Annotated in this window: 46 protein-coding genes, 1 tRNA gene, 1 riboswitch and 2 other annotated features (1 of these 50 only partly in view); of the genes, 38 read left to right on the top strand and 9 right to left on the bottom strand. The window is 46.7% G+C overall.

Annotated elements, in window-relative coordinates:
• Positions 1–169, bottom strand: the 5' end (the start) of a protein-coding gene (locus RTR76_RS03150; RefSeq protein ID WP_312516612.1) for a hypothetical protein. It extends 722 nt beyond the left edge of the window; 169 of the gene's 891 nt are visible here — the first part of the coding sequence; its start codon is at positions 167–169; the stop codon falls past the left edge of the window.
• A gap of 146 nt (positions 170–315) precedes the next feature.
• Positions 316–1,257, bottom strand: a complete 942-nt coding sequence (locus RTR76_RS03155; RefSeq protein ID WP_312516614.1) for a metal-dependent hydrolase — start codon at positions 1,255–1,257, stop codon at positions 316–318.
• Positions 1,258–1,440: 183 nt separating this feature from the next.
• Here RTR76_RS03155 and RTR76_RS03160 point away from each other — a divergent pair, with 183 nt between their 5' ends.
• Positions 1,441–1,590: a hypothetical protein gene (locus RTR76_RS03160; protein WP_312516616.1), complete on the top strand. Its 150-nt coding sequence runs from the start codon at positions 1,441–1,443 to the stop codon at positions 1,588–1,590.
• Positions 1,591–1,639: 49 nt separating this feature from the next.
• Here the strand turns inward: RTR76_RS03160 and RTR76_RS03165 are convergent, their stop codons facing one another.
• Positions 1,640–3,067 (bottom strand): amino acid permease, encoded by a 1,428-nt coding sequence (locus tag RTR76_RS03165; RefSeq protein ID WP_312516618.1) that lies wholly within the window; start codon positions 3,065–3,067, stop codon positions 1,640–1,642.
• Between the two features lie 76 nt (positions 3,068–3,143).
• Positions 3,144–3,324: riboswitch (Lysine riboswitch) on the bottom strand.
• 346 nt (positions 3,325–3,670) lie between these two features.
• On the opposite strand from RTR76_RS03165, the gene RTR76_RS03170 reads away from it, so the two are divergent.
• From RTR76_RS03170 to RTR76_RS03180, 3 genes are all read left to right on the top strand, one after another.
• On the top strand, positions 3,671–4,366 hold the full coding sequence (locus tag RTR76_RS03170) for a TerC family protein (protein WP_312516620.1): 696 nt from the start codon (positions 3,671–3,673) through the stop codon (positions 4,364–4,366).
• 145 nt (positions 4,367–4,511) lie between these two features.
• Entirely contained in the window at positions 4,512–4,940 is a 429-nt protein-coding gene (locus RTR76_RS03175) for a HutP family protein (RefSeq protein WP_132081091.1), read from the top strand.
• 135 nt (positions 4,941–5,075) lie between these two features.
• Positions 5,076–5,681, top strand: a complete 606-nt coding sequence (locus RTR76_RS03180; RefSeq protein WP_312516622.1) for an HD-GYP domain-containing protein — start codon at positions 5,076–5,078, stop codon at positions 5,679–5,681.
• Between the two features lies 1 nt (position 5,682).
• On the opposite strand, the gene lgt is transcribed toward RTR76_RS03180, so the two are convergent.
• The gene (gene lgt, locus RTR76_RS03185; protein WP_312516624.1) at positions 5,683–6,471 is read right to left on the bottom strand and encodes a prolipoprotein diacylglyceryl transferase; all 789 of its coding nucleotides are present in this window, start codon (positions 6,469–6,471) and stop codon (positions 5,683–5,685) included.
• Positions 6,472–6,604: 133 nt separating this feature from the next.
• On the opposite strand from lgt, the gene RTR76_RS03190 reads away from it, so the two are divergent.
• Positions 6,605–7,132 (top strand): TlpA disulfide reductase family protein, encoded by a 528-nt coding sequence (locus tag RTR76_RS03190; RefSeq protein ID WP_312516626.1) that lies wholly within the window; start codon positions 6,605–6,607, stop codon positions 7,130–7,132.
• 39 nt (positions 7,133–7,171) lie between these two features.
• Here RTR76_RS03190 and RTR76_RS03195 read toward each other — a convergent pair whose 3' ends face one another.
• Positions 7,172–7,447 (bottom strand): metal-sensitive transcriptional regulator, encoded by a 276-nt coding sequence (locus tag RTR76_RS03195; protein ID WP_312516627.1) that lies wholly within the window; start codon positions 7,445–7,447, stop codon positions 7,172–7,174.
• Positions 7,448–7,580: 133 nt separating this feature from the next.
• Between RTR76_RS03195 and RTR76_RS03200 the strand changes: the two genes are divergently transcribed.
• The 3 genes from RTR76_RS03200 to RTR76_RS03210 all read left to right on the top strand — a co-directional run bounded on the left by RTR76_RS03200 (position 7,581) and on the right by RTR76_RS03210 (position 11,576).
• Positions 7,581–8,639, top strand: a complete 1,059-nt coding sequence (locus RTR76_RS03200; protein WP_312516629.1) for an HD domain-containing phosphohydrolase — start codon at positions 7,581–7,583, stop codon at positions 8,637–8,639.
• A 76-nt stretch (positions 8,640–8,715) separates the two neighbouring features.
• Positions 8,716–8,975 (top strand) — a binding site (T-box leader).
• A gap of 143 nt (positions 8,976–9,118) precedes the next feature.
• On the top strand, positions 9,119–9,991 hold the full coding sequence (pheA, locus tag RTR76_RS03205; RefSeq protein ID WP_312516631.1) for a prephenate dehydratase: 873 nt from the start codon (positions 9,119–9,121) through the stop codon (positions 9,989–9,991).
• A gap of 67 nt (positions 9,992–10,058) precedes the next feature.
• Complete coding sequence (locus tag RTR76_RS03210) at positions 10,059–11,576, top strand: glycosyl hydrolase family 18 protein (RefSeq protein ID WP_312516633.1); 1,518 nt, start codon at positions 10,059–10,061, stop codon at positions 11,574–11,576.
• 67 nt (positions 11,577–11,643) lie between these two features.
• Here RTR76_RS03210 and RTR76_RS03215 read toward each other — a convergent pair whose 3' ends face one another.
• Positions 11,644–12,039, bottom strand: coding sequence for a hypothetical protein (locus RTR76_RS03215; RefSeq protein ID WP_312516635.1), 396 nt, complete (start codon positions 12,037–12,039; stop codon positions 11,644–11,646).
• Positions 12,040–12,150: 111 nt separating this feature from the next.
• Positions 12,151–12,359: a binding site (T-box leader), on the top strand.
• 54 nt (positions 12,360–12,413) lie between these two features.
• On the opposite strand from RTR76_RS03215, the gene leuS reads away from it, so the two are divergent.
• Positions 12,414–14,894 carry a leucine--tRNA ligase gene (gene leuS, locus RTR76_RS03220; protein WP_312516636.1) on the top strand — a complete coding sequence of 827 codons (2,481 nt, stop codon included), beginning with the start codon at positions 12,414–12,416 and terminating at the stop codon, positions 14,892–14,894.
• A 77-nt stretch (positions 14,895–14,971) separates the two neighbouring features.
• Here leuS and RTR76_RS03225 read toward each other — a convergent pair whose 3' ends face one another.
• Positions 14,972–15,577, bottom strand: a complete 606-nt coding sequence (locus tag RTR76_RS03225) for a DUF3841 domain-containing protein (RefSeq protein ID WP_312516638.1) — start codon at positions 15,575–15,577, stop codon at positions 14,972–14,974.
• A complete protein-coding gene (locus RTR76_RS03230; RefSeq protein WP_312516640.1) occupies positions 15,535–16,092 on the bottom strand; it encodes a DUF3841 domain-containing protein in 558 nt (185 codons plus the stop codon). Before RTR76_RS03230 ends, RTR76_RS03225 begins: the two co-directional genes overlap by 43 nt.
• 303 nt (positions 16,093–16,395) lie before the next feature.
• Between RTR76_RS03230 and yedF the strand changes: the two genes are divergently transcribed.
• The 29 genes from yedF (at position 16,396) to RTR76_RS03375 (ending at position 43,578) form a co-directional block, all read left to right on the top strand.
• Entirely contained in the window at positions 16,396–16,986 is a 591-nt protein-coding gene (yedF, locus tag RTR76_RS03235; RefSeq protein ID WP_312516642.1) for a sulfurtransferase-like selenium metabolism protein YedF, read from the top strand.
• Entirely contained in the window at positions 16,986–18,143 is a 1,158-nt protein-coding gene (locus RTR76_RS03240) for an aminotransferase class V-fold PLP-dependent enzyme (RefSeq protein ID WP_312516768.1), read from the top strand. Before yedF ends, RTR76_RS03240 begins: the two co-directional genes overlap by 1 nt.
• A complete protein-coding gene (locus tag RTR76_RS03245) occupies positions 18,136–18,372 on the top strand; it encodes a DUF3343 domain-containing protein (protein WP_312516644.1) in 237 nt (78 codons plus the stop codon). Before RTR76_RS03240 ends, RTR76_RS03245 begins: the two co-directional genes overlap by 8 nt.
• Positions 18,373–18,391: 19 nt before the next feature.
• Positions 18,392–19,549, top strand: a complete 1,158-nt coding sequence (locus RTR76_RS03250; RefSeq protein WP_312516646.1) for a double-cubane-cluster-containing anaerobic reductase — start codon at positions 18,392–18,394, stop codon at positions 19,547–19,549.
• A gap of 3 nt (positions 19,550–19,552) precedes the next feature.
• Positions 19,553–20,344: an acyl-CoA dehydratase activase gene (locus tag RTR76_RS03255; protein WP_312516648.1), complete on the top strand. Its 792-nt coding sequence runs from the start codon at positions 19,553–19,555 to the stop codon at positions 20,342–20,344.
• Between the two features lie 417 nt (positions 20,345–20,761).
• Entirely contained in the window at positions 20,762–21,883 is a 1,122-nt protein-coding gene (locus tag RTR76_RS03260) for an ABC transporter substrate-binding protein (protein ID WP_312516650.1), read from the top strand.
• Between the two features lie 60 nt (positions 21,884–21,943).
• Positions 21,944–22,780, top strand: coding sequence for an ABC transporter permease (locus tag RTR76_RS03265; RefSeq protein WP_312516652.1), 837 nt, complete (start codon positions 21,944–21,946; stop codon positions 22,778–22,780).
• A 14-nt stretch (positions 22,781–22,794) separates the two neighbouring features.
• On the top strand, positions 22,795–23,556 hold the full coding sequence (locus RTR76_RS03270) for an ABC transporter ATP-binding protein (protein WP_312516654.1): 762 nt from the start codon (positions 22,795–22,797) through the stop codon (positions 23,554–23,556).
• A gap of 19 nt (positions 23,557–23,575) precedes the next feature.
• Positions 23,576–24,433: a substrate-binding domain-containing protein gene (locus tag RTR76_RS03275; protein ID WP_312516656.1), complete on the top strand. Its 858-nt coding sequence runs from the start codon at positions 23,576–23,578 to the stop codon at positions 24,431–24,433.
• Positions 24,426–25,220, top strand: coding sequence for a 4Fe-4S binding protein (locus RTR76_RS03280; RefSeq protein WP_312516658.1), 795 nt, complete (start codon positions 24,426–24,428; stop codon positions 25,218–25,220). The genes RTR76_RS03275 and RTR76_RS03280 overlap by 8 nt, the downstream gene beginning before the upstream one ends.
• A complete protein-coding gene (locus tag RTR76_RS03285) occupies positions 25,189–26,037 on the top strand; it encodes a radical SAM protein (RefSeq protein WP_312516660.1) in 849 nt (282 codons plus the stop codon). Before RTR76_RS03280 ends, RTR76_RS03285 begins: the two co-directional genes overlap by 32 nt.
• Positions 26,038–26,095: 58 nt before the next feature.
• On the top strand, positions 26,096–27,166 hold the full coding sequence (gene yedE, locus RTR76_RS03290) for a YedE family putative selenium transporter (RefSeq protein ID WP_312516662.1): 1,071 nt from the start codon (positions 26,096–26,098) through the stop codon (positions 27,164–27,166).
• Between the two features lie 2 nt (positions 27,167–27,168).
• A complete protein-coding gene (locus tag RTR76_RS03295; protein WP_312516664.1) occupies positions 27,169–27,375 on the top strand; it encodes a sulfurtransferase TusA family protein in 207 nt (68 codons plus the stop codon).
• A 487-nt stretch (positions 27,376–27,862) separates the two neighbouring features.
• Positions 27,863–27,956, top strand: a tRNA-Sec gene (locus RTR76_RS03300).
• Between the two features lie 92 nt (positions 27,957–28,048).
• The gene (locus RTR76_RS03305) at positions 28,049–28,177 is read left to right on the top strand and encodes a hypothetical protein (RefSeq protein ID WP_312516666.1); all 129 of its coding nucleotides are present in this window, start codon (positions 28,049–28,051) and stop codon (positions 28,175–28,177) included.
• Between the two features lie 413 nt (positions 28,178–28,590).
• Complete coding sequence (gene grdA, locus RTR76_RS03310; RefSeq protein WP_312516668.1) at positions 28,591–29,073, top strand: glycine/sarcosine/betaine reductase complex selenoprotein A; 483 nt, start codon at positions 28,591–28,593, stop codon at positions 29,071–29,073.
• On the top strand, positions 29,073–30,566 hold the full coding sequence (locus RTR76_RS03315; protein WP_312516670.1) for a BCCT family transporter: 1,494 nt from the start codon (positions 29,073–29,075) through the stop codon (positions 30,564–30,566). The genes grdA (RTR76_RS03310) and RTR76_RS03315 overlap by 1 nt, the downstream gene beginning before the upstream one ends.
• Before the next feature lie 47 nt (positions 30,567–30,613).
• On the top strand, positions 30,614–31,645 hold the full coding sequence (selD, locus tag RTR76_RS03320) for a selenide, water dikinase SelD (protein WP_312516671.1): 1,032 nt from the start codon (positions 30,614–30,616) through the stop codon (positions 31,643–31,645).
• A 7-nt stretch (positions 31,646–31,652) separates the two neighbouring features.
• The gene (selB, locus tag RTR76_RS03325) at positions 31,653–33,521 is read left to right on the top strand and encodes a selenocysteine-specific translation elongation factor (RefSeq protein WP_312516673.1); all 1,869 of its coding nucleotides are present in this window, start codon (positions 31,653–31,655) and stop codon (positions 33,519–33,521) included.
• Between the two features lie 19 nt (positions 33,522–33,540).
• Positions 33,541–34,470, top strand: a complete 930-nt coding sequence (gene trxB, locus RTR76_RS03330) for a thioredoxin-disulfide reductase (RefSeq protein ID WP_312516675.1) — start codon at positions 33,541–33,543, stop codon at positions 34,468–34,470.
• Between the two features lie 44 nt (positions 34,471–34,514).
• Complete coding sequence (locus tag RTR76_RS03335) at positions 34,515–34,832, top strand: thioredoxin TrxA (protein WP_312516677.1); 318 nt, start codon at positions 34,515–34,517, stop codon at positions 34,830–34,832.
• Between the two features lie 73 nt (positions 34,833–34,905).
• On the top strand, positions 34,906–35,373 hold the full coding sequence (gene grdA, locus RTR76_RS03340) for a glycine/sarcosine/betaine reductase complex selenoprotein A (protein ID WP_312516679.1): 468 nt from the start codon (positions 34,906–34,908) through the stop codon (positions 35,371–35,373).
• Between the two features lie 108 nt (positions 35,374–35,481).
• The gene (gene grdC, locus RTR76_RS03345) at positions 35,482–37,020 is read left to right on the top strand and encodes a glycine/sarcosine/betaine reductase complex component C subunit beta (RefSeq protein WP_312516682.1); all 1,539 of its coding nucleotides are present in this window, start codon (positions 35,482–35,484) and stop codon (positions 37,018–37,020) included.
• Positions 37,021–37,024: 4 nt separating this feature from the next.
• Positions 37,025–38,191 carry a glycine/sarcosine/betaine reductase complex component C subunit alpha gene (gene grdD / locus RTR76_RS03350; RefSeq protein ID WP_312516683.1) on the top strand — a complete coding sequence of 389 codons (1,167 nt, stop codon included), beginning with the start codon at positions 37,025–37,027 and terminating at the stop codon, positions 38,189–38,191.
• Between the two features lie 29 nt (positions 38,192–38,220).
• Positions 38,221–39,609, top strand: a complete 1,389-nt coding sequence (gene selA / locus RTR76_RS03355; RefSeq protein WP_312516685.1) for an L-seryl-tRNA(Sec) selenium transferase — start codon at positions 38,221–38,223, stop codon at positions 39,607–39,609.
• A 24-nt stretch (positions 39,610–39,633) separates the two neighbouring features.
• Entirely contained in the window at positions 39,634–40,959 is a 1,326-nt protein-coding gene (locus RTR76_RS03360) for a glycine/sarcosine/betaine reductase component B subunit (RefSeq protein WP_312516687.1), read from the top strand.
• Positions 40,960–40,971: 12 nt separating this feature from the next.
• Positions 40,972–42,291 (top strand): betaine reductase selenoprotein B, encoded by a 1,320-nt coding sequence (gene grdH / locus RTR76_RS03365; protein WP_312516689.1) that lies wholly within the window; start codon positions 40,972–40,974, stop codon positions 42,289–42,291.
• A 154-nt stretch (positions 42,292–42,445) separates the two neighbouring features.
• Positions 42,446–43,357, top strand: coding sequence for a selenium metabolism-associated LysR family transcriptional regulator (locus tag RTR76_RS03370; RefSeq protein ID WP_312516691.1), 912 nt, complete (start codon positions 42,446–42,448; stop codon positions 43,355–43,357).
• Between the two features lie 65 nt (positions 43,358–43,422).
• Positions 43,423–43,578: an iron hydrogenase small subunit gene (locus RTR76_RS03375; protein ID WP_312516693.1), complete on the top strand. Its 156-nt coding sequence runs from the start codon at positions 43,423–43,425 to the stop codon at positions 43,576–43,578.
• On the opposite strand, the gene RTR76_RS03380 is transcribed toward RTR76_RS03375, so the two are convergent.
• On the bottom strand, positions 43,523–43,726 hold a 204-nt coding region (locus RTR76_RS03380; RefSeq protein ID WP_312516772.1), incomplete at its 5' end, for a hypothetical protein. The genes RTR76_RS03375 and RTR76_RS03380 overlap by 56 nt on opposite strands.

Consider the following 43,726-nt stretch of genomic DNA (forward strand, 5'->3'; position numbering starts at 1 on the left):
CCTGGCTTAATGAAGTTGTGTCGGTAGTCGGGAATCCAATGCGCCATTTTGTATAGCCCTCAGCGGGCCAGAGACCCATTGAAAACTCTGCTGCTGTAGCATAGACAGTAGTACACACTATTACGAAGCAGGGAAGCAATACGCGCAAAATTTTTAGAATCTGCTGCATGGTAATTTCCTCGTTTACATAAATTTTGATCGTAAAAGTATTCGCTATTGAATAAAAAGTACCTTTGAGAGTAGAGCTAGTAAATGCTGGAGACTGACTCCTTCTATACAAACAATCAGCAGTTAGGATACCTAACTGCTGATTGTTTAAGAAGGAAATTTTAATTTTCGCCCGTAAGAGTGCAGATAGCTTTCAGCTGGAATGTTTTCATCATTAAAAATGATAGTACCACTGTGTAGAAAACGATGATTTTGAAAGTAACGCAAATCATAGATTCGAACATTCAAACTGCCTTCTTGGCTGTCTTCCGAAAAATAACTAAAAGGGGTAAACAACAAAAAAAATTCAGCCAGATTTGTTTTCTGAGCTTTAACCATAATTGTTGAGTGTTGTTGTTTGGGCAAATTGGCTTTAATGCTAAGATGAAAATGAAAAGCACCTATTTCTCCAACCAAGTATCCCTCATCTGTTTCAAGGACAAAGTCCCAGTAGAAAATCCTCGCTAGTGAGGGCATTACCAGGATACGCTTCAGATTAAAGCCGATAATGTGCTGTTTGAGCCAATGCGTGGCTCGTACTCTAAATAATAAGCGTAATCCAATATACGAGAATATACAGCTAAAACTGATTAAGGAGATTTGTTGCATTGGTAAGCCCGACATATAGGGCAACAATAAAACAATTAATAACAGAGGGTCAAATACATTTAATAAATTACAGCTCAGTCTTTCTTTACGCAGCGGCCACAACAAAGCAGCACCATGGGTGTTGAAAAAATCCAATGCTATGTGGGATAATCCACCGGCAAATGCCCATAAAAATAACGAGAAAAAAGAAGATTCGGGAGAACAGATAAAAACGCCCATAGCAATTAAAGCTGCCCAGCCCACAATGCCAGGCAAGGAATGCGAGGCTGCCCGGTGCTGCTTTAGATAACTCATTTCGCCGCGAATTATCGCAAGGAAATCAAAGTCTGGTGCTTGAGAGCCTAGGAACGCTGCAATATAAATCGGGTTGTCAATTGCAAGGGGCTGGCCAGAAAGACCGGCAAGAGCAATCCCTACTACACCATGTGTTAATGCATCCATCCATTCACTTCCCTACATGCTTGTTTCCAAGAAGTTTACATAACATTATAGCATGAAAGAATGGTAGAACGTCTACGGTAAGTTATGGATGCTAGCACCCTATTTTTATCGTTTTTACGCTAATAAGGTACAAGGTTAAGGGGATGATTAGTGAGGAATAATAGGGTTATAGGAGGTGAGACTTTGGATAAAAAACAGTATAGCATCGAAGTAGAGGAGGAAAAGCAGCTGATTCGGCAAAGTGCCGATCATGTTGGAGGCATTACGGAAGCCTCTGGAGGGGTTGATCCTGACATTGATGAAAACTTAATGCGATTATCCGGAGGACCCTGATAAAAAGATAAATCCCCATCCCGTTGGTAATGGGATGGGGATTTATCTTTTATTGCTGGCGTGACTTGCTCTGTAAGTCAGAAGAATCTTTTTTATTTAAAAACAGCAGATAGAATAGATAAATTGCGAAAACTACCGGGACTCCGGTATAAAGGACAATTTGCTGGGACTCATCAAAGTAAAGACTGGCAATAATTCCGGCATTAAGGAGAAAGGCCAATATTGGTACTAGAGGGTATAAGGGAGTCCGAACTGCCAAGTTTTTTAATTGGCCACCCAACTGTACATATTTACGGCGGAAATTCAACTGGCACCAGGCAATAATCATCCAAATCAGACACCCTGTCAGACCTGTACTTGACATGAGCCATATGTAGACAGTATCAGCTGCATACGTTTCAGTCAGAAGGGATAGACAGGCTAGCAATAAGGTAATTAGTACGCCGCCATACGGAACACCGTTCTTATTGAGGTTGCCCAGCCAGGAGGGTGCATGACCATCTTTAGACATGGACCACAGCAGGCGGGAGCAAGCATAGAGTGCCGAGTTGCCGGCAGATAAAGCAGAGGTTAACACAACAAAGCTCATAACATCTTTGGCAAAAGGAATTCCCAGACGTCCGAAGACATGGGCAAAGGGACTCTCCAGTACTCCGGCTTCTTCCATCGGGATGGTAGCTGCTAGAATAATAATAGCTAATACATAAAATATAATAATTCGTAGTCCGATACCGCGAATAACTTTAGGCACGTGTTTTTCAGGATTTTGACACTCACCTGCGGCAATTCCGACAAGCTCTGCCCCTTGGAAGGAGTAGACTACAGCAATCATAGTTAAAAATACGGCACTAAACCCATTGGGAAATAAGCCGCTGCCCGTATTGTAGTTTGAGAAACCGACAGCTCCTTCATTACCGGAGAAGCCAAAAATCAGGCCGGCACCGGCAATAATAAAGCCAACGATAGCAGCAACCTTAATGCTGGCAAACCAAAACTCTGTTTCACCATAGGCTTTTACGGAAATGAGATTTAGCAGGGCCAAAGCTACAGCAAAGACTGCACACCATATCCAAACAGGAACCTGAGCAAACCAGTGATGCATAATAATTCCGGCTGCTGTGAAATCTGCAGCAATACAAATTGCCCAGTTTATCCAATATAACCAGCCGGTAGTAAAACCTGCGCCAGGGGAAATAAACCGGGACGCATAGCTTTGGAATGAACCAGAAACAGGCATTGCTACCGTTAGCTCCATTAAGCAAAGCAATACCAGGTACATAACAAGGCCGCCGGCAAGATAAGCGAGGATGGCGCCAAAAGGCCCTGCCTGATGGATTGTTTGGCCTGAACCCATAAATAGTCCGGTGCCAATGGTCCCCCCAATAGAAATCATCATTAAATGGCGGGGGAGCATATCACGTTTTAGCCCTTGCTTCTCCGGGCAGAGTTGTTCTAGATCAACACTTGCTTTTGACATGATTTAACCTCCTATTTATTTGCGTAAAAAAGCAGCGTGAACAATCTCACGCTGCTTAAGATAGATATCTTAGCGCTAATGAGATAGTCCTCCACCTAAAAACATTTTAGGTGACAGTCTTGCACTTATTCAGTACAAGCCCAGCAGCAAGTGATTGCCTCAACCCGCGCTTCGGCGAATATCCCTTTCCCTACAATTCATCGCATTGGCAAAGCTTATCGTAGATAATCATGAGTATTCGCGCCTCTATCTGGCACACTATTTATTTCTAAATATGATTATAGTATACTCTTTGTGGACACGTCAATGATTTGTCTTTTTACGATGGGGAAAATACCATAGAATGAAACGAGAATAGTATTGACTGATATGAGCGAGTGTAATATGATGGTAATAATTCAATATCTAAAGGGGAGTAGCTATTAGGTATAGTCAACACCACTGCTAACGCATGGCTGTACCGTTGGAATATCCAACAGCGAGACCTTTAGTATGGCCATATACATACTAAGGTCTTATTTTCGTGGAGAGAAAAGGCCTTACGACGTTTGTAAGGCCTTTTTATTGTTTTGCTATAAAAATATGGTGAAAGGGGTTATTTCGATGGAACTATTGGCAGCGTTAGGCAGTATTACATTCATCAATCTAATACTAAGCGGCGATAATGCGGTCATCATAGCTCTGGCTAGTAGAAACTTACCCCCCGAACAGCGCAAAAAGGCTGTCTTATGGGGAAGTGCGGGAGCAGTGGTATTGCGGATTGTTTTAACTATGATCGCAGCTCTCTTGCTACAAATTCCTTATGTACAATTTGCCGGTGGTTTAGCTTTATTATGGATTGCTGTAAGCTTACTAGGTGATGACAAACAACATGATGTAGCTTGTAAAGAAGCAGCAAGCTTTTCCGAAGCAATAAAAGTAATTTTATTTGCCGATCTTATTATGAGTCTTGATAATGTCCTGGCTATCGCCGGAGTTGCTAACGGCAATATGCTGTTACTTATCGCCGGGCTGGCAATGAGTGTTCCGCTAGTTATTTTTGGCAGTCAGATGTTGATGTCTCTTATGGATCGGTATCCAATTATAATTTATATTGGAGCGGCTATTTTAGGCTGGACAGCAGCCAAAATGATGGTAGCAGATGCTGCTATGGGGCCGATTCTTGAACCCTATGCGCTATTGCTTGAACTTGCATTGACGGCATCTGTGGTTGGCGTAGGCCATTGGCTGAAAGTCCGAGCGCAAAGTGTTCCCGCAAACACAGAAGGTGCTCCTGCTTTTCGGGATGGTGAAAAATAAGTAAAACAACCGGTTCGCTTAAGCGAGCCGGTTGTTTTACTTATATGCACTATGTGTCAGAGATATTGACAGGGAATATCCTGACTGCTACCATAAAATTGTGTATACTGCTTTCAGACAAAATAAATTGTAAGGATGCGTTTTGATGAACGAAATTACCAGTATTGATATAGGACGGGCTGCACTCCGCATGGCGCTTAGTGAAACTCGGCAAGATGAACAAGATACCCGGCAGGGATTGCAAAAGCGAAATATACTGTCGGTGGCTGTTGACTTTGGCGGAGAGTTTGTTCCCTCTGTAAAGAAAATCATTGAAAGGGCTGTCGTAGCTGCACAGCGTCAGGGTGTTGTAGCTGCCAATCACGTAGGTGAGGGGGCGGTTGCCGGTGCTACAAGGGCAGCTCTCGAACAAATTGCCTCAAGAGCTATCGGCCTGAATGTGGGCGGAAAAATCGGCATTGCCCGTTATGAGGAACATTTGTGTGTGGCTATTTATTTTGGTGTTGGAGTCCTGAATCTTAACGAAGTGGCGGTAGGCTTAGCACATCGATCTTTGCCATCCGATCAACCATAGAAGAGCCGGCCTAGGGCCGGCTCTTCTTTATATATGGATATTTTCTTCAGGTAAGTATTGGCAATAAACGGAAATTGGATTATAATAGCTAATGATAATTAGTATCAATAGACCGATCGGCAAGGGTGGTTTTTTATGAATATACAAGCTTTTACTGTTGATGATTTACACGAAATTGTAGATGCTCTGTCTACGGCAGTAGATGCTAAAGATCCCTATACACACGGACACTCGGAGCGGGTAGCGCACTTAGCAATAGCTATAGCCAGAACAATGGGAATGACACGTGAGCAGCAATCCATTTTGCACATTGGCGCTCATCTGCATGATGTGGGGAAAATTGGTGTTCCTGACGCAGTTCTTTGTAAACCCGGCAGACTGACAGATGAAGAATATGCTGCCATCAAGATGCACTCGATGATTGGCTATAATATTGTTCGCAAAGTTCGTATTCTGCATCCTGTTGCTACAATTGTTCGTTCTCATCATGAACGAATGGATGGCAGAGGATACCCCGACGGACTGCAAGGTGAAGAAATTCCCATGGAAGCCCGGATCGTTGCAGTCGCAGATTCATATGATGCTATGACCAGCCAGCGTCTATACAAGGTTTGTGTTTCCCCGGCGGAAGCAGTAAATGAAGTTAAACGATGTGCAGGAACGCAGTTTGATGCCGATGTAGTCGAGGCATTCAACCAACTGTTTGCAAGCGGAGCATTGACAATCGAACAATCTGCATGAGCTATTTGCTTTTTTGGGGCAAATGGCTTTTTTTTCTGCCGACCCAGAAAAATAATGCCATCCCCACAATAACTACCGACAGACTGGTTAACTGAGCTGATTTCAGTCCCCACAGCAGCGTATTATAATCGCCCCGCAGGTATTCAAGAAAGAATCGGGCTGTCGAGTATAACACGGCATAAAGGATAAATACCTGTCCTTTAGCGTGATTTGTTGTGCGGAATAAGAGTAAGAGGACAAAAATGATAATGTCGATTTGACCTTCCCAAATTTCTGCCGGCCACAGAGGCTGGCTGCCGTAAGTCTGATAGGCTAATGTCGTAGAGGGATATAAAATACCGAAGTTACTGCCTGTAGGGTGCCCAAATGCATCCCCATTCATAAGATTAGCCATACGACCGATTGCTTGTCCCATGATAACTGCTGGAGCAGCTACAATATCGGCAAAAGCCCATGTATCTATACCATGTCGCTTAGTATAGAGGTAACCGACTAATGTTCCTAGCAGTACTCCGCCTTGAATAGCCATACCACCCTGCCAGACAAAAGGAATCTCCAATAGATGATCTTGGTAATAGTGCCAGTCAAAAAAGAATACATCCCACAAGCGGGCGCCTACAATGCCGCCTAACCCGCAATAAATCCCCATATCGGGAACATGTTGATGCCATCTCCCATCCTGCTTTGCAAAAAAATAGGCAGTTCCGGTGGCAAGTATAATCGCTAGGCTGAGAATCAGCCCATATGCTCTGATAGGGAAATCGCCGATAAAGAAGAGATACTGGTGCATAGAAACCTCCTGTTAATTAACTGATTAGTTATAGTTTACCAAAGGATGGGCTGCTGGTAAATTTAATTGTATAGGAATTTTACGTAAGGGTATCGAATAAAATCGGAGAATAGAGTATTTTGGAGGGATTATCGTGCGAAAACGATTTTTGCTTATTGCAATGTGTGTTATTTTGGCTGTTACAGGCTTATGGTATATAGCTGTTCATACTGGTAAGGCAACAAGACAAGTTCAGGCTCCTGCTGAGCTAGGTGTAACGCAAGGAAAGGGATTTGCCGGGTTTACACTTGCTAACTTGGAAGGTCAACAAATTATAGTCGGTCAAACGGGCAAAGTGACAATCATTAATTTCTGGGCTACTTGGTGCCCCCCATGCCGGGAGGAAATGCCGGAATTAGACCGTTTTGCCCAAAAATATCGTCGGTCAGTGGACTTCTATGCAATTAATATACAAGAGCACAGTGATAAAGTCAGTGAGTTCTTAAAACAAAGCAAGTATACAATGACTGTACTTTTAGACAGTGATGGTACGGTTGCAAAAAACTTCCGTATTAGTGCGATACCGACAACGATTGTTATTGATAAAGAAGGGATAATTAAGTTCCGCAAATCAGGGCCGGTGACGATGAATGAGTTAGAAGAGATAATGAAAGGCCTATAGGCCGTAATAATAACAGCCACCCAGCAATGCGGGTGGCTGTTATCGTTTGAGAAAGGTCAGCATTTGCCTAATAACCTGCTCTAAGTTTTTCTGGTCATCCGGTGTCGAGCTGTTACTGCTGCGTACAAAGTCCATTGCACTGTTTTCAAGCAGTGTAAGACCGATCTTTTCAATGGAAGAGCGGACGGCGGATAACTGAATCAGGATATTGCCACAGTCTTGTTGTTCGTCAACCATTTTCTCAATTCCGGCAATATGGCCTCTTACATTGCGAAGCCTGTTCAAGGTTTCCGTGCGTAGCAAAGATTCTGACATAGTACACCTCATTTTGTAGTTGAAATCCACATTTTGCAGAGTCGTTAATATATTAAACAGGTAAGAAGTGTCAGAGTACATTAACTCGACATAATATATAGTAGCATAATGGGTGAAGAGAGGTGATTAACGAATGAAATATGTTGAACGCCCATTAGTAATAATTGTTGTAGCGATGGCAATTCTGCAGGTGTTTGGGATAATTGTTGACAGTAACGTATTGGCTAACCACATCCTCCGGCTTGCGCTGGTAGTGCTAATGGTAATTTATGTTAGTTTTAGTCAATTCTGGCTGCATAAGATCAGAGCAGACTTAAAATTTCATGATACTATATGGCAGAGTATTCCCTATGGAATCGCTTGTTATAACCGGCAGGGGGAAAGAGGTTTTTGTAATGATGCCTATATACGGCTGCAAGCCGGTTGTCCGGGGAAGCTTTACAGCGCTGCATTGGAGCGGGCACTGGATGAGGGCGGCTTCCACACGTTAGCGTGGTCCGTAACGAATCAAACCGGCACCGTGCATATCGAGAGCCACTGCATGGCAGTTTTGCGAAATCGTTTTATAGCTGCTATTACTATGCTGAGAGAGAAAACCAAAGAGCAGGAAGCTTTTGAAAAACAGGAAGAGGAATACCTTGAAGTCGTTAAAGTGATGGTGAACATGTTTGAGTTAAAAGATCCATTTGGCCAGGGTCATTCTGTTACAGTTAGCAATTTAGCTCATGATTTGGCACAATCACTCAACATGACGAAAAAAGAAATTGCTGTTATTACAAAAGCAGCATTAATCCATGATATAGGAAAAGCTACTATTCCAGCGGATGTGTTAAATCAGGAAGAATTGACAGATTCCAATTATGAGATCATCAGAAAGCATGCCGCTATTGGTGCCCAAATAGCCGAAAATATACAGGGATTGCAAGAAGCTTCTTTATTGGTGCGCCATCATCATGAACGCTATGATGGACGGGGATATCCCGATGGCTTAAGCGGTGAGGCAATTCCTTTCGGATCACGGATGATTGCAATAATAGATGCCTTTGATGCGATGACGACAGGAAGATCTGTACTAGGACGGCGGGATGTCGAAAGTGCAATTGCTATTTTGCAGTTAGAAAAAGGAAGACAGTTTGATCCCCAAATTGTGAATGATTTTACCGCTATGATACAAGCTAGTCGAAAAAAGTAAGCTGCTTAAGGCATATTGAAAAAAGATATTGCATCAGTCTGCAGCTTATGATACAGTAACAGAAATAACTGAAAAAATAAAAACGATGATCAGGAAAAGTAGGCTTATACTGTTGGTGCAGAGAGCCGGGGGGCGGTGGGAGCCCGGTACGCAGGTTAAGCTGAAGTTCGCCTTGGAGTTGCGTTCTGAAATTTGCCTTGGCAAAGTGTAGGTCACGCCGGAGCCTTACCGTTAACGTAAAGGGGAGTATCGGCTTTAGAGCCCGTACTTTAACAAGTGGTTCGCTTCTGGCGGACATTTAAGGTGGTACTACGGGAATAAATTCCCGTCCTTTTGAGGACGGGAATTTTTTTTATCTTATCAGAAAGTATAACTTTCTGATTGGCGAAATAAGAACGACATAGGCTTCCACCTGCGTCCTAAAGGACTTGGTGCAAGCCAAGTCTTTTCTAATACCGAAATGGAGAGGAGTAAAGCAAATGCCGACGAATGAGAATGCAGTCAAGATGGTGGCCTATTTAGGCCCGCAGGGAACTTATAGTGAAGAAGTTGCCTATCAAATTCATGTAGGGAATAAAGTGCAGTTTACTCCTTATAGCAGTATAGATGCTGCTATTATGTCAGTTGTTGATGGCAGCAGCGATGAATGTGTCGTCCCTGTTGAAAACTCTCTGGAAGGTTCGGTGACGATTACTCTTGATATACTGGCCCATGTAGAAAGTTTGTTTATCATCAGGGAAACGACACATGCGATCAGACATAACTTACTGGTGAATCCACAAAATGGCCCTATTGAGGTGATCGTATCTCACAGCCAGGCACTGGCGCAGTGTCGCAGCTATCTGCAGGAACACTATCCGTCTGCCCTGGTAAAAGCGGTTCAAAGTACGGCGGAAGCAGCTTTCAGTGTCGCGGCGGGGATGCCTAAACATGCGGCGATAGGCAGCTTGCGAGCTGCAGAGATATATGGACTGGATGTTGCTGCTGCAGGCATTCAGGATAATTCGTATAATAGCACCCGCTTTTTGGTTTTAGGCCGAAAACCGGCAGTTTTACAAAAGGAGCAGCATAAGACATCCATCGTATGTCAGATAGATGGTAAGAAACCAGGCAGCTTGTGTGAGATTCTGCACGAGTTTGCTCAGCGCAATGTGAATTTGACGCGAATTGAGTCACGCCCTGCCCGCACGCAACTGGGAGCCTATATCTTTTTTCTTGATTTAGATGGAAGTTTGGAAGACTACGAGGTATTCGCAGCTGTTAAGGCTGTGAAGGAAAAGAGTATTTGGTTTAAAAGCTTTGGTTCCTATCCTGTTGTCGATACAAGCCGGCCAAGCAAAGAGCGTTTATAACAGGAATTTCGTAACTGGCCACGAATATATTATGTAATATTGTAGGAAAGAAACCGGTGGAGGAAGTATGCGTAAACTGTTCATGCTAACTTTTTTGGGACTGTTTTTATTGTTTACACCCGTTGTTTCAATGGCGCAGCTGCTGGAAAATGATATTGTAGTAACTGATGCATGGGGCACAAAAGTGGACAGCGGAGCCAAAGCATTTGTGGACAGAGGAGAGACCTGGCTGCCGGTTGAGACGGTAAAATGGTATTCTGAAGAGCAGATACGGATTGATTTGGCGGAAAAGCGAATATATGTGACGCTAGACGCTCCGAGGTTTCAACTGGAAACAGCTAATTTGGACCGTACTATACAAAAAGGACTAACACTTAATTTTCCCATAAAGCTCATTGAGGGTAAACCTTATATCAATCTGTACAACTTAGACCGCGTATTGGGAATAACCGCTAAGCCCCGTAAAGAAGAAAAGATCGTAGACGTAATTCCTGAAGCCAGTTTGGGCTATACGGCATATCAGATAAACAAACCAAGAGATAAGACTGTTTTTACTGGAAAGATTAATGCCGTGTGGGATCATGTTGGTATTGTCAACCGCAATCTTGGAGTTGAACCTGCAATTGACGGTTTGGATGTTATCTTACCTACCTGGTTCACCATCACCAATGCTGAGGGCATGGTACTGAACAAAGCTGACCAGCGTTATGTTACGGATGCACATGAGAAAAGATATAAGGTATGGGCATTATTATCAAATGGCTTTGACCGGGAATTAACAAGAAAAATACTGCAAGATGTAACTGCTCAGGAAAATGTTATCAGGCAGATTATGTTGTATGTAAGTCTATATAATCTTGATGGTATTAATCTTGATTTTGAAAATATGTATGAAGAGGATAAGGAACGATTCACTTCTTTTGTCAAGCTGCTAGCAACTGCTTTGCACGAGCAGAACGCTGTTTTGTCTGTAGATGTTACGGTTCCTTCCAATTCTGCCTTTTGGTCGCGCTGCTACGACCGGCGGGAGCTTGGTAAAATTGCAGATTATGTTATGGTAATGGCCTATGATGAGCATCCTCGCCTAAGCCCGGTCAGCGGATCGGTAGCTTCCTACGGCTGGGTTGAAAAAGGCATTGCGGCAACATTGGCGGATATACCGAAAGAAAAAGTAATTCTTGGGATTCCTTTTTATACTCGTGAATGGGAAGAGACTAGCAGTAATGGCACTGTAAAGGTGCAGGCAAAGACATTGTCAATGTCTCAGACGAATGAAATTCTTAAGGATAACGGCGTTAAGCCTGTCTGGCTGGAAGACAAAGGCCAGTACTATGCTGAATATACAAAAAGAGATAAGCAATATAAAATTTGGCTGGAAGAGCCGGCCTCTTTGAAGCTCAAAGCAGAACTAGCGCTGACATATCAATTAGCAGGTGTTGCCGCCTGGCGCAAGGATTTTGAAGAACAGCAAACTTGGGACGTACTAAAAACCGTGTTAAAACCAGCAGCTGCACAACCAGAGAATAAAGAACAGCAAGAGCAGAAAAAACAGAAAAAATCAAAAAGGCATAAAAAGATAAAATAATTATTTCCAGGAAATACCAAATAAAATGAAATAGACGGCCTGAACTGTAATGTTCAGACCGTCTATTTCATTTTATTGATTTTATCCAGTTCTCCAGTTCTTTTAATACTTCTTCACGGGCTACCCGAACTGCTTCCCCAGACCATTCCTGTCCGGTATCACCATCAAACCAGCTGTCTTTTTGACTGAAAGCGCTGGTAGGAAAAAATTTTTCTCTTGCAGATGCGTAAACACCATCAAGCATACTTTGTTTTATGGTTTTTCTGGTTACCTTTGCGCCAACTTTTTCTGTTGTAGTGACTTCCAGGCCGCTAGGGCCGGTGGCAATTTCGACGTGGCTAAGCAGCTTGCTTCTTTGACTGGCAGCGGCGATGGCCTTTTTAGCAGCAGAGGTTGCTTCTTCCCGTTTAATATCGTCATTCATTACAGATATGCGGACATTGCCAATAATCAGCTTATACATAACACACCTCCTATAAGCTATTGTATTTCTTATATTTTCATGTTAGAACCAGTAAAGACTGAGAATAGGCGAAAGTTGACATTCTATTTTTGCTACTATATAATGGTAATCAATAATCCAATGACACAGAGTAGTAAGTTTTGAAAGCAGGTGCAGAGAGTTGGCGGTTGTTGCGAGCCAAACCATGTTAAGCTGAACTCGCTGTGAAGGAGCGACTGCGAAACTAGGACTAGCAGTCTACGTGTTACCGGCGTTAACGGTAGTGAGTGGATGGGAGATCCCATCAATCAGGGTGGTACCGCGAGTAAATCGTCCCTGGCTAGAAGCCGTGGACGTTTTTTGTTTTTTATGCAAAAAAGCCTAGGAGGTTCTTCATGAAAGAAAAGTATACACCTCACGAAATTGAAACTAAATGGCAGCAGCATTGGTCCGATGCTAAGACCTTTAGTACCGAAGTAAATCGTCAGCGCCCAGAATACTATGTTCTTGAGATGTTTCCCTATCCTTCGGGAAATCTGCATATGGGACATGTGCGCAATTATTCCATTGGTGACGTAGTTGCTCGTTTTAAGGCCATGCAGGGCTACAATGTTCTCCATCCTATGGGATGGGATGCTTTTGGCATGCCAGCGGAAAATGCAGCGATTAAACATGGAATTCATCCAGCAAGCTGGACCTGGGATAATATTGCCAATATGCGCCGTCAGCAGCAGCAGCTTGGTCTCTCGTATGACTGGGACAGAGAGGTTGCTACCTGTCATCCTGATTACTATAAATGGACGCAATGGCTTTTTCAGCTGTTTTATGAGCGTGGCCTAGCATATAAGAAAAAGGCAGCTGTCAATTGGTGCAATGACTGCAACACTGTTTTAGCAAATGAACAAGTAGTGAACGGTCAATGCTGGCGCTGTGATTCAATAGTAGTAAAAAAAGAGCTTGAGCAATGGTTTTTTAAGATTACTGAATACGCTGACCGGTTGTTGTCTGACTTAGGTGAGCTGAAAGGCTGGCCGGAACGCGTAAAAACGATGCAGGAAAACTGGATCGGACGCAGTGAAGGTGCGGAATTTACATTTGCCATACCAGAGCTGAACGATGAGATTGCCGTTTACACTACACGCCATGATACTGTTTTCGGTGTTACTTATCTCGTGCTTGCACCTGAACACCGTTTAGTAGAAAAGCTAATTGCCGGCACACCGACAGAGCAGGCTGTGCGCCAGTTTGTAGAAAGAATCCGCAATATGAGCGAAGTCAGCCGTACTTCAACTGAGACGGAAAAAGAAGGCATGTTTACAGGTGCTTATGCCGTAAATCCCTTTACCGGAGCTCAGGTGCCAATTTGGGTGGCTAATTATGTGCTTGTTGAATATGGAACCGGTGCTGTTATGGGTGTTCCGGCACATGATGAGCGGGACTGGCAGTTTTCTACTAAGTACGGCTTAGCTAAGAAGGTTGTTATTCAGCCTGCTGATAAGCAGCTTCAATTGGATCAAATGTCCGGTGCTTATGATGGGCCGGGAGTGATGGTTGATTCTGGTGATTTTACCGGTCTTACCAATGAACAAGGCAAGTTAAAAATAGCAGAGTGGCTGGAAGCACAGAAAATTGGTAAACGGAGAGTGAATTACCGTTTACGAGACTGGCTGGTATCGCGTCAGCGTTATTGGGGTGCGCCAATCCCAATGATTTACTGTGAGCAGTGTGGTATCGTTCCTGTGCCGCACAAAGATTTACCGGTTAAGCTGCCGGAAAATGTGGACTTTACTTCCGGTTCCGTCTCACCTCTTGCCCAGGTAGAAGAGTTTGTTAATTGTTCCTGCCCCAAATGCGGTGGAAAAGCCCGCCGTGAGACAGATACGATGGATACTTTTATTGATTCTTCGTGGTACTACCTGCGCTATACCAGCCCACAAAGCCTGACCGAGGCCTTTGATGCTGCCAAAGCGAATTACTGGATGCCGGTAGATCAATATATTGGTGGTATTGAGCATGCAATACTACATCTATTATATTCCCGGTTCTTTACCAAAGTACTAAAAGATGCCGGTCTGGTAAATGTTAATGAACCCTTTAAAAACCTTCTTACGCAAGGAATGGTTATTAAAGATGGTGCAAAAATGTCCAAATCGAAGGGGAATGTAGTTTCACCTGAGGAGATTGTTGGTAAATACGGCGCTGATACAGCCCGGCTATTCATTCTTTTTGCAGCACCTCCAGAGCGTGATTTGGAGTGGAACGACCAGGGCGTTGAAGGAGCATTTCGTTTTCTCAATAGATTGTGGCGAATTGTAGATCATTTCGCACCTTTTATGGGAGACCGGACAGAGACAATCAACCAGGAAGAGTTGAGCAAATCTGAGCGTGAATTACGCCGGGCATTACATGCGTCTATTAAGAAGGTCACAGAAGATCTCGGCGACCGCTTCAACTTTAATACAGCTATTAGTGCAATTATGGAACTTGTTAATGCCATGTATGCGTTTAAAGAACAACAACAGCAGATCAATGCAGGCCTGGCACATGAAGTTATCTCCAGTTTGCTTAGACTGCTGGCACCCTTTGCTCCGCATATGGCTGAAGAGCTATGGCATGAGACTATCGGAGACAATAGTGTTCACAAACAACAATGGCCCATTTTTGACGCAGAAGCAATTAAGGTTGCTGAAGTTGAAATCGTTTTGCAAATCAACGGGAAAGTTCGGGATAAGCTGCTGATTCCGGTAGGAATTGATGCTGCCGAATTAGAGAAAAAAGCGCTGGAACAAGACAAAGTAAAGGCGTTGATTGAAGACAAGCAAATTGTGAAAGTCATCTGCGTTCCTCAAAAACTAGTGAATATAGTAGTAAAATAAAGGACAGGCTGCTTACTCTGCAGCACTGTCGCAAAAAGGCATCTTACGCACAGGCGTAAGATGCCTTTTTTTAGCTTCTAGGGAATGATTTCTTGTAACCACTGCCGGTCAATATACCACAGTCCTGCCTGCATGTCAGGAAACAGAGCGGTACCTGTTTTCTTTACGTGTTGATCATAGCGGAATAGGTTTTTCCAGCTGTCCTGGAGCTCTTTTTTGAGGTGGGGATAAAAGGGGGGGGTAACCACATCCCCAGTGTAACTAATTCCGTAGTGGGTTAGTTTTTCAGCGAACTTCGCTGCTTCTTCTTCTGATTGTCCGAGGTAACGTCGGTTCAAAATCTTGTTCCAATCGCTCATTCGGAAAGATACCGTATGCTGGAGAGGCACACTCAGTTTTAAGATTTGGGTTCCGGGGTGATGGTCGAGGTATCTTAGGTCGTAGAAAGTCCAAACGGCCGATTCTGTCAGTTTGGGCTTTGGTACAATACGCTGAGCATGTTCGGTGTACCACGAATAAGACTGTAAGAACACAGCGGATACTTCCCCATACTTCCGGGCGATGTATTCCAGCTTCACATAATGACAGCCTTCAGTCAGTAAATGGTGAACGACTTCATCGCTCTGGGCTGTATAGAGTGTTATGTGGTTATGGTAACAATCCATTCTTTTTTCAGCTCCCATATGGTTCCCACCCTGACTTCACTAAGAATGATGCTTTCATCAAATAAGCGATCCCAGCTTTTAATGATCTTTCGTTTAATGATGGGATAAAATGGCGTCATATAGGCAGTGCAGTCATCAATACCGTAGCGGTTTAACAGAGAAGCATGCTCTTTTTCATCCTGAGCATTTGCCGGAATATACATATAGTTAACAATCTTACCCCACTTGTCAATATCCAATGTGATCAGCTGATCTTGTTCAACTAAAAGCTCTATTTGCACATTCCCGGGGCTGTTTCCTATCTTAGCTTCTTCTGCCAGAGACACCCAAACGGGGTATTTTACATCTTCAGGTGGTCGTACTAGCTTGCTTGCTGCCTGATAGTACCAGTTGTACACATCCAGGTATAAACCAGCGTGATCTTCCATTTTGCTGACAATGTATGCCTTTTTTACTATATAGCGGTCATTTCTTGCTAATTCGTGTACGATGTTTTCGTGCTGTTTGGTCCATAATTTTACGAAGTTTTTCACAGTTTATCCCTACCAATCACAGCAGAATAAGGTATTAAATTGCAATTATTTTATAATGAATGAATCTGTAACGTCAAATTTTATTGATAATTTCGATAAAAAGATGTAGGTTTATTTTTTTATAGGCATTTGAATTGATTGCAGGCAAGAAAGAACCGTTTCTTGATGAAGTTTATTTAAATTATCAATGAGAGTTTAAAATAGCAATTGAAAATTGCGATTAGTTTAAATTATTTATTTGTGCTAGGATAACAAAAAAGAAGCTTACTTTATCAGGAGACTGAGACATAAGGGAGATAACCTATGCAACAAATAAATGCAATTGGAGATGCCTGTCCGCTTCCGGTAATTAAAACAAAAAAAGGACTCGCCGCAATGGAACAGGGCCAATTAGAGGTGCTGGTAGACAATGAGGCAGCAGCTCAAAATATCCGGCGGTTTGCCGAGTCGGCAGGATGCCAGTTTGACGTATCTCGTAGAGCTGGCATTTTTCACATTACACTTATAAAAGGAAAACCTCAGCAACACGAGCCTTCTTTTGAACGGGCAACAAGCGAGAAAAAAACAGTTGTTGTCCTATCGTCCGATACGATGGGTACTGGTAATGATGAGCTGGGTCACATTTTGATGAAGGGATTTATTTTTACTCTTACTCAACTGGAAATATTGCCTCATACCATTCTGCTTTATAACACGGGTGCGAAACTGGCCGTACATGGTTCAAATTCGCTTGAAGACTTAGTCAGCCTGGAACAGGGCGGAGTTTTAGTCCTGACCTGCGGCACTTGTTTGAATCATTTGGGCATCGCGGAGCAGCTCGGCGTAGGGGAAGCAACTAACATGTACCGCATTGTCGAAGAAATGCGGGACGCTGAAAGCATCCTTCGCCCGTGATGGATATGATTTATTTTGATAACGCTGCCACGAGTCTGCCCAAGCCACCAGCGGTTGGGCTTGCAATACTGGAGGCTATCAACACGTTTGGCGGGGCTGGAAGGGGCGGTCATCCGGCTTCTTTGGCCGCAACCCGCTGCATTTTCCGGGCTCGTAAAGCAGTTGCTGAGCTGCTAGGATCAACTGCCGATCAGACAGTTTTTACTTCCAATGCAACGGAAAGTTTAAATATTGCCATCCTTGGATTGCTGACTCCCCAAGACCATGTCATTACCACAGTCCTGGAGCATAATTCTGTATTGCGGCCTCTTTATAAGCTCCGTTCCCAGGGGATGGGATTATCCATTATCGGCATTGACCAAAAAGGAAATTTGGATTATGACGGTTTTTACCGTTCCTTTCGCCCTAATAGTAAAGCCGTTGTCTGCACCCATGCCTCTAATTTAACAGGTACAGTCACCAATCTGGATTTTGTCGCCGATTTTTGCAAAAAGAACGGTTTGCTGCTAATTGTGGATGCATCGCAAACCGCCGGCGTGCTTTCCGTTAATGCGGACAAGCTGGGCATTGATGTTCTTTGCTTTACCGGACACAAAGGGCTGTTAGGGCCACAGGGAACAGGTGGAATTTGCGTCCGCAAAGGACTTGCTGTAATGCCGCTTAAGGTAGGTGGCAGCGGGTTACACAGTTATTCGGAAATCCATCCGGAGGGTATGCCTGAAGCCTTGGAAGCTGGTACTGCCAACGGACACGGAATCGCTGGCTTGCTGGCAGGAGTTGAATACATTCTAAAGACGGATATGGCTGTGATCCGCAATAAAGAACTGGAATTAACGAGGCTCTTTCGTCAAGGAATTGAAACGGTTGCTGGCGTGCGCATCTATGGCGATGCAACTGTGCCGCATGCTCCCATTGTTACCTTAAATATCAGTTCTATGGATTCAGGTGAAGTGGGGGATCGCTTAGCAAGGGATTACAATATCTGCGTTCGAACAGGGGCTCATTGTGCTCCGCTGGCCCATGTGGCTTTAGGTACCCAGAGGCCGGGGGCGGTACGGTTTAGTTTTTCCTCTTTCAATACAGAGGCGGAAATCTACACAGGAATTCAGGCAATTGCTGAGATTGCCGCAGAAGGGGGAGCAGGGATAATTGGCTAGAGAGAAACAACCCAAATTGGTTATTGCTTTTCCCACAACAACGGCCGCAATGGCCATGGAGGCTGTCTGTGAAACCAAGCAAGGGCGTTTAATACCGATTCCTCGGGAAATCAGTGGCAGCTGCGGTCTTGCCTGGTGCGCGGAACCGCAGTGGGAGGATATGCTGCTTCAGATAATGGCTAAACATAAGATTGAATATCAGGAAAAGCGAATTATTTTACTGTATTAACGAAGGGCGGGATTTGCAAATGATCGAGAGGAAAACCCAGTTGCCTCAAATATTTGATAGCTTTGCAGAGGCAAGGCAAAATGGATTTTTAGCGATGAAAAAAATTAAAGACAGCGGCAAAGGGGTGGTGGGCCAGTTCTGTACCTATACCCCGCTGGAAATTTTTATGGCTGCCGACCTTGTCAGTGTGGGGTTGTGTTCTACCAGTGACGAGACCATTCCTGAAGCGGAAAAGGTGCTGCCGAGTAACCTGTGTCCGCTGATTAAGTCCAGTTACGGTTTTGCCATTACTGACAAATGCCCTTACATGTATTTTTCCGATTTGGTAGTAGGTGAGACAACCTGCGACGGTAAAGTAAAAATGTATGAACTTCTGGCTAAGGAAAAAAATGTTCATATTCTTGAGCTCCCCCGCAGGCAGGATACTCCAGAAGCTCAGGCACTTTGGCGTGCGGAGCTGGTACGGCTAAAGGAACGGGTGGAAAAGGACTTTGGTGTTACGATAACAGATGACCAGCTGCGCCAGGCGATTGTCAGGAGGAACATGGAACGCAGGCTGCTGAAGGAACTGTATGAGCTGAGTATTATGACGCCGCCGCCCATAACCGGACTCAGGCAGCTGCAAATTCTATTTGGCTCTCAGTTTAAATTTAACTGGGAAGAGAAGGTCGCGGAAATCCAAAACGCAATTGACAGTATCCGTGACGCCTATCTAGCAGGAGAGAGGCCGGTCAAGGAAGAGGCGCCACGAATTCTCATTACCGGCTGTCCAATGGGTGGTGTCACTGAAAAGGTAGTAAAGGTAATTGAGGAGGCTGGAGCAGTTGTCGTTGTTTATGAAAACTGTACCGGAGCCAAACAGCTGGACCGGCAGTGCCGGGAGGCGGGGGACCCACTGACCAATATTGCGGATCACTATTTGCAGATTGGCTGTGCCGTTATGACCCCTGACAATAACCGCTTTGCGCTTTTAGAACGTCTCTGTGAACAATTTCATGTCGATGGTGTTGTAGAAATGACACTGCAAGCCTGTCATGCCTACGCAGTAGAAGCTCATTCGGTTAAAGCGTTTATGAAACGTAAGGGGATTCCGTACCTGCAATTGGAAACTGACTATAGTACATCCGATATCGGTCAGCTATCCACCCGGGCTGGTGCTTTTGTGGAGATGTTATAAGATATGATACAAGCGTCTGTAGGCATCGACTGTGGTTCTACTGCCTGCAAAGGCATCCTTCTCCAAGGGGACAATATTCTTGCCTCTTGTATGCTGCCTACCGGCTGGAGCCCCAAGGACACATCCCGGGCAGTTTTAGGTCAACTGCTGGAAAAGACCGGAATAAAAAACGAAAGTGTCCATATTATTGCTACCGGTTATGGGCGTGTGAGCATCGATTTTGCGCACCAGACTGTGACAGAAATTACGTGTCACGCGCTGGGGGCAGAGTACCTGCTGCCGGGGGTGCGCACAGTTGTTGATATTGGCGGACAGGATTCCAAGGTGATTGCCGTGGAGGATGGACATGTCCGCTCTTTTCAAATGAATAATAAATGTGCCGCAGGTACCGGTCGTTTTTTGGAAATGTCGGCTAACCGCATGGGTATTGATATGGCGGAGTTTTCGGCCCTCCTTTCTGCCGGAAAAAGCTGTTCGTTAAGCAGCATGTGTGCCGTGTTTGCCGATTCGGAAATCGTATCGCAGCTAGCAGCGGGAAAAAGCCGTGAGGAAGTGGCAGGCGGCATTGTTCATTTAGTTGTCGACCGTACTGTTGCACTGGCGGCCCAAGTGGAGCCTTCTAGCCCCGTACTGCTCACAGGCGGCTTAGCGGGGGTGGAGGGGCTGCGACTGACTTTAGAGAAAAAGATTGGCTTTCCGGTAGTTTCATCCGGTTTATCTTGTTTTGCTGGTGCTATTGGCGCTGCGAGAATATACTGGGTAAGAAAAGCCCGGAGAAATATTTCTGAGCAATAAAATTTCTATAGATTTTTTCTTATAAATAAAGACTGCCAGTATGCAGGTGCGGGACTGCTGCTGGCAGTCTTTGTAATATTTTGTCAGTTTTTCGTGTAATTATAAAATAATTGTGATTATTATAAGAATTATAGTAATTATCAATTGTATTTGAGTTTGTTCATTTAAAATCACGATTAGTGCATTTAAATTATCTGTGTTAGGATAACACACAGATAAGCTTGTCTTAATTAGCGAATTACAATTAACTATTAAATTGCTGTTAGTTTATCAATTATACTGCGGAGTGTAGCTTTATATTGAATTCTGTGGAGGAAGGCAGCTCTAGCAAAGAAATCCCCGCCTTTGTGTATTCTAGCGGCGGCCAGGCAGGATGATGACAGTGGTAAATATTGCAAGGACGGAGGGCGTTGAATAATGAGAAAAGCAATTATTTTGTATGTAACGGCAGTCATGGTTGCTTGCCTGATAGTGGCAGGCTGCGGCCAATCGGCAAGCACGACCGGTCAAGTGCCGACAATTAAAGTCGGCTATACGTTCGTGGATCATCACGCCAGCTTGATGGTCGCGGCGAAAAAGGGTGAGGCGTTTCAAAGCTCCGGCACTTATTTGAAGCCGGTGGTGGACAAAGAGAAATATGAGCTGTTTGACAACGGGAAAAAAATTGCGAATATTGAACTGGTTGTTACCAAAAGCGGTTCTGAGTCAGCTGTACTTTTCGCCCAAAAGCATATTGACTTATCTCTGCTTTCGGTGACTGCCGGGATGGCGGCAATTGACGGGGGCACGCCGATCAAAATACTGTCACCGCTGCAGACTGAAGGACTGGCTCTCGTTTTCCCAAAAGACAGCGCGGTGAGCGGCTGGGATGGCTTTATCACATACCTTAATACAAAAGAGGAGCCGGTAAAGATCGGTTACCATTCGCCGACAAGCGCGCCGCTGATGGTGTTCGAAGGAGCATTAAAGCAAAACAAAGTGCCATATACGCGGAATCCCAACGAGCTCAATGCCAAGATTTTGCTGGTGGACCTTAAGGATACGCCTAATCTGATACCTGCACTCACCAGCAAACAAGTGGACGGGTGGGTAGGACCGTCGCCGCATCCCCAAGTGGCAGAGAAAACGGGGGTTGGCAAAATTGCGCTTGACCTGCGCGATTTACCCCCGCAGGGTGCCTGGCATGATGCTCCCTGCTGCGCTATCGCTGGGCGGACAGAGTTTCTCTCTCAGAATCAGGCAGTCGTGGTGAAATTTCTGAAACTGATGGCTTACGCCGGTGATTATGCCAATAAGAACCATGACGAATATGCCGAGATTGTCGCCCAATGGATCGGCATCCCGGCCGATGCCGCAAAAGCTTCCACGATCGTATTTTTGACCTATCCGACTGATACGTGGATCAAGAATTTGGGCGTGTACCAGGAATTGATGAACTCGATGAACAAGTATAAAGGGCCGCTGAAAGGTAAGCCTCTGAACGAAGTCATGGACCAGGTTTTTGATTTCAGCTATATTCAGCAGGCTCAAAAAAAATAGCACCGGACAGGATATCCTTTGGGGCCGGTTTAGCCCCGGTGTAATTTATATGGGGGGCCTATGAGAGCAATTGTTTCAGGAGTAATCAATATATTGCTGCTGCCGGTGTTGTTTCTGGGACTCTGGCAGGCCATTGCCATGAATATCGTCAACCCGGTTATATTACCGGCAGTTCCCGCCGTTTTTGCCATTCTGGCAGCGCCGACCCAGGATTTGCTGAGCATGGGATCAATGGTGCAAAATATTGTGGTGAGCCTCTGGCGGGTACTGGCCGGGTTTGTCCTGGCTGTTATCCTGGCCGTACCGTTAGGTATTTTGATGGGGTATAGCCGGAATGTCTTTGATTTGCTAAATCATTTTTTTGGTCTTTTGCGGCCTATTCCACCGCTGGCGTGGGTTCCGCTGGTACTGGCCTGGTTTGGCGTTGCCAGCCTGGCAAATGTCTTTGGTGTGGAATCCGGCGAGGCGTACTTATATTTGCGGAATGTTAAAGTATCTATGATCTTCATCATCTTTATCGGTGCTTTTTTCCCGATTATTACCAGTACGATTTATGGTGTGCAGAGTGTGCGGAATATTTTGGTGGACACAGCCCTGGTGCTGGGAGCGGGCCGGCGGGACGTGTTTATTAAGATTCTCCTGCCGGCCGCCGCTCCTGCGATTGTCAGCGGCATGCGGACTGGCCTGGGTGTGGCCTGGATGTGCCTGGTTGCTGCCGAGATGCTCCCGGGAAGCATTGCAGGCGTAGGGTATCTGATCACTCACGCTTATACGGTAGCCCGTACCGACATCGTAATTGCCGGTATGATTTCAATCGGCGCTATCGGAGCTGTGCTGGACACCAGTTTCAGGGCTATTGCCGACAGGAAGTTTGCCTGGCAAAGATTGGCCCGCTGAATATAAGGGGGTGTATGGTGTCTGAGGCGGTATTAATAGCTGAAGAAGTATCTAAGGTGTTTCAGACCAGCAACAGGGAAAAGGTTGAAGCGTTACAGGCGATCAGCATTTCAGTCACTGAGAATGCTTTTGTCTGCATAGTAGGCCCGTCGGGGTGCGGCAAATCTACTTTGCTCAGATTATTCGCAGGATTGGAGAAACCGACAACTGGGATTGTGACTTACCGGCAAAAGCCAGTAGACCGTCCCTCAGCCCAAATCGGCATGGTTTTTCAGGAATACTCGCTGTTGCCGTGGCGGATGGTGGCTGATAATGTGGCGTTGGGACTTGAGTTTGCCGGGGTGCCGCAAGCGGAGAGGACGGCACGGGCGATGGATTGTCTGGACTTGGTGGGGCTTGCAGATTTTGCCCGGGCTTACCCTCATGAACTGTCCGGCGGGATGCGGCAGCGAGCGGCTATTGCCCGGGCGCTGGCGGTGGCGCCTGATGTATTGTTAATGGACGAGCCGTTCGGAGCCTTGGATGCCCACACGCGAATTTTGCTGCAGAAAGAGCTGCTGCGGGTTTGGGAACAGCATCGGCAAACGGTGATTTTTGTTACCCACAGCGTGGATGAAGCTGTATATTTGGCAGATACCATTCTAGTCATGTCCAGACGGCCGGGAAGAATTATGGCGAAAATCACGGTGGATATGCCCCGGCCGAGAGATCGGGCATTACCTAAATACGGGCAGTTATATGCAGACATTCTTGCAATGCTGGATGAGGTTACATAATTGTCTAAAGGAGCTAATTATGGGCGATAAAAAAGAAGGATTAAATAGAAGATCGTTCCTTAAGGCCGGTATAGCCTCCCTTGCTGTTGCAAGTGCGGTACCCGGCTTGTTATATGCAGGCCGCTTCCAGGCCGATTCGCTGCAGGTATGGTCGTGCGGAGGGCTATCTGAAGCTTTCATGGAAGCTAACAACCTGTATGAGCAGCGAAACGGCATTCAGGTCAATTATACCGGGGCCTTCGCTGCTGCCCTAGGGAAATCCCTTATCGGCGGAGCGGTCACAGAGATCTTTGCCGGACGGGTATTGCAACTGGCTAAAACACTACGGGCAGATAATAAGATGCTATATTTCAGGCCGCTGTGCTTTACGGACTATGTTTTAATCACACCACTGGACAATCCGGCAGGAATCCAATCGGTTCAGGATCTTGCACGGCCGGAAGTCAAGGTGATTTTGCCGCTTGGTGCTTCGCCTCCGGGCGGGGACGCCGTTATGGGTATACTCAAAAAAGCAAACATTGACCGGGCGGTTCTCAAAAATATGATTAAAAAGGAAAGTTGTGTCATCAAAATGATGCCGGCAATCATAAACGGCGAGGGTGCAGTCTCTATTGTGGAGCGGCGTCTTACCCGCCAGGACGCATTTTCCGGGAAAGTAAGAGTGATACCCATTCCGGAGAATTTGTTTCCTCCCGGCCCATTAACATTCACTATCGGCGTAATGAAGTATGCAAAAGATCGTGCGTTGGCCGATGATTACGTGAATTTTATTTGTTCCGGTGAGGGGCAGGCGATTTTTGAGAAGCATGGCTTCATTCCTGCCAGCTCTGCAAAAGGGCAGATGCTTGTCGAACAGCTGGGGGTAAAAGATGTCTAATCAAACTGAGCGTATAAACCCAGCCCGACTTTCCCAGGTTCGTACAGGGGTTCAACTATCCATGCTGGCTGTTTTGGGACAATGGGCTTATTACGGTGTTTTTCGCTGTCCTTTTCTTGTTCCTTTTGTAAATTGCCAGGTTTGTCCGGTCATCACTTGCTGGGGAAGGATCACCAGTTACTTCTGGGGATTTTGGCTGTTGCTGCCCGTATCGGTTTTGCTTGCCGGACGATTTTTCTGCGGCTGGCTCTGTCCCGGCGGCTTCATTAATCAAATCATCGGTAAGTTTTCGTGGTCAAAGCTGCGCACACGCAATCAACTTGTGAGTTTTGCTCCGATCGGGATGGTTATTGCCTTGCTTGCAGTTGCCATCATCTGGTTTGGCTTCAACAACCCCAGAATGATGGTGCCGATACGGGTTGGTGAGTTCTGGAGCTCGCTCCGGCTTTCTTTCGAAAATGCCTCTGCTGCCTGGCTGGTTCGCACGTTTATGGTATTGGGGCTGACAGCAGCGGGTTTGCTGGTGGCCAACATGTGGTGCCGTTTTATTTGTCCCACCGGCGGTTTGCTTGAGCTTTTTAAAGGGATGGCGATTTTACGCGTCTTCAAAACCAATGCCTGCAATGACTGCAACGCCTGCCTGCGGGTGTGTGTGATGGGGACCCGGCCTGATGAAATGAATTGCACTAATTGCGGTGACTGTTTGCAAGCTTGCCCTATTGATGCTATAAAATTTGGTGAAAAGAGGCAAATCAATGACAAAACTGCGCGATCGCAGATCTCTTGAACAGCACCCCTGCTTTCACGGAAAGGCCAGTGCCCACTGGGGACGAATTCATCTACCAGTGGCGCCAAACTGCAACATTCAGTGCAACTTCTGCAACAGGCTTTACGCTTGCGTAAATGAAAGCCGGCCGGGAGTGACACGGCACATTCTCCAGCCGGCTGAAGCGCTAGCGGCTTTAAACAGACTTTTGCAACAGCGAAAAGATATTGTCGTGGTGGGAATCGCTGGACCGGGAGACCCGCTTTGCGACTTGGACAGAACACTGGAGACGCTCCGTGCCGTTCACGCTCTTCATCCCACACTTTTAATCTGTGTATCTACTAATGGACTTAACCTGCCGAGCCATATTGACGAACTGGTTGCCGCCGGAGTGACCCATGTCACAGTAACGGTCAATGCTGTTGACCCTCATATTGGTCAAAAGATATATGCTTCAGTTACCGTCAATCACCGGCTTTATCAGGGTCTTGAAGCCGGAAAAATACTTCTCAATCGGCAGGAGGAGGCTGTTGTCGGTTTGAAGCAGCGAGGTTTGATCGTTAAGATAAATACGGTCGTACTTCCCGGTATTAATACCGATCATATTCCTGATATTGCTGCAAAGGTAGCCATGTGGGGAGCCGATAAAATGAACTGCATACCCTTGATTCCTGTTCAAGGTACCCCTTTGGCGGAACATGTGACTCCTACCGAGGCCGAAATGGCCTTCATACGAAAATCGATATCCGGTCACATGCCGCAAATCTTTCATTGCCGCCGATGCAGGGCAGATGCTGTAGGTTTGCTTGGTGAAGGTGATATGGCAGGGGCGAATTAAATGGATAAATCGGATGAGCTTAGTGGATTTACTACAAGATTTTATTGGGAGGGTTATTATGTACTGGATGATTATTGCTTTGACCGGGATTGTATTTGGACTGGGGTCGGTCCTATTGGTGAAATCAGGCAATCCAGGAAATTATGGTTTTTGTGCTGCTTGTCAGCTTAGGGATATTGCCGGGGCACTGGGCATTCATCAAGCAGCAGCGCTGCAGTATGCCAGACCGGAAGTATTAGGGTTTATTCTGGGTTCATTCAGTCTTGCAAAAATCAGCGGCGAGTTTCGTCCGCGGGGTGGTTCGAACCCGGCGCTCCGGTTTGTTCTGGGTGCGATGATGATGGTGGGAGCACTGGTATTTTTGGGTTGCCCACTGAGAGGTATTTTGCGGCTGGCCGGAGGAGATTTGAACGGCCTGACAGGCCTCGCCGGCTTTGCCGCCGGCGTTGCTGCCGGAGCAGTTTTTCTGAAGAACGGTTACAATCTGGGCCGGGCCCGTTCTTATACCGGCGCGAAGGGGGCTGCCGGCTATCTGGCTGCTGTCGGGGCAGTTATTTTGACAGTGGGTGTGGGTACGCAAGCGGTATTTTTGAAATTTAGTGCTAGCGGCCCCGGTTCGTTACATGCGCCGGTTATCATGAGTCTGATAGCAGGTATAGCGGCTGGAGCATTAGCATGGCGGAGCCGGATGTGCTTGAGCGGTGGCATTCGCGATTATATTTTGGTACAAGATACCTATCAGCTCAAGATATATGTTGTCATTTTTCTTGCTGCTCTTGCCGGCAACCAATATTTTGGCTTTTTCAAGTTGTCGTATGCATCACAGCCTCTTGCACATACGATGCACCTGTGGAACTTTCTAGGGCTGTTCCTCACTGGCCTGGCGGCTGTTTTGGCCGGTGGCTGCCCGCTTAGGCAAATCATCATGACCGGGGAAGGGGATGTGGATGCTTTGTTCTGCTTAGTAGGCATGCTGGCCGGGGCCGGAATCGCTCACAGCTTCAATCTTGCCGGAAGTCCGGCAGGTGTAGCTTTGAACGGACAAGTGGCCATAGTGGCCGGAATTGTAGTCACTTCTGGCATTGGCTATGCTTTTAGAGAAAAACTGACTATTACTGTGGAGGGTTAAACATGGAGAAAAAATTGGATTTAAGAGGTCTAAGTTGTCCCATGCCGCTTTTGGAGACCAAGAAAGCACTAGAAAAAGCGGAGATGGTATCCATTATTGTTGATGAAGCCGCTGCCAGGGAAAAGATCATTGCGTTCGCTAAGTCTAAGCAGTACCAGGTTGAAAGCAGCAGCAGCAGTAGCGAGTATACCCTGATAATACGCAAATGACAACTTAGGGGATAACTTTTCGCTTTGCTTATCTAATCAGTGAGTCAAGATACCCGAGATAATAGAGGTGAAAGGACAGGTGGAGCAGACACACCACCTGTCCTTTTGCGTCTTCAGCTTTGCTGAAACGAGTTCACTTACTGTCAGTGTTTTGTTACATTGACAGTTTTTTTGTTCCTTTTTGCGGATCAAAGAGCGGTAAATGCATTAATACTGCGGTGCGACGGTATTTGTCACTATTTTGAGTGTGGCTGCCAACTTAGTAGTACAACACCGGCTTGCAGCAGTTCGGCCCATAAGTAGTAGTAATTTTCACTAGTTTCCTAATAATGAAATAATAAGCTATATTGTGAAAAATCGTGCTATTCTTTGTTTTTTGTGACTATTGATTTAAAAAACATCGCAAATTGATTAAAATTCATGTTGTTTTTGAATTATCTAAATAGTAATATAATAACATAAACGATTGTCGACAAACGGCAAATATGGAAGCAGAGAGGTACTGGTGTGCCTACCGGTCTTCAAAACTGTGTTGCGGCCGAACAGTCGTGGGTGGGTTCGATTCCCATATGCTTCCGCCAAAAAAAATGTTATGACAAGTAGACGAGAATTGGGTATGAATATTCCTTATAAGCAAAGTATTGAAGAATTATAAGGTAGGAGGAGTCAAATCATGTTGCTGAAAGACAAAATAGTCATTAGTATCGGCGACAAGGACGGCATCCCTGCCGACATGATCGCATTGAATGCGCAAGCCATGGGTGCAGACAAAGCATTCTCATCGATAGAATACTTTGTCTGATCCACTTCAGGCGCCACTGATCTTTCTTTTGCGGATCTGTTGGCGGAAGTCCGGTCGGGACTGAGCGTATGCCACACTTGTGAGCCAGAAGTTTATCTTCAATTATCTGAAAAACAAATCAGATCGAGCGATCAAAGCTCACAAATTCGTACTGTGCTGTACGTTTTGGCGACACTATCTTTGTCGTTTTTAGCGCTTAGTACTTTTTCTGTCTGCTTCAATAGGGAGTCATGTGTACTGTCAGTGTTTAACATTACATTGACAGCTTTTTGCGTTGCTTTTAGCCATTTTAGCAAAGTTAAGCCTGAAAACGGTAACTTTGCTAAAATGGCTTTTTAGCGCTGCAGTATATTTAACAGCTGTGGAACCGGCCTCAACTGTTTAAATAAAACTATATAAGGAGGAATCAGGTAATGTTGCTGAAAGACAAAAAAGTCATTATTATTGGCGACAGGGACGGTATCCCCGGGCCTGCGATTGCACTATGTGTGCAAACAGCGGGTGCGGACGTAGTATTCTCGTCAACAGAATGCTTTGTCTGAACTGCTGCGGGCGCTATGGATCTGGAAAACCAGAAGCGGGTTAAATCGTTTGCGGAGGAATTCGGTGCGGAAAATGTCGTAGTCATTCTTGGTGCAGCCGAGGGTGAGGCGGCAGGACTGGCAGCTGAAACCGTAACAGTAGGCGACCCCACATTTGCAGGTCCTTTGGCGGGAGTCCGGTTGGGACTAAGCGTATATCATGCATGTGAGCCGGAAGTGAAGGCTGAAGTCGATCCCCTGGTGTATGAAGAGCAAATCAGTATGATGGAAATGGTGCTGGACGTTGACAGCATTGTCGAAGAAATGAAATCTATTCGCAACCAATACTGTATGTTTTTGGGAGGGGAAGGATAATGATGGCAAATAACCAAGGCTCGCAAAAAAACGTTGTTCTGTATGTATCTGCTGCTATATCTTTACTATTTGTAGCAATTAGTATCATACTACCTGCTCAGATGGGAAAAGCATCAAATACGGTAATGGCATTTTTAACCGGCAATTTCGGTTGGATGTATCTCATGTCAGTGTTTATCTTTATGATTACTCTGTATAGTATTGCCATTAGCCGTTATGGCAGTATCAAGCTCGGCCAGGATGACGAGAAACCGGAATTCAGTAATTTCCAGTGGTTTACCATGCTCTTCGGCAGTGGGATGGGAATTGGCATGGTTTTTTGGTCGATTGCAGAACCCATGATGCATTATATGTCCCCTCCTATTGGAACGGGCAAGACCGCAGAAGCCATGTTCTTAGCCATGCGGATTGCATTTAACGATTTTGGTGTCCATGTCTGGGTTATTTATGCGCTTTGTGGTTTGGCCCTGGCCTACTTCCAATTTAGGAAAGGTCTGCCATGCCTGATCAGTTCGGTTTTCTATCCACTCATTGGTGATCGCATTTACGGACCAATCGGTAAGACAATTGACGTTCTTACCGTATTCGCCACTATATTTGGTATCGCTACCAGCTTAGGATTAGGAGCTAACCAGATTGCCTCCGGTTTGCAGTTTATCTGGGGAATCCCGTCGTCGCCCGGGATGATTGCCATTATTATAGCGGTAATGACTGTGATATTTACATTTGCTACTGTCTCTGGATTACACAAAGCAATGCAACTAGTTGCCGACATTAAGGTTTGGCTTTCGATTGTTTTCATGGTGTTTATCTTCCTCGTCGGTGGTTCGGTTTTCCAATTGAATCTTTTTACCCATGCGGTTGGCGATTATCTGCAAAATTTCATCGCACAGAGCCTGTGGATGGGGAATACGGATTGGGTTCAAGCATGGCCGGTATTCTACAGGGCTTGGTATATTGCGTGGGCGGCGTTTGTCGGTCAATTCATAGCCCGTGTTTCCAAGGGCCGCACTATTCGCGAATTCATTTTCGCAGTTACGCTGCTTCCAGCGGGATTTTGCCTCATTTGGCTGGGAATATACGGCGGAGCTGCTTTCTACCTGGATGAATTATCCAATGGTGCCATTCAGGCAGCAGTTAAAGCGGATTATACAACCGCACTTTTTGTTACGCTTAAACACATGCCATTTTATGCACTTACCGCCCCACTGGCGATTGTTCTGATCGTAGCATCGTTTGCAGGTGCAGCAAACTCTGCTACCTATGTACTGGGTATGCTGACCTCAGGCGGAGAAATGAACCCCAGTACAAAATTGCGCAGCTTCTGGGGGATTACGCAGGGGGCTGTTACGATCATGCTGGTTTTGGTTGGCGGTATTGGAGCCATCAAAACATTGCAGACAGCTTCCATTGCCGCGGCTTTTCCGTTCATGCTGATTATGCTGGCTATGTGCTATTGCATTTATAAAGCTCTTAATGAGGAAGATGTTTAGCAACAAAAGAATACCAAGTGCTGTACGTCAAGCAGAAAGGAACCGTTATGGATATTAGAAAACTGAATAAGTTTACTTCTTGTGGAGGCTGCATTGCCAAGTTGCCGCCAGGGCTTCTCAAGGATGCTGTTGCCAATATTCCTTCTTTTAACGATCCTGATTTGCTAGTAGGCTTTGACACTTCCGACGACGGTGCAGTCTACCGTCTTCAAAATGATCTGGCGGTAATCCAGACTTTGGATTTTTTTCCACCCATGGTTGATGATCCTTATTTATTTGGCAAAATTGCTGCCGCTAATGCGCTTAGCGATATTTATGCCATGGGCGGTCAGGTAAAAACAGCTTTAAATATTGTCTGTTTTCCTGAAGATGAGGACCCCGCTATTCTCGGAGCAATCTTGCAAGGCGGAGCAGAAAAGGTAAAAGAGGCCGGCGGCGTGCTCTGTGGAGGTCATTCTATCAATGATAAAGAGCCAAAATACGGCCTTTCGGTCACCGGAGTTGTCCATCCTGGCCGGATTATGTTTAACAACCGCTGCCGGATTGGTGACCGGATTTTGTTAACGAAGCCTCTCGGCGTGGGGATGGTGACTTCTTCCTATAAGGCAGGAGCGGCGTCCCGTGAAAGCTACGAACAGGCAGTGGAATCTATGCAAACGCTTAATAAATATGCTTTTGAAATAGCAGCCCGCTACAACATCCACAGTTGCACGGATGTAACTGGATTCGGTTTTTTGGGGCATCTGAATGAAATGGTAACAAGCGGTTATTCGATCCGGGTGGACAGTCGGCAGGTATTATACATACCAGAGGCGTGGCAGTTGGCGGAGGAATTTCTGATTACCGGCGGCGGTCAGAAAAACCGGGCATTTTTACAGGAGAAGGTAGCATTTACCAATGTGTCCCCCGCTATGGAAGAAATACTGTTTGATCCCCAGACTTCCGGCGGTCTGCTCATTAGTGTAGCCCCAGACGATGCAGTTGCACTGCTGGCGGAGCTGAACACTCTGTCGCTTGCTGCGTGTATGGTTGGCGAAGTGGTGGAGCGCGTCGATCACAATATTGCCGTATACGGCTGAGGTGCATATGGACAGTATTGTAATTGGAACTGCCGGACACATTGATCACGGCAAAACAACATTGGTAAAGGCTCTGACCGGTTTTGACACAGATACGCTGGCAGAAGAGAAGCGGCGTGGTATTACCATCAACTTAGGCTTTGCCTATTGCAAGCTTCCTTGTGGAAAAACAGCTGGTTTTGTTGATGTGCCGGGTCATGAGCGGTTTATTAAAAATATGCTGGCCGGAGCGGGCGGTATTGATATTGCCATGGTAGTAATCGCTGCGAGTGAAGGCATTATGCCGCAAACCCGGGAGCATATTCATATTCTGCAGTATCTTGGGATTCAACAGGCCATTGTGGTTATTACAAAAATTGGTATGGTAGAGGACGATTTTCGGGAACTGGTCGTGGAGGACACAAAAGAATATCTGGCGACTACCTCTTTGAAACATGCACCTGTTGTGCAGGTCGATTCGATTACCGGGCAGGGTATCCCAGAAATACTAGCCTTGTTAAATGGTATGGCGGCAGGGGTACGGCGGGAGGCTGTTACCAGACCCTCGCGATTACCCGTAGATCGGGTCTTCTCAATCAAGGGATTCGGGACCGTTGTTACCGGTACACTGCACGAAGGATCGATTAACTTAAATGATGAACTGGCGATTTATCCAGAAGGGCTTCCAGTTAAAGTAAGAGGGATTCAAATTCACGAGCAGACAGTTACTACTGCCCGCGCCGGACAGCGGACTGCCCTCAATCTGGGCGGCGTATCGGTGGAAGAAGTTCGCCGGGGATGCGTAATTGCCAAGCAAGGCTCAGTGCAAGCCACGTGCGTTTTGGATGTACATCTTTCTGTCGCTGCTGATGCCAGTAAGCCGGTCAAGCGCCTGGAGCAGCACAAACTGTATCTGGGTGCAACCGAGGTCTTAGCAAAGGTAATCTTCATGGGGCGCAAAGAGATATATCCTGGTGAGGAATGTTATGCCAAGATCCTGACGGAGTCACCTGTGATTGCCCGTAAATCCGACCGCTTTGTGCTGCGGAGTCTGTCTCCGGTTCAGACTATCGGCGGCGGCAGGATAATCGATCCGGCCGCTAAGCGGTCTGGCTATACGGATGAACAGGCTCTAAATATCATGAAAATCAAGGATCAAGGCACTCCACAGCAGGTCCTGGAAGTATTCTCATGGGAGAATTTGTTCGGTGATAAGGAGGCAGTTGCTGCTGTCTCCAACATCGAAGATACGGACAAATATTTTGAGCTATTGCTGCAATCAGGCAGGATTGTGTTGTTTGAAAATCGGGTTGCCCATGTTGAGGCGCTGCAAGCCTTGCTGGAACAGACGCTAAATATTCTGGAGGCTTATCATATCCAATATCCTTTGCGGGCTGGAATGACTAAGGCTGAATTACAGGCGCGGTTGGAATTTGCCGGTCATCCCAGAGAGTTTGAGTGGCTGCAGAGCTGGATGAAGGGGACTGGCCAGATTGGGCAAAGCGGTTTGATGCTTTATAAAACAGGCTTTGTACCCGTATTTTCAAAAAAAATGGGCAGTATTCGGGATGAAATGCTTGCTGCAGTGCAACAAGCGGGTTATTCTCCGCTTACAGATTATGAGCTTGCCGGTAACGATAAAGACAGACTGGCGGTATTGGAAGCTTTAATGCAAACAGATTTCATGGCCGTAGACGGACATGTCATTTTATTGAGAGAGTTATATGCACAGGCCAAGGAAACCGCCGCCGGGCTGGCCTGTACAGAAGGAGCCATTCGGTTGTCTGATTTCCGGGACAGCCTGGCAACCAGCAGGAAGTATGCATTACTGTTGCTGGAAAAAATGGATCGTGAAAAATTTACCACCCGTAGGGGCGAAGAGCGGGTGTTGCTGTGAGGAAGGAAAGGGAGATATCATGCAAATTTACGATGTTGTCATTATAGGTGCCGGCCCGGCTGGGTTGTCAGCAGGACTATATGCCGGTCGCTCCCGTTTGAATACTCTTCTGATTGAAAAGGAGAAGGACGGCGGGCAGATTGTGATCACTTCCGAGGTCGAAAATTATCCTGGGTGTATAGAAGAGGAATCGGGCGTATCCTTGGTAGCGCGCATGACCCATCAATCCGAAAAGTTCGGTGTGGAACGCGCCCTGGATACTATTACTGCAGTCGACTTTTCCGGTGATGTCAAAGTGCTTAAAGGCAAAAAAAGCGAATACCGTGCCCGCAGCGTAATTATCGCTACCGGCGCATTCCCACGCCCTATTGGCTGTGAAGGAGAAAAAGAACTCATCGGTAAAGGCGTTTCCTATTGCGCCACCTGTGACGGCAATTTCTTTGAAGATATGGATATTTATGTGGTTGGCGGCGGCGATACCGCGGTGGAAGAAGCAATGTATCTAACTAAATTCGGCCGTAAAGTAACCATAATCCATCGCCGGGATCAGCTGAGGGCGGCCAGGTCCATTCAGGAGAAGGCGCTGAAAAATTCTAAAATCAGTTTTATGTGGGACACTGTCATCACCAAATTAAAAGGCGACGGCTTGCTGGAAGCCATGGTCATAAAGAATCTGAAAACAGGCGAGGAAACAGAGATTGAGGCTCCGGAAGAGGATGGCACCTTTGGTGTGTTTGGCTTTATCGGCTTTTTGCCTCAATCGAGCCTGTTTGAGGGAGCCATTGCGCTGGAGAATGGCTACATACCGACTAATGAAAGAATGGAAACCAATGTTCCCGGCGTATTTGCCGCCGGTGACATCCGGGTTAAAGATGTTCGCCAGGTAGTAACCGCCGCGTCAGACGGCGCAATAGCCGCGATGATGGTGGAAAAATATTTAGAACACTAAGATCGATTGCTCGATATATCGAGACAAAAAAGGAGAGTGTCATTATGTTAGTTGTTGACAAAGAAACATTTGAACCTGAGGTACTTAAAGCAGAGGGCACAGTATTAGTAGACTTTTTTGGTGATGGCTGCGTACCTTGCCAGGCTTTGCTGCCCCATATTGAAGCATTAGAAAAAAACTATGGGGATACAATCAAATTCACTAAACTCAACACCACAGCCGCTCGGCGGTTGGCTATCGGCCAGAAGATTTTAGGTCTGCCGGTAATTGCTATCTATAAAGGCGGCACCAAAGTGGATGAACTGGTAAAAGAAGAGGCTACAGCAGAAAATGTGGAACAAATGCTTAAAAAATATAGTTAGTATATTTTGTATTTGACAGCAGCGGTATTAGCCGTAACTGTTTAAATAAATTACATGTAGGAGGAATCAAGTTATGTTGCTGAAAGACAAAAAAGTCATTATTATCGGCGACAGGGACGGCATCCCCGGCCCCGCGATCGCATTGTGTGCGCAAACCGCGGGCGCAGACGTAGTGTTCTCATCAACAGAATGCTTTGTCTGAACTGCTGCGGGCGCTATGGACCTGGAGAATCAGAAGAGGGTTAAGGAGTTTACAGAGGAGTTCGGTGCAGACAACATCGTAATCCTTCTCGGCGCAGCCGAGGGTGAAGCTGCAGGACTAGCAGCCGAAACTGTAACTGCCGGCGACCCCACTTTTGCAGGTCCTTTGGCGGGAGTCCAGTTGGGACTGAGAGTATACCATATATGTGAGCCGGAAGTGAAGGACGAAGTAGATTCACAGGTATATGAAGAACAAATCAGTATGATGGAAATGGTGCTGGATGTGGACAACATCATCGAAGAGATGAAATCAATTCGCGATCAGTACTGCAAATTCTAGGCTTTCATTGCGAAAGACACCGATGACGCGTGCGGTAAAACAAATGGATCTCTTATCAGGCCCTAGCTTTTACCGCACGCTCAATCTTTAATGGAAAGGATGTTTTCCATGTACAGTATACTCAAGGGAACGAGCTATTTTCTGGCGCATGCGCCAGAAATGGTGATTCACAATGGCACGACCCAGACTACCCAAAGGAAAATTGATCCCGATTCCAGCTATCTAAAGGAAATCGGCGGGAATATACGAGACTATGAGGCGTGCGTGGCCTATCCGCCCAATCAGGTTTATATCGGCAATATGACACCCGAAGAGCTTGCAGCACTGCCTATGCCCTGGTATGACAAGCGCGTCGAGGCAAAACGGCAGGGAGCATTCGGGGAAATTATGCCCGAGGACGAATTCATCGGTATGATGAAGGTCTGCGATGTGTTTGACCTGGTTAAGCTTAATGAAAGCGTCTGCCAAGCTGTTAAGACAAAGCTGATGGCACATCCACTGGTAGATAACGCTTTGCTGACAGGATTGGATAAACCTACTGGTGCGGCGGAGATTGCAGAATTGATTCAACACGCTGGGGCTGAGGCGATTCATCTGCGGGGCGAAGTAGTTGGCTGCGTGAAAGCAGCTCATGATATTGACGAAACACTGTCAGCACATGTCATTTTTGAAAATCTGGTCTCCAAGGTATCCTGCGTATTATCTATCCTCCATTTAATCCATCAGTCCGGTGTGAATAAAACGGAAATAGATTATGTAATTGAGTGCTCCGAGGAAGCCTGCGGCGATATGAATCAGCGTGGCGGCGGTAACTTTGCAAAAGCTGCAGCCGAAATCGCAGGACTCACTAATGCTACCGGCAGTGATGTACGCGGTTTCTGCGCCGGTCCCAGCCATGCACTGGTAATGGCTGCCTCTTTGGTCAAGGCGGGGGTCTTTAAAAATGTGCTGGTAACAGCAGGCGGTTCCACCGCTAAGCTGGGTATGAATGGCAAGGATCACCTGAAAAAAGGACTGCCGATTTTAGAGGATTGTGTCGCAGGGTTTGCAGTTCTCATATCAGAAAATGACGGTATTAACCCGGAATTCAATACGGATATTATTGGCCGTCATACCGTAGGCACCGGTTCGTCGCCGCAAAATGTTATCTCTTCGCTGACCTTTGCTCCTTTGGAGCGGGCAGGGCTTAAGTTAACCGATGTGGATAAATATTCACTCGAAATGCAGAATCCTGATATCACAAAACCTGCTGGAGCAGGTAATGTACCGGAGTCAAATTATAAAATGATTGGTGCACTGGCAGCTATGAAGGGCCAAATTCAGAAGGCTGAACTTAACGCTTTTGTGGAAAAACACGGCATGGTCGGCTGGGCTCCAACGCAAGGTCATATTCCTTCCGGCGTTCCTTATCTGGGGTTTGCTCGGCAGGAAATGCTGGCAGGAAAAATAGAACGTGCCATGTTTGTAGGTAAGGGAAGCCTGTTTTTAGGACGTATGACTAACTTGTTTGATGGTATTTCTGTTGTGCTCCAGAAAAATAGTGGTGTATCCCAGGAAACGGGTATTACGGAAGAGCGGGTAAAACAGCTGATTGCTGCGTCCCTGCGGGACTTTGCAGGACATCTTGCCGGAAAGCTGGAGGAGTGACGCTATGGCGGACAAAGATATTAACCGCATCATTGCCGGTACTTTTCTAAAGATGGCGGATATGCTGGAAAATAGCGCTGAAACGCCGAGTGCTGTTATTGCTCTCACCGCTCTGGGCAGTGAGCATGGCGAGGATGAGCTTTACCAGGCTGCCGCTATGGCGGCGGCCCAGGGCATTCAGGTGAAGGTCATTGGCACGAAAACCGGAGGTTATCCTGGTGTGGAAACGGTATGCGTTTCCACGGAAGAGGAAGGGCATAAAGAGCTGGAAAAGTTATTGATCAGCGATGCTGTTCAAGGCAGCGTAACCATGCATTACCCTTTTCCGATCGGGGTGTCCACTGTGGGACGGGTAATTACTCCGGCCAAGGGTAAGGTCATGTATATTGCCACTACCACCGGCACGACGGCTCTGGACCGGGTAGAAGGGCTTGTACGCAATGCGTTGTACGGTATTGCTACCGCTAAAGCCTGCGGAGTGGCCGAACCAACGGTAGGGCTGCTCAACATCGATGGCGCCCGGCAGGCTGAAATGCAGCTGCAGCGGCTGCAAGCCAACGGTTATCCTATCCGGTTTGCAACCTCTGGCAGAAGCGACGGCGGTGCTGTCATGCGGGGCAACGACCTTTTAATGGGTTCCTGTGATGTAATGGTCACTGATTCATTAACAGGCAATATTTTAATGAAGTTATTTTCTTCCTATCATACCGGCGGCAACTATGAATCTGTCGGTTACGGATACGGTCCGGGAATGGGAGACGGTTTTAATAAACTAATATTGATTGTGTCCCGTGCTTCTGGTGCTCCAGTTGTTAAGGGAGCCATTGAGTTCGCAGCCGAATTGGTTCGAGGCGATTACCAACGGGTTTTTGCGATAGAACTCAATGCGGCCAGACAGGCAGGCCTTGATGCTATTTTAGCTGGCTGCCAAGTTCAAAAGCAAGCGGGAGAAGCAGCTGAAGCAGTAGCATCACCACCGAAGGAAGTGGTGACGGCGGAAATTCATGGCATTGAAATTTTGGATTTGGAGAGCGCAGTACAGGCATTGTGGAAAGAAAACATCTATGCCGAAAGCGGCATGGGCTGCACCGGGCCGGTAATTCTGCTCTCCGATTCGAAAGTGAAACAGGCGCGGAGCATTTTGCTTGGCAAAGGATATATTGGCGAGTAACAACAGCTTTTGCTAGGAGGCTTTTTTCTATGACAATGCATCAATGTTTGCGTTCTTTACCGAAGATGGATGACCTCCTGAGAACAATAGAAAATGAAGCCGTCGATCTGCCGCGCAGCCTGGTAAAGTCGGTAATGCAAGAAGAACTGGGCCGCTATCGCGAAAGCATTGTTGCCGGTGAACGGGATTGCTGCAATCAGGAAGAATTACTCGCCGGTATCCGGCAGGAACTGGAACGGCAGTCACAACCCCATTTGCGAGGTGTCGTTAATGCCACCGGCGTAATCCTCCATACCAATCTGGGCAGGGCGCGACTGTCTGAAGGCTGCGCTGACATGCTGACCCGGGTGGGCTGCGGGTATTCCAATCTGGAATACGATCTTGACGATGGCAGCCGGGGATCGCGTTATCAACATGTGGAAGACTTGCTCATCCGCCTGACTGGAGCCGAAGCCGCACTGATTGTGAATAATAACGCTGCTGCTGTTTATCTTGTGCTGGATTCCATTACCAAAGGCCGTGAGGTTGTGGTCTCCAGGGGAGAGCTAGTAGAAATTGGCGGTTCCTTCCGTGTTCCCAGCATTATGGCAGCCAGCGGCTGCAAGCTGGTAGAGGTAGGTACTACCAACAAAACGCACCCTTCCGACTATATTGATGCAATTTCCGCAGATACCGGCGCCTTGCTGAAGGTACATACCAGCAACTATAAAATTATTGGCTTTACAGCAGAGGTGGAAATGCGGGAGCTAGCGGAAATTGCCCGGAACAATCACTTGCCATCAATCTATGATCTGGGCAGTGGTCTGATGGCGGATTTAACTCCTTATGGGATAACCGGTGAGATAACAGTGGCGCAGTGCGTCAGGCAGGGGGCAGATCTGGTCTGCTTCAGCGGCGATAAGCTGCTGGGAGGTCCGCAGGCAGGAATTATCGTAGGGAAGTCAGCCTATATAGCAGCAATGAAAAAGAATCATCTGCTGCGGGCCTTACGCATCGACAAGCTGACTCTGGCTGCGCTGGAATTTACACTGCGTCAATATCTCGATCCCGCGAAGGCTGTCGCGAACATCCCGACATTACGTATGATCGCTCAGCCAGCAGCGGTTGTCCAGGAAAAGGCGGAACAGCTTGCCGGCTTACTGGCCGGAACCGGGTGCCGGTGCAGTGTGGTAAAGAGCACCGCCCGGGTAGGCGGCGGTTCCCTGCCGGCTGTGGAGTTAGAGTCGTACGCTGTCGCTATCAACATGGAAGGGATTACTCCCAACAGGTTAGAGATCAGGCTGAGGGAAAACTCTATTCCTATTATTGCGCGCATAACAGATGACTGCCTGCAGTTGGATTTGCGGACCGTTGAGGCTGAAGAATTTGCGGATATTGTTCTTTGCCTGAAAAAAATTATCAGTGACCTTCGGATATAAATATAATACGAAAGGACTGTTACAATGAGACTGGATATCGTGAATTTCCCTGTAAGGGACATACAGTTCGGCGATAAAACAGCATACGTCGACGGAATCCTGACAGTCAATAGAGAGGAAGCTTTGGCGGTAGTGCGGGAAGACAGCCATATCACTGAGGCTGAGCTGCATATCGTAAAGCCAGGCGACGAGGTTCGTTTGGTTCCGGTAAAGGAGGCAATTGAGCCCCGGTACCGTGTTGGCGGCGGCCCGGTGTTCCCAGGCGTAACCGGCAAGCTGCTGCAGGCCGGCAATGGAACTACTTACGCTCTCAAGGACATGAGTGTTTTAGTCGTCGGGAAGCACTGGGGCGGTTTTCAGGATGGTTTGATTGATATGAGCGGAGAAGGCGCCAAGTACACGTTTTATTCACAAATAAAAAACCTTGTACTAGTGGCTGATACTGACGAATTGTTCGAACAAAAGGAACAGCAAAAGAAAAACCGGGCACTGCGTTGGGCCGGCATGCGGTTGGCGGAATATCTGGGCGAGTGCACTAAGGATTTGCAGCCGGTAGAGACAGAAGTTTATGAGCTTCCTCCTATTACCAAGCGCGACAGTGCGGTCAGTGAGCTGCCCAGTGTTGTACTGGTATTGCAGCCTCAATCGCAAATGGAGGAGATGGGCTATAACGATCTCAATTATGGCTGGGACTGCAATCATATGCTGCCTACCCTTATGCACCCCAATGAGGTGCTTGATGGAGCGATGATTTCCGGCTCTTTTATGCCTTGCTCTTCGAAATGGTCCACTTATGATTTTCAAAATTTCCCTATGATTAAAAGGTTGTATAAGGAGCATAGCAAGACACTGAACTTCCTGGGCGTGATTATGTCCAACTTGAATGTAGCGCTGGAACAGAAAGAACGTTCTGCCCTGTTTGTTGCGCAAATGGCAAAAAGCCTGGGGGCAGACAGCGCGATTGTGGTTGAAGAGGGCTACGGCAACCCGGACGCAGACTTTACTGCCTGCATTGTCGCCTTGGAGGACGTCGGTGTCAAAACGGTAGGTCTAACCAATGAGTGCACCGGGCGGGATGGCGCTAGCCAGCCGCTGGTATCGTTAGACGAGAAAGCTAACGCCATTGTTTCCTGCGGTAACGTATCCAGTTTAATTAAGCTGCCGCCGATGAAGGTGGTGCTGGGAGAACTGGAATCCCTCGGACGGGACGGTCTTTCCGGAGGCTGGAGCAACGATGAGTTGTTAGGACCTTCGGTGAAACCGGATGGTTCCATTGTAATGGAGAATAATGCCATGTTCTGCGGTGACCAGGTTGTTGGCTGGTCTACTAAAACAATGAAGGAATTTTAAGGAGGGAACCGTGTGAAAACGATCCTGTATATCAATCAGTTCTTCGGACAAATTGGCGGCGAAGAATTTGCCGACCACGAGCCGGAACTGCGCGAGGGTGTAGTAGGGCCGGGCCTTGCCCTGCAAGCCGCTTTAGGAGACAAAGTGCAATTGACGCATACGATCATCTGCGGCGACAATTTTATCGGCTCCAATACAGAAGAAGCAATCAAGCGTATTCTGGGCTTTTTAGAAGGTAAGGAGTTCGACGTTTTCTTTGCCGGTCCCGCCTTTAGAGCAGGACGTTACGGGGCAGCTTGCGGACATATCTGCTCAGCTGTACAAAAGAAATTCGGCGTTCCGGTTATTACTTCGATGAACGATGAAAACCCTGGCGTAGAAATGTATAAAAAGGAAATGTACATTTTCAAGGGCGGTGCCAGTGCTGCTGCAATGAGAAAGGACGTAGCTGCAATGGCTAATTTTGCGAAACGTCTTCTAGCGAAAGAACCCCTGTGTTCAGCGGATGAAGAGGGATATTTCGGTCGTGGCATTCGTGAGCAGGTCTGGCTGAACCCTCCGGTTAATGCTACTGACCGGGTAATTGATATGCTGCTGAAGAAAGTAAACGGCGAACCGTATCAGACAGAGCTGCGTATTCCTAAATCTGACCGGGCTCCTATCGCGTCTGCGATTCCGGCACAGGAACTGGCAAACAGTAAAGTGGCGCTGATCACCTCAGGCGGTATCGTGCCTGTCGGTAATCCTGACCGCATTCAATCGGCTTCGGCCACCAAGTGGGGCAAGTATAATGTAGAAGAATTGGATGCTTTGCAAAAGGGTCAGTATATGACTATTCATGCGGGTTTTGATCCTGCGGCCGCCAATAATGATCCTAATGTCATTGTCCCCCTGGACGTAATGCAGGAGTTTACCAAGGAAGGAAAAATCGGCGGTGTTTATAAATACTTTTACTCCACAGTCGGCACCGGAACGACGCAGGCCGAGGCTGCCCGGATGGGAAGAGAAATTGCACAGGAACTGATCAATGATGGCATCCACGCTGCTATCATGACCTCCACCTGAGGTACTTGTACACGTTGCGGCGCAACGATGACTAGAGAAATCGAACGGGCAGGAATTACCATCGTCCAGATGGCGAACTTGATTCCTGTGGCGAAAACAGTCGGTGTGAATCGTCTGGTTCCAACCATCTCCATTCCATATCCTCTTGGCAATCCATCCACCCCCAAGGACGAGCAGCATAGGCTGCGCCGCCACCGGGTAGGTGTCGCGTTGGATGCCTTGACCACCCCGATTGAAACCCCAACTCTTTTTGAGGTAAAAATTTAAAAAATTGTCCATACACTCCGTCAGCATCAATACTGGCGGAGTGTATGACATACCGGCAAAACAAGTAAGGTTGATGACTTATGCAAGTAATACGGAACAAAAAGCGTACTGCATCTACAGGCGCTTGTGCAGATTTTGAGGGAGGGTAGCAAAGATGGAAATGAAACAATTGGAAGCCTTTATTGCAGTGGTTCAGCACAACAGCTTTTCCAAGGCAGCCGACATGATCTATTTGTCTCAGCCGACCATCAGCGCCCACATCAGTTCTCTGGAGAATGAGATTGGTGCGCAGCTGTTGATACGCTCCACCAAGGCGGTGTATCCAACCCAAACAGGTAAAGAGCTGTTCCACCGTGCTAAAAATATTCTTGTCCTGCGTGATGAGGCCATTAGCAGTGCCAGTAAGGTTGACCATGAAGTGAATGGAGAAATTAGTATTTTAGCCTCTAGCGTGCCTGCTCAGTTCTTGCTGCCGGAAATCATTACGGCCTTTCGTAAACAATATCCTCATGTCGTGTTTCGTGTCCACCAGGCAGACAGCCTGCAGGTTTTTGAAGGTCTTTTAGGGTACCGGTATGATTTTGGCGTAGTGGGTACAAGCGTCCATTCCCGCAACTTGATAACGGTTCCGTTTTATCGAGATACGCTGGTAATGATCGCTCCTAAGGCTATGATAATTAATAAAGGGGAAATGCAGCGCAACCTGGCAGCGTTTTTACGACAGCAGCCTTTTGTGATGCGCGGGGACGGCTCCGGCACCCGCGTGGAAATGGAGCAATTGCTGCAGAAGCAAGGCGTTTGCGTCCAGAATCTGAATGTCGTAGCTTACTTCTACGACACCCAGAGCATCCTGTCAGCGGTGTCACATGGGATGGGGGTATCTTTCGTTTCCAAAGTGGCTGCCACTGCCTATGAAAAACTTGGGCAAATCAAGGTATATGACCTTGAACAGCAGGAATTTTCCCGAGAAATTCAGCTTGCTTTCAAAAAAGAAATGGTGTTATCGCCGCTCCAGAGGCTTTTTGTCAATTATCTAGAGAATTATTTTACTAGCACAATTTCCTAGAGGCGGCAAGCTGTGAATAGTAGCGTCAGCCCTGGGGTACCACAAAGGCTGTTAAGGAAGCACGAATGGCCGGTTTGTACCAAGCCGATCGCAGGCTGACGATCCGGAAGTCGCATGAAAATCCGGCTGTAAAAGCTTTGTATGATGAGTATTTAGGTAAACCGCTTAGCCATAAATCGCATGAGCTCCTTCATACTCATTACCATCCCCGCCATAAGTAGTAATAAATGAAGATTTGCCGGGGCAGGCATGGCACTTGTACCGTATCGTTATCAGCCTGATACGTAAACCATTTCCCTTATATAATGAAGCACAAAAATGACCATCAGTTTTAACGTTGGATAACACCGCAGAACCTCTCTGTACAGA

The sequence above is a fragment of the Anaerospora sp. genome (assembly GCF_032013335.1).
Taxonomy (GTDB): Bacteria; Bacillota; Negativicutes; order Sporomusales; family DSM-15969; genus Anaerospora.

Bases quoted from the DNA above. Each gene is read 5' to 3' on its own strand.
- RTR76_RS03155 (WP_312516614.1), bottom strand. From the start codon at position 1,257: ATGGATGCATTAACACATGGTGTAGTAGGGATTGCTCTTGCCGGTCTT.
- RTR76_RS03165 (WP_312516618.1), bottom strand. From the start codon at position 3,067: ATGTCAAAAGCAAGTGTTGATCTAGAACAACTCTGCCCGGAGAAGCAA.
- RTR76_RS03170 (WP_312516620.1), top strand. From the start codon at position 3,671: ATGGAACTATTGGCAGCGTTAGGCAGTATTACATTCATCAATCTAATA.
- RTR76_RS03175 (WP_132081091.1), top strand. From the start codon at position 4,512: ATGAACGAAATTACCAGTATTGATATAGGACGGGCTGCACTCCGCATG.
- RTR76_RS03180 (WP_312516622.1), top strand. From the start codon at position 5,076: ATGAATATACAAGCTTTTACTGTTGATGATTTACACGAAATTGTAGAT.
- lgt (WP_312516624.1), bottom strand. From the start codon at position 6,471: ATGCACCAGTATCTCTTCTTTATCGGCGATTTCCCTATCAGAGCATAT.
- RTR76_RS03195 (WP_312516627.1), bottom strand. From the start codon at position 7,447: ATGTCAGAATCTTTGCTACGCACGGAAACCTTGAACAGGCTTCGCAAT.
- RTR76_RS03200 (WP_312516629.1), top strand. From the start codon at position 7,581: ATGAAATATGTTGAACGCCCATTAGTAATAATTGTTGTAGCGATGGCA.
- pheA (WP_312516631.1), top strand. From the start codon at position 9,119: ATGCCGACGAATGAGAATGCAGTCAAGATGGTGGCCTATTTAGGCCCG.
- RTR76_RS03210 (WP_312516633.1), top strand. From the start codon at position 10,059: ATGCGTAAACTGTTCATGCTAACTTTTTTGGGACTGTTTTTATTGTTT.
- RTR76_RS03215 (WP_312516635.1), bottom strand. From the start codon at position 12,039: ATGTATAAGCTGATTATTGGCAATGTCCGCATATCTGTAATGAATGAC.
- leuS (WP_312516636.1), top strand. From the start codon at position 12,414: ATGAAAGAAAAGTATACACCTCACGAAATTGAAACTAAATGGCAGCAG.
- RTR76_RS03225 (WP_312516638.1), bottom strand. From the start codon at position 15,577: ATGGGAGCTGAAAAAAGAATGGATTGTTACCATAACCACATAACACTC.
- yedF (WP_312516642.1), top strand. From the start codon at position 16,396: ATGCAACAAATAAATGCAATTGGAGATGCCTGTCCGCTTCCGGTAATT.
- RTR76_RS03240 (WP_312516768.1), top strand. From the start codon at position 16,986: ATGGATATGATTTATTTTGATAACGCTGCCACGAGTCTGCCCAAGCCA.
- RTR76_RS03250 (WP_312516646.1), top strand. From the start codon at position 18,392: ATGATCGAGAGGAAAACCCAGTTGCCTCAAATATTTGATAGCTTTGCA.
- RTR76_RS03255 (WP_312516648.1), top strand. From the start codon at position 19,553: ATGATACAAGCGTCTGTAGGCATCGACTGTGGTTCTACTGCCTGCAAA.
- RTR76_RS03260 (WP_312516650.1), top strand. From the start codon at position 20,762: ATGAGAAAAGCAATTATTTTGTATGTAACGGCAGTCATGGTTGCTTGC.
- RTR76_RS03265 (WP_312516652.1), top strand. From the start codon at position 21,944: ATGAGAGCAATTGTTTCAGGAGTAATCAATATATTGCTGCTGCCGGTG.
- RTR76_RS03270 (WP_312516654.1), top strand. From the start codon at position 22,795: ATGGTGTCTGAGGCGGTATTAATAGCTGAAGAAGTATCTAAGGTGTTT.
- RTR76_RS03275 (WP_312516656.1), top strand. From the start codon at position 23,576: ATGGGCGATAAAAAAGAAGGATTAAATAGAAGATCGTTCCTTAAGGCC.
- RTR76_RS03280 (WP_312516658.1), top strand. From the start codon at position 24,426: ATGTCTAATCAAACTGAGCGTATAAACCCAGCCCGACTTTCCCAGGTT.
- RTR76_RS03285 (WP_312516660.1), top strand. From the start codon at position 25,189: ATGACAAAACTGCGCGATCGCAGATCTCTTGAACAGCACCCCTGCTTT.
- yedE (WP_312516662.1), top strand. From the start codon at position 26,096: ATGTACTGGATGATTATTGCTTTGACCGGGATTGTATTTGGACTGGGG.
- RTR76_RS03295 (WP_312516664.1), top strand. From the start codon at position 27,169: ATGGAGAAAAAATTGGATTTAAGAGGTCTAAGTTGTCCCATGCCGCTT.
- RTR76_RS03305 (WP_312516666.1), top strand. From the start codon at position 28,049: ATGTTGCTGAAAGACAAAATAGTCATTAGTATCGGCGACAAGGACGGC.
- RTR76_RS03315 (WP_312516670.1), top strand. From the start codon at position 29,073: ATGATGGCAAATAACCAAGGCTCGCAAAAAAACGTTGTTCTGTATGTA.
- selD (WP_312516671.1), top strand. From the start codon at position 30,614: ATGGATATTAGAAAACTGAATAAGTTTACTTCTTGTGGAGGCTGCATT.
- selB (WP_312516673.1), top strand. From the start codon at position 31,653: ATGGACAGTATTGTAATTGGAACTGCCGGACACATTGATCACGGCAAA.
- trxB (WP_312516675.1), top strand. From the start codon at position 33,541: ATGCAAATTTACGATGTTGTCATTATAGGTGCCGGCCCGGCTGGGTTG.
- RTR76_RS03335 (WP_312516677.1), top strand. From the start codon at position 34,515: ATGTTAGTTGTTGACAAAGAAACATTTGAACCTGAGGTACTTAAAGCA.
- grdC (WP_312516682.1), top strand. From the start codon at position 35,482: ATGTACAGTATACTCAAGGGAACGAGCTATTTTCTGGCGCATGCGCCA.
- grdD (WP_312516683.1), top strand. From the start codon at position 37,025: ATGGCGGACAAAGATATTAACCGCATCATTGCCGGTACTTTTCTAAAG.
- selA (WP_312516685.1), top strand. From the start codon at position 38,221: ATGACAATGCATCAATGTTTGCGTTCTTTACCGAAGATGGATGACCTC.
- RTR76_RS03360 (WP_312516687.1), top strand. From the start codon at position 39,634: ATGAGACTGGATATCGTGAATTTCCCTGTAAGGGACATACAGTTCGGC.
- RTR76_RS03370 (WP_312516691.1), top strand. From the start codon at position 42,446: ATGGAAATGAAACAATTGGAAGCCTTTATTGCAGTGGTTCAGCACAAC.
- RTR76_RS03375 (WP_312516693.1), top strand. From the start codon at position 43,423: ATGGCCGGTTTGTACCAAGCCGATCGCAGGCTGACGATCCGGAAGTCG.